We start from the raw sequence: 57,671 nt of genomic DNA, 5'->3' as shown, positions 1-57,671 counted from the left end.
GGCAATTTCCAATTTTTCCGCAATGCCGTCGAGTTTTAAATTATCCAGCACTTTTTGCGCAAATTCGCGCGGGTTTAAGCCTAATTTCTTTGCGGCGCCCATAATGCCGTTCGCCTGGTAATCGCCGAATTGCGGTTTACCCGATTGACGCACCGCCGGTTCCACGGGCTGTTGCGCACCCGCCGCGATCATAGCTTGTCCGATTTGTTCTGAAAGAAGTTGTTGAATATTCACGTTTAACCTATTTGATTTTTTTACTTGTTGATTTCCGTCTGACCGGTGAAGGTGTCGGAGGAATTCATCGGATTCAAAATAATCCGCTATGATACCGAACTATCCTTAGTTATTAAAGCGTTTTTGCTTCTTCGGTAAAACGGATTAAACCTTCCTGCTGGGTTGTCGCGATTAGGCGTCCGTATTTGTCGAAAATCTGTCCGCGTGACAAACCGCGTGCGGCGTAGGCATTGTTGCTTTCAATGGCATAAAGCAGCCAATCGTTTAAATCAAAGCTGCGGTGGAACCAAATGCTGTGGTCGATAGTGGCGACTTTCATACCTTTCTGCAAAAATCCTTTTTCATGGGGATGAAGTGCGGTCAAAATACAGTGAAAATCGGAAAAGTAAGCCAGCAGACATTTCTGAATATTGGCGTCAAGCGGCGCTTCGCCGTTAGTTCGAACCCAAACGAATTGTTCCGGCGGCAGTTTTTGACCGCGGAACGGATTGTTAATGTATTTGGAACGAATCTCGAACGGACGTTCCGCCAGAAATTTGTCGCGTACGTTTTCCGGTATAAAGAGCGCCGCCTGCTTAAGCGCCGAGCTCTCGGAAATCCATTCTTCCGGCGATTCCACCTGTGGCATCTTGCTTTGGTGTTCGAAACCGTATTCTTCCACCTGGAAAGACGCGGTGACATGACAAATCGGTCGGTTGTGCTGAATGGCTTTCACCCGCAACGCAGTGAAGTTGTGCCCTTCGCGCAGGGTTTCAACGTCGTAAATAATCGGATAACTGCTGTCACCGGGCGCTAAGAAATAAGCATGACAGGAATGTAACAAGCGGTTCGGCGACGCCACCTGCATAGCGGCGGAAAGCGCCTGTGCCACCACTTGTCCGCCGAATACCTGGCGAAATCCCAGATCTTCGCAGTTGCCGCGGAATAGCCCGTCGTCCAATTTTTCCAATTTCAGTAATGTAATTAATCTGTTTAATGCGGTTGACATAATATTTCCTTTTTCGTTTGCATTTTGGGGACGATTCACGCATAATACGCCCACTCAATCGGTATGCGAAAGCAAATCGGTGAGTTCGATGGGAACCTCCTCGGTCTCTCGCAACGGTGTCTGGTTTACCTGGTCAGGTTCGGAAGAAAGCAGCCAAAGTCAGAATTTCTGTGTGCCGAGAATCACTGGGGAGGTTTCCGCCCATTCAGCGGATAAAAATCTCAGCGGAAGCGACTTTACGCTTCGGCTAAATTCTCGCCGTTAACCGCTTAAATAAACCGTTTTCCCGTTCCATTAATTCATCAAAACGTCCGTTTTCGATTAAACGACTGTCATCGATGACATAAATCTGATCGAACCGTTCAATTTCCGTTAATCGGTGTGTCACCATAATTAAGGTTTTCTCTTTTGCGTGTTCAAAAATGAGCCGCAACATACGGCGTTCCGTTTCGCGATCCAGCCCTTCCGTCGGTTCGTCCAATAATAAAATCGGCGCGTCGCTTAATAAAATACGGGCTAACCCCAAGCGACGCTGTTCGCCGCCGGAAAGCGGGCGTCCGCCGTCGCCGAGCCATTGTTCCGGACCTCGTTCCGCAAGATGTTGCAGACCGACCCGATTTAACACATCGCTGATTTGCCGCTCGGTCAAGATCGAACGGCTTGCCAGTTGCAAATTGTTGCGCAAACTGTCGCTGAATATATGGACGCGTTGAGTTAAAACGGCCATTTGCGCGCGTAACGCGCTTTCACTGTAAGCGGAAATCGGTTGTTCGGCAAATAAAATTTCGCCGCTATCGGGCGCATAATTGCGTACCAATAACTGCAACAGCGTGGATTTTCCGCTGCCCGTTTTGCCTAATAGAGCGACTTTTGTTCCGCGCAGAATCTGCAAATCCAGCCGGTTTAAGGCAAGCTGGGAACGGTCGGGATAACGGAACGTCACTTGTTTTACGTCGAATAAAACGTTGGAATTTTTGACCGCACTTTGTGTGCCGGAAAAGTCCACCGGCGGCTTTTGCCGCGCAATATCGCTTACCCGTTCGGCGGAAGCGATCACTTGTCCGATATGTAAAAACGCCGCGCCAAGGGGAATTAAAATTTCAAATGCTGCCAGCGCGGACATGGTGAATAAGGCGATAAAGGCGAATTGTTCAAGCTCCGAACCGAATTCGGTGGCGGCCGCCAGCCATAAGGTGAGCACCACCAATAATCCGTTGAAAAACATGAAAAGTGCGGTGGATAATCCCGACAAATTGCTTTCCCGCCGTTGATAAGCCTGCCAGTTTTGCTCGGTTCGGTTTAATTGGTCGCGCAATGCGGACGAAGCGTTAAACAGCAGCAGTTCCGCTTGAGCCTGAATGAATTCCACAAATTGTTCGCGATAGCGGGCGCGGGATTGGGTCAGTTTCGCGCCGAATCGCGTGCCGAGGCGGTAAAAAACCGGCGGCATCACCAATAACAGAATTAACAATGTGCCGCCGATAAAAAGGGCGAGCGGTAAACTGAAAAAGCTTAATCCGATCGTCATAAAAATAATCACCGCCGATGCGCTGATGAAAGGCGCAATCAGACGTAAATACAGGCTGTCCAGGGTGTCGACGTCCGCGACCAGACGATTCAGCAAATCACTGTTGCGGTAACGGTTTAGCACCGCGGGCGACAACGGAATGATTTTTTCAAATACCTGCACCCGCAATTTGGCGAGAATACGAAAGGTGGCGTCGTGCGTGACTAAGCGTTCGAAATAACGGGCGGCGGTGCGTCCGATGGCTAAACCGCGTACGCCGGCGGAGGGATAGAAAAAGTTGAACAGCGTTCCTGCGCCGGCAATGGCGGTGGCGGCAAGGAACCAGCCGGAAAGCGAAAGTAAACCGATGCCGGCGGCAAGCCCGGTTATCATCAATATCACGCCGAGCGCTAAAGAGGCTTTGGCATGGCGAAACAGTTTTAAATAGGGAAGTAATGCACGCATTTTATGGTCGTTTTCCTCAAAATGATGTTTTTTTCGATCGTACTTTTATTTTTTGTCGCTTATAAATAGGTAAAGTGCGGTCACAAAAAGCAACGTTTTTTGAACGTTGGCTTTGCCAACGGTGGCGAAGCCATAAGTAATCGCGCCGGCGATTACGCATAAATTTTTCACAGTTTTTTTATTGAATATCCTGATTTCGCCGATTGAGCAGTTCCGCAAAATAACCTTGCCGGCTTAATTCCTCAAAACGTCCTTGCTGAACGATTTGTCCTTGTCGCATCACCAGAATTTGATCGCTGTGTTTTAAATCTTCAATGCGGTGAGTAATCATCAGCGTAGTGTGTGCGCAATCAATGGCGTTCAGCGCCTGCAACACCTGATTTTCCGATTGTGCGTCCAGGCTTGCCGTCGGTTCGTCCAATAACAGCAAACTGCCTTTGCGCAACAACGCGCGGGCGACGGCTAAACGTTGCGCTTGCCCGACGGAAACGCCTAAACCGCCGTCTTTAATTTCGCTGTTTAAACCTAATTTATCGGTGAATTCTTTGGCATTCGCTTGTTGCAGTGCGGCGTCGATTTCTGCTTGCGTGGCCTGAATATCGCCGAGCAACAGATTATCTAAAATAGAACCGTGCAACAACAACGGATTTTGTCCCACCCAGGCAATTTGCCGGCGCCAGGCGGCGATATCCGCTTGGCTGAGTTCTACGCCGTTAATTTTCAGGCTTCCTTCATAATTCAGAAAACCCAGTAAAACGTTCATCAGAGAAGTTTTTCCCGCGCCGCTTTGCCCCACCAGCGCCGTATGACTGCCGGCCGGAATACGGAAGGTGAGCGGTTGAGTTAACGGCTTGCCTTGCGGTGAAAGCACCACTAAATTTTCTGCCGAAATATCGACCGCACTTTTATGAGGAATTTGAATATTTTGCCGGCGTTGTGACGCGGTTTCCGTGTCTAAAAAGTCCACGATGGCGTCCGCCGCGCCGATGGCGGCGGAACGATCGTGATAATAAGCGCCCAAATCCCGCAAAGGTTGATAAAATTCCGGCGCGAGAATTAAGCAGAAAAAGCCGACGAACAAGGTCATGCCGGCGGAAAGTTGGCCGAATTCGATTTGCCCCAAATAGCTGAAACCGAAATACACCGCCATAACGGCGATGGAAATTGAGGTGAAAAACTCCAACACGGCGGAAGACAAAAACGCCATTTTTAATACGTCCATGGTGGTTTTGCGGAAATCTTCCGTGGCTTGTTCGATATGCCGGGTTTGTTCCGAAGTGCGGTCAAAAAGATGCAAGGTTTCCAGTCCGCGCAGACGATCTAAAAATTGCGCGCTCAGTTTTGCCAGCGTGTCCATGTTCCGCTGGCTTTTATCGGCGGCGGCAATGCCGACCAAAATCATAAATACCGGAACCAGCGGCGCGGTGAGCAGCATGATTAAGCCGGCGGCCCAGTTTAACGGAAATACTGCAATCAGAATAACGCACGGCACGATGACGGATAATATTTGCTGCGGCAGGTAACGGGCATAAAAATTATGCAGATTTTCCACTTGTTCCAACATCAGCGTCGCCCAGCCGCCCGCCGATTTGCCGTTGATGACGGCAGGGCCGACGGCATGAATTTTTTCCAGAATTTGTCGCCGAATAAAATTGCGTAATTTTTGACCGCACTTGAAGCCGATTTTTTCCCGTATATAAAGTATGCCGGCGCGCAAGGCAAAGCAGATAAACAGACCGATAAATTGCGGAATCAGCGCAGAACGGGCGCTGTGTTCGATAATTAAAGCGTGCAGTAACGAGGCCAATAACCAGGTTTGAGCCACTAAAATCAATGAGGAAAGGGTCGCCAGCAGGATATTCAGATTCAGTTCTTTTTTGATGGGCTTTTGCTGCGAACGCAGCCATTTAAACAGATATTTTTGACGAGATTTTTCCATGTGCGTTTAAAGTAGAATTCAGTAGTTAATGCTTGAATTAATTCGGAGAATTTTACAGGATTTCAGAAAAACATGCACTTAAAACCTAAATACATCCTCCGCAGCTGCCGCAACGCCAGTCTTCTTTGTTTACCGCGCGATAAAAATGACGCATGGTTTGTTCTTCAATGGGAATATTGTGCTCGATAAACACATCTGCCAGCCAGTCGGCGTTTTCGATAATCCAGTCGTCCTCGCCCAGCCCTTCGCGGTATAACTCGTCTTCGGGATCGATAAAGTTATAAATGCCGTCCGTGCCCATATCTTCGCTACGTTTATGTTCCGGCAACATGACGGGCAGACCTTGGTAAGAAATGTCCCAGTGTCCCAAACAAAGAGTATTTCCGATAATCGACCATTTGGCCTGAAACGGATTGTTCGAATCGTTCATTTTTGCTCCTTCTGACTTTTACCGATTAACTATACGCCGATAAACGGAATTAAAAATACATAAAAATAGGGAAATATTATTGACTAATATGCTGATACATGATGAAAAATCATGTACACTTGACAGGATTTTATTCTATTAATCGGTGAATTTTGTGGATAAAAAATTGCCTAAAGCTCTTGATGCTATTGATATCAAAATTTTAAATGAACTCCAACGTAACGGAAAAATCTCGAATATCGATTTATCCAAGAAAGTGGGGTTGTCGCCGACGCCTTGTCTTGAACGGGTAAAACGCCTGGAAAAGCAAGGCGTGATTATGGGATACCGTGCGCTGTTAAATCCGGAATTACTGGATGCGCCGTTGCTGGTGATCGTGGAAATCACCCTGATTCGCGGTAAACCGGACGTATTTGAAGAATTTAACGCCGCCGTTCAGGCGCTGGATGAAATTCAGGAATGCCATTTGGTTTCCGGCGATTTCGATTATTTACTGAAAACCCGGGTTGCCGATATGGCGGCATACCGCAAATTGCTGGGCACGACGTTGCTGCGCTTGCCCGGCGTGAATGACACCCGCACTTATGTGGTTATGGAAGAAGTGAAACAGACGAATTTTTTACAGTTGAAATAACATGATTAGAAAAATAACGGAAGGTTTTTCGCCGAAACATTATTTGGTGGAATTGATTTTAGGATTGACCGCAGTTTTCGGGTTTTATTTGATTATTGCCTGGTCCAGTTACAGTCCTTTTGACAGCGCTTGGTCGGTGTCCGGTTATCAACCCGAAATCATTAATAAAGCCGGTAAACTGGGTGCTTGGGTAGTGGATCTGTTTTTTACGTTCTTTGGCGACGTCGGACATCTTTTACCGTTTTTGATCTGTATCACCCCGATTTATTTTATTCGCACCAAGCGTGTGGACAGCCTGACCTGGACGCGTTTCAGTTTGCGCATGTTCGGGTTTGTCACATTTATGCTGGGTGCCACCGCACTTTGCGCATTATTGCTGAATAATACGCCTTACCATTTGGCCGGCGGCGTGCTTGGCGGCAGCTTGGTGAAACACTTGTTTCCGGTTATGGGGAAATTCGGCATTTTATTATTCGGCGTGGCGTTGACCGTTCTCGGTTTCGTGTTTTGTTCCGGCGCCTCATTAATTCGTCTGCTGGTGGCGTTTTATAATTGGATTACCATGCAGAACGAACGGCCGGCATCGCCTGAAAATGCGCAGCCGAATGGCGAGGAATTTACGACTTCGACGGAAACGGAACGGGCTGAGAATGAAACGGCTATTTCGGTGCCGGCATATAACGATTCCTCGTCCGTTCATATTTCGGGCCTGGAGACGGCGCAAGAGGATAAAACCGCTCCGATCAGCGTCGATAACGCCGATATGCTGGAAAAATTCGACGCCTATGATTTGGGCGCGGATCAGAATTTGCCTCATGTGAGTATTGCCGGCGACGATTATTCTTACGACGATGAAGCTCAGGACGCGCGGCATGTCGCGGAACAATCGGGCCTGCGGCCGGCTTTTATCCAAAACGGCGCGTCAAATGCAGCGGAAACGGCCGATATGTTTGCTTCGGATGATTCGGATTCCGTGCATATTCCCGAAGTAAAATTAATGCCGTCAACCGATACGCGACAGACGGCTAATCCGCTTTCCGCCGCCGGCGTAGTTGAGCCGGTTGAAGTGATGGGAAAAATCGATAAAAAACCGACCGCACTTTTCGAGAAAATTGAAGAGGAATTAGATGACGATGCCGAATTAGCGGCGCAGTTTGCCCAACAGGAAGCGGCGCGTGAGCAGGCGCGTCAGATTAAAGCGCAGGAAATGGGAATCAGTTTGGCGGAGTCGCCGACGGAATCCGACGCGCTCCCGGGTTTGCGCACGATTTCCATCGATCAGGCGATTGCGTTGTTCGGCGATCACAAAGCGCCGGAAAAACCGACCACGGATATGCCGAGTCTGGATTTGTTGGATCAGCATTCCAGTCAAACCGTCAATGTGACGGAAACCGAATTGCGTGCTACTTCGCAGCGAATTGAACAACGTTTACGCGATTTCAATGTCAAAGCAACGGTGAAAGACGTGTTGGTCGGGCCGGTGGTGACCCGTTATGAACTTGAGTTGCAACCCGGCGTGAAAGCGTCGAAAGTCACCAGTATCGATACCGATTTGGCGCGGGCGCTGACATTTAAGGCGATTCGGGTGGCGGAAACCATTCCGGGCAAGCCGTATATCGGTATCGAAACGCCGAATGCAAAACGCCAGAACGTTTATTTGCGCGATGTATTGGACAGTGAAACGTTCCGAAATTCTACCGCACTTTTACCGATGGCGTTAGGCAAAGATATCAGCGGCAAACCGGTGGTCATCGATTTGGCGAGAACCCCGCATCTGTTGGTGGCGGGCTCCACCGGTTCGGGGAAATCCGTCGGCATCAACACCATGATTCTGAGCTTGCTCTATCGGGTGAAACCGGAAGAAGTGAAGTTCATCATGATTGACCCGAAAGTGGTGGAGTTGTCCGTGTACAACGGTATTCCGCATTTGCTGACGGAAGTGGTGACGGACATGAAAAAAGCGGCCAACGCTTTACGTTGGTGCGTGGATGAAATGGAACGCCGTTATCAGTTGCTGGCGAAATTGCGGGTACGCAATATCGAAGGTTTCAACGAACGGATTGACGCTTATCGCGCGGAAGGCGTGGTGATTCCTGATCCGTTATGGAAGCCGTCGGACAGCATGGATACCACGCCGCCGATTCTGGAACGCCTGAATTACATCGTATTAATCGTGGATGAATTTGCCGATTTAATGATGGTGGCGGGCAAACAAATTGAAGAATTGATTGCACGGTTAACCCAAAAGGCGCGCGCGGTGGGCATTCATGTGATTTTGGCGACTCAGCGTCCGTCCGTTGATGTGATTACCGGATTGATTAAATCCAATATTCCAAGCCGTATCGCTTTTACCGTAGTGCAACGTAACGACTCGCGTACGATTTTGGATCAAAACGGCGCGGAAGCGCTGCTGGGGCGTGGCGATATGCTGTATCTGGCGAACGGAACCACGGAATTAATGCGGGTACACGGCGCATTTATGACCGATGACGAAGTAAACCGCGTGGCGGACGACTGGCGGGCGCGGGGTAAACCGAATTATATTTCTTCGATTCTGGAAAGTTCGGAAGAGGATGAAGCGGATAACGAAGAAGGTTATGGCGCGTCGGACGACGAGCTCGATCCGCTGTTCGATAAAGCGGTGGAAGTGGTTAGCAGCACGGGGATGACTTCCACCTCATTTATTCAGCGTCGGCTGAAAGTGGGCTTCAACCGTGCGGCAAATATTATGGAACAAATGGAACAACAGGGCATCGTGTCCGAAATGCGTAACGGTAAACGGGAATTATTGGTGCGCAATACCTCATCGGATTATTAATTGTGAGCGAACGGCTAAATTTTTAAAAGGAAAGCGACATGAAAAAAACAGTGAAAAATTTATGCGTAATCGCCAGTGCGATTACTTATGGCTTCGCCACCGTTGGCAAAGCNNAGCCAACGTTCAAAAAGCGCTGCTTTTTGTGACCGCACTTTTAACCTTAGCGCTGACGGCGCCTTTGGCTTTGGCGGATGCGGCAGACGAGTTGCAAACGCGTTTGCAGAAAGTGAGCGTGTTTAGCGCGGATTTCACTCAGAACGTGAGTTCGGCAAACGGTAAACAGGTGCAGCAGGGAAGCGGCAAAATTCAAATCAAGCGCCCGAATCTGTTTCGCATGGATAATAAAAAACCGCAGGAAACGCAAATTATTGCGGACGGTAAAACCCTTTGGTTTTATGACCCGTTCGTCGAACAGGTGACGGCGAACTGGGTGAGCGACGCGGTGAATAATACGCCGTTCGTGTTGCTGACCAGCAATGATCCGAGTCACTGGAATCAATATAACGTGCAACAGAATTCCGATACTTTCGTGTTAAAACCGAAAGCGAAAAACAGCAATATCAAACAGTTTGACATTCGTATCGACGGTAACGGCGTTCTTAAAGGATTCAGCACCATCGAAAAAGACGGGCAATCCAATCTGTATATGCTGCGCAATATTAACAATAACAATATTGCGGATAGCGTATTCAGCTTCAGCGTGCCGAAAGGCGCGGAATTCGACGATCAGCGCAAAAAGAAAAAATAACGGCATAAAGTGGGCGGCGCGCCCACTCTTTCTTTGTATAAATCTCCATTTTTCAACCTTCCGTAAGGGATTCCATTATGGCTAACCTGAATTTCGATTTTGCCGAAAATGATTTTCGCCCTCTTGCTGCCCGCATGCGCCCGCGTACGTTGGATGAATATTGCGGACAGCAGCATTTGATCGGCAAGGGCAAGCCGTTACGTCGGGCGATAGAGGCCGGTCACGCGCATTCCATGATTTTATGGGGGCCGCCGGGCACAGGTAAAACCACTTTGGCGGAAATTATCGCTCATCGTATTAATGCGGAAGTGGAACGCCTTTCCGCCGTCACTTCCGGCGTGAAAGAGATCCGCGAAGCCATTGAGCGGGCGAAACGGAACCGCTTGGCGGATCGTCAAACTATTTTGTTTGTGGACGAGGTCCATCGTTTCAATAAAAGTCAGCAGGACGCCTTTTTGCCGCACATTGAAGACGGCACCGTTATTTTTATCGGCGCAACCACGGAAAATCCTTCTTTTGAATTGAACAACGCCTTATTGTCGCGGGCGCGGGTGTACGTTCTGAAATCCCTGACTACGGCGGACGTGGAACAGGTTTTGCAGCAAGCGGTGGCGGATGAAGAACGCGGTTTGGGTAAAATGCGGTTAAATTTGGAAGCGGATTTGCTGCGTTTGCTGGCGGAATACGTCAACGGCGACGCCCGTCTGGCGTTGAATTGTCTGGAATTAATGGCGGATATGGCGGAAGAAGACAAAAACGGTAAAAAAATCGACCGCACTTTACTGACGGAAGTGTTGGGCGAGCGGCAAGCCAGATTCGATAAGGGCGGCGATCGTTTTTATGATTTGATTTCCGCCGTGCATAAATCCATTCGCGGTTCCGCGCCCGATGCGGCGTTGTATTGGTATGCCCGCATTATCACCGCCGGCGGCGATCCGCTGTATGTGGCGCGGCGTTTGCTGGCCATCGCCTCCGAAGATATCGGCAACGCGGATCCGCGCGCCATGCAGGTGGCGTTGAGCGCTTGGGACTGCTTCACCCGGGTGGGCGCGGCGGAAGGCGAACGCGCCATTGCCCAAGCCATTGTGTATCTTGCGGCGGCGCCGAAAAGTAACGCCGTTTATCTCGCCTTCAAAGCGGCGAAAGCGTTGGCGAAACAATCGCCGGATTATGACGTGCCGCGCCATTTAACCAACGCGCCGACGCAGTTGATGAAAGAATTGGGTAATCATGCGGAATATCGTTATGCTCACGATGAACCGAACGCTTATGCCGCGGGAGAAAATTATTTTCCCGAAGCCTTGAAAGATACGCAACTTTATTTCCCGAGTTCGCGCGGCATGGAAATTAAGATTAAAGAAAAATTGGATTGGTTGCGGGAATTGGATCGACAGAGCGAAAATGTTCGCTGGAAAAAATAAACGTTATTCGGTTTTGGAGAGAAAAATGAAATATGCGTTGATCAACGGCGTAATTTATACCGGCACGGCAGTGCTTTACGGCCATGCGGTGATTGTGGAAAACGATCGCATTGTGGCCGTTGTACGTGAAGAAGATGTGCCCGCCGGGCTATCTTCGGTGGATTTGCAGGGGCATAATCTGACCGCCGGCTTCATCGATTTGCAGCTGAACGGCTGCGGCGGAGTCATGTTTAACGGCGATATTTCGGTAAAAACGCTGGAAATTATGCAGCAAACCAATCTGCGTTCGGGCACCACCAGTTATTTGCCGACTTTTATTACCGCAACCGATGAAGGCATGAAAAGTGCGGTCAAAATTATGCGAGAATATTTGGCGCAATACCGCAATCAGGCGCTGGGCCTGCATTTAGAAGGACCTTATATCAGCTTAGCCAAAAAAGGCGTCCACCAAGCGGAATTCGTGCGGGAAATTTCCCCGGAAATGTACGATTTTTTAACTGAAAACGCCGATGTTATCCGTGTTATGACCATTGCACCGGAAAATGCCACCGCTCGTTTTATCGCCGATTTTGTGAAAAAAGGTATTCGAGTGGCGGTGGGGCATTCCGACGCATCTTACCGACAAACTAAACAGGCGTTTGCCCTCGGCGCCACCTTGGCTACGCATTTACATAACGCCATGTCGCCGGTGAAATCCGGGCGGGAAATGGGCGTCGTCGGCGCGGTGCTGGAGGAAGACAAGGTTTACGCCGGCATTATTGCGGACGGTTTGCATGTGGAATTCGGCAACATCAGCATTGCCAAACGCTGTAAAGGCAAAAAATTGTATCTGGTCACCGACGCCACGGCGGCGGCAGGGTCGGATATCGTCCGATTTGATTTTGTCGGCACCACGGTTTATGTGCGCGACGGCAAATGTTTTGACGGCAACGGCACCTTAGGCGGTTCGGCGATAACCATGATCGAAAGCGTCGGCAATCTCGTGAAAGAAGTCGGTATTCCTTTAGACGAAGCCTTACGCATGGCGAATCTGTATCCGGCCGAAGCCGTCGGTGTCGCGGATTTTCTGGGTTCCGTCGAAGCGGGTAAAATTGCCAATCTGACGGTTTTCAGCCATGATTTCCGCGTTTTAGCCAGTGCGGTAAACGGAAAATGGACGGAATTTTCACCGCACGTGAAATTCACCTTTTAAATATCGATAAATTCCGTCGCCGTCAGTCGTAAAGTGCGGGCAAAAAATGCGTTGTTTTTTGCCCGCACTTTATTCCCGCCTATTTATCAAAGAACCCTGTATTTTTCGCCCGAATGCCGTTACAATAAAAAAATATTTTATTGCAAATAATGAACTGAGGTAGCCATGATCGATCCGAATTTACTGCGTAATAATCTGGAAGAAACCGCACAAAAATTAAAAGAGAAGCGTCATTTTATTCTGGATGTGGAACAATTAAAGGAACTGGAAGAACAACGCAAAGCATTGCAGGTGAAAACCGAAACTTTGCAGGCGGAGCGTAATTTGCGTTCCAAAGCTATCGGCGCCGCCAAAGCGCGCGGCGAAGATATCGAATCTTTATTGGACGAAGTGGATCATTTAGGCATTGAATTGGCCCAGGCAAAAGCGTTGTTTGACGACGTATCCGCCGAATTAAATACCATTTTATTGACGATTCCGAACATTCCGGCGGATGAGGTACCGTTGGGTAAAGACGATACGGAAAATCAGGAAGTTTCCCGTTGGGGAACGCCGAGAACCTTCGATTTTGAAGTGAAAGATCATGTGACGCTGGGTGAAAATATTGACGGTCTGGATTTTGCCGCCGGGGTGAAATTAAGCGGTGCGCGGTTTGCCGTGATGAAAGGTCAAATTGCCAAATTACACCGCGCATTAGCGCAGTTTATGCTGGATCTTCACACGGAAAAACACGGTTATTTGGAAACTTACGTTCCTTATTTGGTGAACCACGCGACGTTGTACGGAACCGGTCAGTTGCCGAAATTCGGCGAAGATTTGTTTCACACCAAAGCTTTGGAAGGCGAGCAGCCTTACGCGCTTATTCCGACAGCCGAGGTTCCGGTGACCAATTTAGTGCGCGATGAAATTCTGAATGCGGAAGATTTACCGTTAAAAATGACCGCACATACGCCTTGTTTCCGTTCCGAAGCGGGTTCATACGGTCGCGATACCCGCGGTTTAATTCGTATGCATCAGTTCGACAAAGTGGAAATGGTGCAAATTGTGGAGCCGGAAAAATCCATGGAAGCCTTGGAAGAATTGACCGGTCACGCGGAAGAAGTGTTGCAGTTATTGAATTTGCCGTATCGTAAAGTTTTGCTTTGTACCGGTGATATGGGTTTCGGTTCCTGCAAGACTTATGATTTGGAAGTCTGGTTGCCGGCACAGGATACTTACCGTGAAATTTCCTCCTGTTCCAATATGTGGGATTTCCAGGCCCGTCGTATGCAGGCGCGCTGCCGTGCCAAAGGCGATAAAAAACCGCGTTTAGTGCACACGTTGAACGGTTCCGGACTGGCCGTAGGACGCACTTTGGTGGCGGTACTGGAAAATTATCAGAATGCCGACGGTTCTATCACGGTGCCGGAAGTTTTACGTCCTTACATGGGCGGAGTTGACGTAATCCGTCGATAATTTTAGCGTGAAAAAGCCCTGGTTAACAAACCGGGGTTTTGTTTTTTTATCCGTTCTTTCAAGCGGCAAGGCTTATGAATAGTGATTTTCTTTCTTCTCTGATATTTTCCGTGAATGTCACGTTGCCGACTTTGCTGTTGTTGCTCATCGGCATGGTATTGCGGCGGCGCCAGTTTCTGGATGATGCTTTTTGTGAAAAAGCGACCCGTTTAATCTTTAATCTTACTTTGCCGTTATTGTTGTTTTTCAACGTATACGATTCAAAAATCGATTATGCCGGCCAGCTGCCATTGATTATAGTGGCCTTTCTCGGCACGACCTTTTTGTTTGTTTCGGCCGAAATTTTCGCCGGTAAATTTATTGCGGAAAAGCGCGAGCGTTGCACTTTCGTTCAGTCGGTTTTTCGCGGAAACAACGGCATTTTAGGTTTGGCGTTTTGCGTTAACGCCTATGGAAACGCCGCGTTTGCGCCGGCGTCCATTTATTCCGCCGTTCTGATTTTTCTGTATAACATTTACGGCGTGATTACCATTACCCGTTCGCTTTCTAGTACAAAAGTCCGGTTCTCCGCCGTGTTTTTCAATATTTTAAAGAATCCGCTGATTATCGGGATTGTGTCCGGACTGGCGATGAATTTTTTTGCCGTTCCGCTGCCGGAAGCCGTGGTTTCCACCGGGCATCATTTAGCCAATATTACTTTGCCGTTAGCCTTAATCTGTACCGGCGCGACCATTAATTTTAAAACCATGGGATGGGGCTCCCGCGTCATTTCCTGGGGCGTGATCGGGCGGTTGATTGTCGCTCCGGCGGTAATGATTGCCATATCCCGTTTATTTGGCATATTCGGCATGGAATTAGGCATTGTGTTGCTGATGACCACCACGCCGCTGGCGGCCGCCACCTACGCTATGGTGCGCGGCATGGGCGGCAACGGCGTTACGGTGGCGAATATTATCGGCATCACCACTATCGGTTCGGCATTCGCCTCTTCTTTAGGCTTGATCATTCTTTCTCAGTTAGGCTGGCTTTAACGAAGCATAAAAGTGCGGTCAAAAAAAGCAACGTTTTTTGAACGTTGGCTTTGCCAACGGTGGCGAAGCCATAAGTAATCGCACTGGCGGTTACGCATAAAAAAGCCGGGTTTTTTATTTAACGCGAATAATCACCCCTACCGATTCCTGATGAATCGGCTGCCGGATTCTTGCGGTTTCCACGCAAATCATGGTTTGATAACCGCTTTCACTCATATTGCCGGTGGTTTTATGCCACGGATTCCATACCACAATATCGCCGGCATTTTGGTGTTCTATCTCAATATGACGTTGATACGCTTTATCCGCAATAATTGTGGCGCCCGCTTCGGCGCTATAAATACAATCTACATTTTCCCGGATGATTCGCGGAACGGGCACGTTTTCCTGCCGTTGAGTGAGTGAATTAAAGGCGGAGTTCGGCAGATTCAACAGTTCCGTACGATGAATATCGCCTACCTTGAAATAACTATGCAAGGCAATTTGCGCTTCCTGTCCCGTCAGATTGGTAAAGACAAGTTGACAATCGGCGCTAAAGATCATGGTGAGTGTGGCGACGGTTTGTTTTTCATGAATCAGCGTAAATGTGAGTTGAAACGAATCCGGTGCGATTTGATGGGACGTTAATTCCCACAGCGAGATTCGGGCGTAACCGTGCGCCGGTGTTCCCGCATTGTTAAACCAGGGAAAACAAACCGGTATGCCGCCGCGAATGGCGCTGCCCGCTTTGAACGGCTCGATTTCGCTCAGCCACAGCACGTCATGTTGTGCGCCGGCCGGCTTCCAACTCAATAAATGTGCGCCTTGCAGGGCGATTTTGGCCGAGCCGACGGCATGTTCCGCTTCAATGACGGGGATGTCATTATATTGATAAAGGGAAATGCCGGTATCAATGTGTCGAATAAATTTACGTTTCATCGTTAGTCCTTCTATTTTCCGGAGCAAAATCTGATACAATCACGCCCTAAATATTATGCCAATATTATGCCGAAACGGAACAGAATGGTAGAACAACAGCAAATAATTCAGGTTTTTTCCGATAACGGAGAATTAAGCCGCTATATAAAAGGTTTTCGTCCCCGCCGGGAACAGTTGGAAATGGCAACTGCGGTCGGAAATGCGATTGAATCTAAAGGCGTATTGGTGGTGGAAGCCGGCACCGGCACCGGTAAGACGTTTGCATATTTGGCTCCTGCGTTATTGGCAAAAAAGAAAACCATTATTTCTACCGGTTCGAAGAATTTACAGGATCAACTGTTTAATCGCGATTTGCCGGCAATCAAAACGGCGTTGGGTTATTCCGGCAAAATCGCCTTATTGAAAGGTCGGGCGAATTATTTGTGTCTGGAACGGTTGGATCAGGTGATTGCTCAAGGCGTGTTGGGCGATAAATCGGTGCTGGCGGATTTGTCTAAGGTGAGAGCGTGGAATAATTCCACCCAAACCGGCGATTTAAGCGAATGCACTACCTTGCCGGAAGACAGTCCGATTTTTCCGCAATTAACCAGCACGACGGAAAGTTGCCTCGGCAGCGATTGCCCGAATTATAACGATTGTTATGTGGCGTTAGCGAGAAAACGGGCGTTGGCGGCGGATTTAGTGGTGGTGAACCATCATTTGTTTTGTGTCGATATGGCGGTGAAAGAAAGCGGATTCGGCGAATTAATTCCCCATGCGGAAGTGATTATTTTTGACGAAGCCCATCAATTGCCCGATATTGCCAGCCAGTATTTCGGACAATCGCTGACTTCGCGCCAGCTGTTCGATATTTGCAAAGACATCCAAATTGTCTATCGCACCGAAGTGAAGGATATGCAACAACTCGGCGTGGCGGCGGAGCATTTGATGAAAATCGTGCAGGATTTCCGCTTGCTGTTGGGGGAAGGCAATCAGCGCGGCAATTTACGCGAATTATTTAGCCAAAGTGCGGTCAAAAAAGGCTTCGAATTTTTAACGGAAAAATTGGATTTTACGGCGGAAGTGATCAAACTGGCGCTAGGGCGTTCGCAAACGCTGGACAGTATTTACGAACGCATTGCCGCCGTCAAATTGCAGCTTCACCGCCTGTCGGATCTTTCGGTGACGGGGTATTGTTACTGGTATGAAACCTTTAACCGCCAATTCGGTTTGCATATTACGCCGTTGACGGTATCGGACAAATTCGGCGAGAAAATTAGCGAACGGGATCGCACCTGGATCTTTACTTCCGCCACTTTGGAAGTAGGCGGAACCTTTGACCATTTTTGCCGGCGATTAGGAATTCGGCAGGCGGAACAAAAAGTGTTGCAAAGCCCGTTTAATTATCCCGAACAGGCGTTATTATGCGTGCCGCGCTATTTGCCAAGCAGCAATCAGGAACACACCCTCGTGCAGTTGGGCGAAATGTTGCTGCCGGTGATTGAAGCCAACAAAGGGCGTTGTTTTGTCCTTTGCACTTCATATTTTATGATGCGCGGATTAGCGGAATATTTCCGCGAACACAGCCGGCTTTCCGTTTTGTTACAGGGCGAAACCAGCAAAGGCAAACTGCTGGAACAATTTGTTCAGGAAGAACACAGCGTGCTGGTGGCGACCTCCAGCTTTTGGGAAGGTGTGGATGTGCGCGGCGATGCGTTATCGTTGGTCATTATCGATAAACTGCCTTTTACTTCGCCTGACGAACCTTTATTAAAAGCTCGCATTGAAGACTGTAAGTTACAGGGCGGCGAGCCTTTCAGCGATATCCAGATTCCTGAAGCGGTTATCGCGCTGAAACAGGGCGTCGGGCGCCTTATCCGCGATGTGACGGACAAAGGCGCGGTGATTATTTGTGACAGTCGTTTGGTCAATCGGAATTATGGCGAGACCTTCTTAAAGAGTCTGCCGAACGCCAAGCGTACCCGCGATTTAAAGAAAGTGATAGAATTCTTACAACAATTACAAAAATAGCAATATGATGAAAAATTTAACCTTGTTGGCGTTGGATACGTCAACGGAAGCCTGTTCGGTCGCATTATTGCATCAAGGCGAAAAAACGCATTTGGACGAAACGGCGCAACGAAGCCACACCAAACGTATTTTGCCGATGGTGGATGAAATTTTAGCCGCTTCGGGCATTCGTTTAAATCAGGTGGATGCCTTAGTTTTCGGGCGCGGCCCGGGCAGTTTTACCGGCGTTCGCGTCGGCACGGGCATCACGCAGGGATTGGCGCTGGGAGCCGATTTGCCGGTGATCGCGGTGTCGAATTTAACCGCTATGGCGCAGGCGGCTTACGAAAAACTGCAGGCGACGAAAGTGCTTGCCGCCATTGATGCGCGGATGAACGAAGTGTATTTTTCCTGCTTAAAAGCGGAAAAAGTGCGGGAGAAATTCGGCGAGTTTTTGCAATGGCAACCCGTCATCAGCGAACGGGTTTGCTCGCCGGAACGGGTGGCGGAACAGCTTGCAAAGCTTGATGACGATTGGCAAACCGTCGGCACGGGCTGGGCGGCATATCCGCAATTAGCCGGCTTAAACCGCCAATCGGGCATTGATTTGCCTTCCGCTCAATATATGTTGAGCTTGGCGATCCCCATGTGGCATCAAAAGCGGCTACTGAACGCGGCGGATATCGAACCGGTTTACCTGCGTAATGAAGTGACATGGAAAAAATTGCCGGGACGGAGTTAACGGCGGGTGGATTTTTTTCGTTATCGGTAAGATAAGGAGAAAGTATGAAAAACGGTATGAATATTGGGTCTGCAACGAACGGCACGATTCGGTTTTTTGTCCCTGTGGCGGGTGCGAAAAAAACGTTGCTTTTTNNTTTTTGACCGCACTTTTCCTGGCCGCCTGCGTTTCACCGCCGCAGGGATTGGAAAAAGACGAATTTACCATTCAGCAACTCAACAAAATTGAAGCGGACGATTATACTTGCCGCTGCCGGATTGTGCGTTTGGGCGGTAAAATTCTGTCGGCTCAGGCGTTAAAAAATCAAACCAAAGTGGAAGTTATGAGCCTGCCGGTAAGCGGTTTTTCGGCCAAACCGGTGTGGGACGGGCCGACGGACGGGCGCTTTATTGCTTATCTGCCCGGTTTTGTGGATCCGGAAAGCCTGAAAAATCAATACATTACGGTGAAAGGCCGGTTAACGGGCCAAGAACAGGGTAAAATCGATCAGGCGGATTATGCTTTTCCGGTGGTGAGTGCGGCGGCGTTTAAGCGCTGGCAACTGACGCAGGAATATTATTATGATCCTTATTGGGACGATTTTTATTACGGATTCGGTCCGAGATGGGGATATTACGGCGGTTTCTGGCATCGGGAACCGAGAGTCCGCACCATATTGCGATAAATAGAACAAAATTAAAAGTAAAGGGACGTCGAGTTATCTATGGAAAAATTGTGGTATCAGAATTATCCGGCAGGTTCGGATACGGAAATTGATACAAAAAAATATCGTAATCTGTTGGATATGTTTGATAAAGCGGTACGCGAGCATCCGGATCGCCCCGCTTATATTAATATGGGACAGGTTTTAACCTTTCGTAAACTGGAAGAACGCAGCCGCGCTTTTGCCGCTTATCTGCAGAACGAATTAAAACTGAAAGCCGGTGAACGCGTGGCGTTGATGATGCCCAATTTACTGCAATATCCGATTTCTTTATTCGGGATTTTGCGCGCCGGGCTTATTGCGGTGAACGTCAACCCGCTCTATACTCCGCGCGAACTGGAACATCAGTTGCAGGACAGCGGGGCAAAAGCCATCGTAGTGGTTTCCAATTTCGCTTCGACTCTGGAAAAAATCGTGTTTAATACGGAAATTAAGCATGTGATTCTGACCCGAATGGGCGATCAGCTTTCTTTCGGTAAGCGTACGCTGGTGAATTTCGTGGTGAAATACGTGAAAAAACTGGTACCGAAATATAAATTACCTCATGCGGTAACGTTTCGCGAAGTGCTGAGTATCGGCAAACAACGCCAATATGTGCGTCCCGATTTGGAACGTGACGATTTAGCCATGCTCCAGTATACGGGCGGCACCACCGGCGTGGCGAAAGGTGCGATGTTGTCTCACGGTAATTTGATTGCCAGTGTGATGCAGTGTGCATGGATTGCCATTCCTTTTATCGGCGATCGTTCGCGTCAGCGTAAAGCGATTCTGCCGTTGCCGCTGTATCATATTTTTGCTGTCAGCGTAAATTGTCTGCTGTTTATCGAGCTGGGCGTGACAGCGGTGTTAATTACCAATCCGCGGGATATTGACGGCTTGGTAAAAGAAATGAAAAAACACCGTTTTGTCGCCTTTACCGGTGTGAATACTTTGTTTAACGCCTTGTTGAATAACGAAAATTTCAAAGAAGTGGATTTTTCCGCGTTGAAATTAAGCGTGGGCGGCGGTATGGCGGTGCAGCAAGCTATTGCAACCCGCTGGCATGAATTAACCGGTAGTAATATTATCGAGGGTTACGGATTAACCGAATGTTCCCCATTGGTGGCGGCATCAAACGTGAACAGCCTGGTGCACGACGGCAGTATCGGTTCGCCGGTACCGAATACGGATGTGCGCATTGTTACCGAAGCCGGTGAAAACGCGCCCTTGGGCGAATCGGGCGAACTTTGGGTGAAAGGCGAACAGGTGATGAAAGGTTACTGGCAGCGGCCCGAAGCCACCGCCGAAGTGCTAAAAGACGGTTGGCTGGCGACCGGCGATATTGTGACCATGAATGAAAAAGGCGTTATGCGCATTGTGGATCGCAAAAAAGACATGATTTTAGTTTCCGGCTTTAATGTTTATCCGAATGAAATTGAAGATGTGGTGATGCTGAATTATAAGGTCGCGGAAGTAGTGGCGGTGGGCATACCTCATCCCGTTTCGGGGGAAACCATTAAAATTTTCGTGGTAAAAAAAGATCCGGGACTGACCAAAGAGGAATTGAAAGCCCATTGCCGTCAGCATTTAACCGGTTATAAAGTGCCGAAGGAAATCGAATTTCGCGACGAACTACCGAAATCCAATGTGGGCAAAATATTGCGACGCGTGTTGCGCGATGAAGAAATCAATAAACGAATGAAAAATTAACCAAACATGCACGTTTCCGAACGTGCATTGTTATTTAAGTGATTGTAAAACGAAAAACCTTGAGATAATAAATGATCAAAGAAATCCAGAATTTACCGAGTTTTCATCTTATTACCGGCGATGATGCGCTGAAAACCGCATGCGAACGGGCGCAACGGAAAAGTGCGGTCGCGTTGGACACCGAATTTATTCGGGTCAGAAGTTATTACCCCAAATTAGGACTGATTCAGTTATACGACGGCGACCAAGTAAGCCTGATTGATCCCACGACCATTACGGATTTTTCGCCTTTTATCGCTTTGCTGGCGGATACAAACGTCATCAAAGTGCTGCACGCTTGCTACGAGGATTTGGAAGTGTTTTCCTGTTATTTTCAGCAATTGCCGCAACCGATTGTCGATACGCAAATCATAGCGGGATTTTTAGCTTTTCCGAATTCCACCGGATTGGCCACGCTGATCCGGCATTATTTCGCTTTGCAAATTGACAAAGACGCCACGCGCACCGACTGGCTTGCCCGTCCGTTATCGGAAAAGCAATTACGTTATGCGGCGGCGGACGTGTGGTATTTATTGCCTTTGTATCGGAAAATGGCGGCGGAATTGGCGCAAACCCGCTGGCAAAGTGCGGTCGAATTTGATTGTCATTTATTGCTGGAAAAACAATTACGGGAAAAAGATGCGGAATCGGCTTACTTAAATGTGCCGAACGCGTGGCGACTGGAACCGCAAGCTTTAATGCGGTTGAAATTACTGGCGAAATGGCGCCAGGAAGAAGCGGTGAAGCGCGATCTTGCCCTCAATTTTGTGGTGCGCAACGAAAGTTTATGGGCGGTAGCAAAAAATGCGCCGCAGCATATGTCGGCGTTGTCGGAGTTGGGACTTCATCCGCACGAAATTCGTATTCACGGTAAAAAAATGCTGAATTTAGTGGCGCAAGCGGCGGAACAACCGGAGCAGGCTTATCCCGCCGCTATTCGACGATTGTCGGAAGATCCTCGTTATAAATCCGCTTTAAAGGCGTTACAGCAAAAATTAAAAGCCGTTGCGCCGACGGATTTGGCGCCGGAAATTATTGCCGGCAAGCGAAGTCTGGAAAGCTTAATGAAATGGGTTTGGCTTAAAGGCAAAAATCCGGATAAATTACCGGATTTATTACGGGGCTGGCGGGCCGAATTCGGACGCGAATTGTTGAATGTTTTAGATGAAATAGCGGAGAACGAAAGCTGATGGATGCGTCAAATCATAAAATCTTTCAAAATTCTCCCGCACTTTATCGGGAATATCAGGATTTTGAACGGAAAATTCAGGCGTTAGCGACTGAAATACGGGTAAATTTAACGGATTATGCGATTGATCACCTCGCGCTGCGGGTAAACTCATCGGAGATGGGGCAAAACTGGTTGGTGCGGCTGTTAAAGTGCGGTACAATTTTAGCGGATAATTTGGTTAACGGAAGGGTGATTTACCTGATTCAATTAGACGAACCCCTGCCGTTTTTGCACCAATTTGTCGACGTTATTGAATTGCCATTCCCTAAGGATAAAATTTATCGGTATGAAACCTGGGAACACATTGAGTTTGTGCTGCCGTTTTTGGCGAAAGAATCGACAAACGAGTGGATAACGCGGGTTCAATCGGTATTTTTATGGAACCAATTCGACCGTTTAACTATCAAAGTGAGTGAACCTAAGGCGGAAGGCGAGCTATTGCCCAATCCTTCTATTGCGGTGAGTTTGAAAGATAGCCTTCAAAATCATACGTCGATTAAAGTTCACCCTTACTCTATTAAGAAAATTGTCGGGGTTTTCGAATGAAAAAAATGACTTTAGCGTTTGTCGTTCTGGCGACATTAGGTTTAACGGCTTGTTCAAGCCAACAAGATAACGGTTATAAAGGCACTGTTCTTTTTTCTTCTAATGAAGGCGGTGAGTTAAAATTAACCGTTAGAAAAGATAATTGTGAAGCGGCTCAACGCGCAACGGCTTCGGAAGATGTGGTGGTTGCGCAAAAATACGATTCCGATTTGGTCGTGGGAGCTTGTGTACGTGTTTACGACGATAACAAAGTACGTAACGTTTCCCGTTCAATGTCTCATGCAACCTTGTCAAGAGCGAGCATTGTGTACTAATTAACTTATTTAAGGTTAGCAATAAAATGAAGAAAATCACATTAGCGTTAGCGATTTTAGTCGGTTTAGGCGTTACAGGCTGTGCCAATACGGATATATTCAGCGGCGACGTTTATACCGCCGATCAAGCGAAAGAAGCGCGTTCAATCAGTTATGGCACGATTGTATCCGCCCGTGCGGTAAAAGTTCAGGCCGATAACCAAGGTGTGATTGGTACGGTAGGCGGCGGCGCGCTGGGCGGTATCGCCGGTTCAACCGTCGGCGGCGGTTCCGGTCGAGCCGTTGCCAGTGCAATCGGTGCGGTTGCAGGCGCCGTTATCGGTAGCAAAGTGGAAGAAAAAGCCAGCCAGGTCGATGCTTTGGAACTGGTGATTAAAAAAGACGACGGTAATGAAATCGTGGTGGTACAAAAAGCGGACGCCAGTTTAAAACCGGGTGCCCGCGTGCGTATTGTCGGCGGTTCCAAACTTAACGTTTCCGCGCTTTAATTGCTGACGTGACAATTTGAAAGGCTTTTGATACGCTATCAAAGGCCTTTTCTTTTGGGAGCTTGCTTGGGGGATTGTCCGCTTGTCCGGTATTAATTTTATGCAACGTATTTGGTGTTTTATTTCACGACGGCTTTTTTCATGGAAAAGTGCGGTACGTTTTTTGATAGTTTTTTTTACGGCTTGCGCTTTATCCGCCTGTGAACCTTTGTCGCAATTCGCTCGAAAATTATCCGGCATAGAAGCCAACCGCCAAGCCGAAATGTCACAAGCGGCTTTTCCGTCGCCGGCACGGACGCAGGATCAGCTGATTCGCGGCGTATACGGCGAGCTGACTTTGGATGTGCTGAGCATGAACAATGTTGAACAAGCGGATTTTTTGCGGGATTTACTGGAAGGTTTAGTGATTTTGGACGCGCAGGGCAATATTTTACCGGGCGCGGCCGAAAGTTGGGAAAGCCAAAATGATAAACTTTGGCGCTTTCACTTACGTCCGCAGGCAAAATGGTTGAACGGCGAACCGGTGCTGGCGCGGGATTTTGTGGACAGTTGGCGGAAACTTGCGCAGTCCGATAGCCCGTTAAAGAATTATCTTTCCTATATTAATCTGTTGAATTCGCAAGCCGTCATGGCGCGACAATTATCGCTGGAGCAGCTTGGCGTGCGGGCGGTGAATGAGAACGTTTTAGAAATCGAGCTGGATAAACCGACGCCGTATCTGCCGAAAATGCTGGCGCATGCGGCGTTTTTACCGACGCGGGGCGATATGCCGACGGAGTTTTTGAGTAACGGCGCTTATAGATTTATTCGCAAGCAGGGCAATCGGATTTTCCTGAATAAAAATCCCGCTTATTGGAACGAAGCCAATGTGGCTTTTCAATCGGTGGTTTATGAAAAAATATCGGACGACCAATCGCCGGATTCGGTTGATTGGCTTGAATCGCCGAAAAATACCTCGCAGGCTACTTATTTTCCGACGCTTTGTACTTATTTCTATCAGTTTAATCTGCGGGATGCCAAATTGAGTCAACGGGCGGTCAGAACGGCGCTGGTTTCGATGATTTCGTCCCAGTATATCGTGCAGAATGAACATTTGCCGGCCTGGCCGTTGAGTGATTTTTTGCCGCGTCATATGCAAACGGAACAAAACCAGGAGTGGCAGCCGAGCGTTGTGGAAGCGTTATTGCAGCAAGCCGGCATTTCGGCGGAAAACCCGTTACATATTACCTTGACCTATGATCGCGGTTATCCGCAGGAAAATATTGCAAATCGTTTAGTCCGCACTTGGTCTCAATCCGAATTGATTCATGTCACGCCGGAACCGGTTTCTTTCGCCGCCTTGCTGGAGAAACAGGCAAAAGGCGAGTTTCAGGTGATTCGTTCGGGATGGTGTGCGGATTATAACGATCCTTCCGCTTTCTTTAACTTGTTGCACGGGCAATATCCGGATAATAAAACGGGCATTGACAATGCGGAAATTAATCAATGGCTGGAACAATCGCTTACTACAAAAACTGAAGCGGAACGGACCGCACTTTATCAGAAAATTCAACATTTAGTGAAGCAGGAACGCTATTTTTTACCTTTATATCAGGCTCAGCGAGCGGTGTATATCCATCCTTCCGTCCGCGGATTTGATGTGAATAACCCGACATCGGCGGTGTATAGTAAAGATCTTTTCCGGCGTACGGGATTACCTAATCAGAGGTAATCTGCCGACTGCAATTTGCTCCCGTTATTCGAATTGATTAGAATAACGGGATTTTTACAGCGTAAGCGATTTCGAGGAGTGCGCCCTGTCGGCGATTCAACAAAATGACAATTTTAGTGCTTGGTATCAATCATAAAACCGCAACGGTTGCGTTGCGTGAAAAAGTCGCGTTTTCGGAAGAAAAACGACTATCGGCATTGAACCAAATCGAAGAACTGAAATTGGCACAAAACGCCGTGATTCTCTCAACCTGTAACCGCACCGAAATTTATCTGCATAATAAATTTATCCAACCCGAACAGACCGCCGCATGGATTGATGAATGCGTAGTGTGGTTTGCGGCAATTCACCGAATTCAATTAACCGACTTGCAGGATTGCCTGTATTTTTATCAGAACCAACAGGCGGTGATGCATTTAATGCGTGTGGCCTGCGGTTTAGATTCCCTGATTTTGGGCGAACCGCAGATTCTGGGCCAGGTGAAACAGGCTTATCAGCTTGCGGAAGCATATTATCAGGCGCAGCATCAGAACGGACAAAGTGCGGGCATTTCCAGCGAACTTTCTCGCTTATTCCAAAAAACCTTTGCTACCGCAAAACGTGTGCGTACCGAAACCAATATCGGTGAAAGCGCGGTGTCTGTCGCCTATGCCGCTTGTAGTCTGGCGCGTCAGATTTTCGAAAGTTTGCGTGAGTTGACTATTCTGTTGGTCGGTGCCGGTGAAACCATTGAGTTGGTGGCGCGTCATTTGTTGCGTCACGGTGTGAAAAAACTGGTGATTGCCAATCGTACGCGGGCACGGGCGGAAGTCTTGGTGGAAAAGCTGGAACCGGCGTCTATTGAGGTATTGTCGTTATCCGAATTGCAACAGGGCTTAAATCAGGCGGATATCGTTATTTCTTCAACAGGCAGCCCGACCGCGCTGATTTCTTACGAAATGATGAAACAGTCACAAATTCGGCGTCGTTATCGACCCGTTCTGATTGTGGATATTGCGGTGCCGCGCGATGTAGAAGAAGACGTTGCCAAGCTGGACAGCGTGTATCATTACACGGTGGATGATTTGCAAAATATCATCAGCCACAATTTGTCCGAACGGGAAAAAGCTTCCGAACAGGCGGAAAGTATCATTGCCGAGGAATGCCGGGAATTCTTTGAGTGGTTGAAAATTCATCAGGCATCGAATCTTATTCGCGCTTATCGTGAGAATGCGGATCAAATTCGCCGCGAATTGCTGGAAAAAGCGCAACTTTCCCTGTCTCAGGGCGAAAGTGCGGACAAAATTTTGGAAGAATTTAGTAGCAAGTTAATGAATAAATTGCTTCATTCGCCGACCCGGGTGATGCAAACCATGGTAAAACAGGGAGACAGCCAAGGGTTGCAACATTTCTTATCCGTTATTGAAAAATAATTAACGGTAATCACGCAAACTTTGCGTCAGCTCAATATTTTCCTCGATTAATTCACGTAGAATTATCCCCTATAAATTTAGGGGGAAATATGCGTACTTTTTTTGTTACCGGAACAGATACAAGCGTGGGCAAAACCATTTGTAGCCGTGCCATTATTCAGGTACTGCAGGAAATGGGCACGCAAATTGTCGGTTTTAAACCTATCGCCTGCGGACAGGACGAACCCGTGTACGCGGATTCATTGGACGATCCGAAAAACGATTATGGCGATGAGGACAATCGCGACGTATTGGTTCTGCAGAATTCCACAAAAGAAAACGTGTCTTATCGCGATATTAACAGTTATACCTTTTTGCAAACCGTACCGATGATTACGGCGGAAAAGGGGCGTATTAAACTGGATAAAATTGATCAGGATTTGGCGCGTTTAACGGCAACTTATGACGCCGTGGCGGTGGAGGGATCTTTCGGTTGGCTAAGCCCGATGAATGAACGGTTTACCTTTGGCGATTGGGTGGCGAAGCACAAGATGCCGGTAATTGTGGCGGTAGGAATTAAAGAAGGCTGTATCAATCACGCTTTACTGACAGTGCAATCTATCGAAAATATGGGATTACCGGTATTAGGCTGGATTGCAAACCGGATTAATCCGGGGTTAGGTCATTATGCGGAGATTATTGATTTACTCAGCAGTAGAATTGCGGCGCCGTTGTTGGGATGCATTCCTTACATTCATAAGCCGGAAACCCAGGATGTAGGAAAATTCCTCACTAACGTCGAACAACTGCGCCACATTAAGGCATTGTTAGCTAAATAATATCGGATGTTGACCGTATTGGCAGTCTACAATGTTTTATAAAACGCCGGCATCAAGCACCAGACGTCCTTTTTCCACTCGAATGCCTTTGGCAAAGGTTTTAATCAGTACATCGCGGGGCTTGGTGTCATCCAGCGTATAGATAGGAATAGTACTCATCAACGCGGCCACGCTTTGACTGATAAACGGCATGACGCCCTGTAATTGCTGCATATAGCTGTCCGGTTCGCCGGACCATTTCAGAATACGGATATCTTTCAGATAAACGGAGCCTTTTTCCGCATCGTAGTAAGGAATGGTGTCGATGGTCATGGCCAGTTTACCGGCCATTTGTTTTTGCTGAATACCCAAAATACCGTCCACAATGCCGCTGATTTCCACGCGATCTTTATCATTTTGGCCGATTTTAGTGGTTAAATCCTGCAACTTATAATCTAAGGAAAACAATCCGGGAAAGCCTACTTTATCGCTAATATCGGATTTTTTCGCCAGATAAGCGTTGATTTCTTCTTCGCTGATGGAAAAAGCCTGGGTAAATAACGGAAAACAGCATAAACTGAGCAAAAACAGGCGAATAAATTTCTTCATATATATGTCTCGTTTGATGGTAGCGAAGCGCTTCGGACGGCGTGAAAACATATGAATCCGCCGTTCAACTTCGTGAAAAAATCTGTCATTAATTTTGGGATAAATCAATGAAAAAAGTCATTTTGGTGTTTCTTTTGACCGCACTTTTGTCCGGTTGTTCCGTATCTGGCGGATTCGGTGCCAATAACGGAGGGGCCGGCGTCGGGATTGGTACGGGCATAAATTTTTAACAAAAAAAATAATAAAAACTTGCTATGACCTGAATTTTATGTATAATACGCCCCATATTTCGGACGCGGGGTGGAGCAGCTTGGTAGCTCGTCGGGCTCATAACCCGAAGGTCGTTGGTTCAAATCCGGCCCCCGCAACCACTTCTCATCGGATTGAGAAGGAAATAAAGGTTCAGTGAAACCCAAATTTGAAATTTGGGTTTTTTTGTACGTAAAATTTGGAAATTTTCACTGGGCTTTACGCCCTTTTTTTATGTCTGGAATCCGCATGAAACCGTTATAGGTGGGATTTTCTCGACAAAAAACATCACAAAAATTGACCGCACTTTTATGGTTAAGCGATGAACCCGCAGGTTCGTCTTACGGAGAATAAATGGCAACATTAGAACAAAATTTACAAGAAATGCTACAAGGTTCGGTGGAAGACTTAGGCTTCGAACTTTGGGGGATAGAATGTCAGCGTGCCGGCCGTTTTATGACGGTACGTTTGTTTATCGATAAAGAAGGCGGCGTATCTGTGGACGATTGCGCAGACGTCAGCCGTCAGGTGAGTGCGATTCTGGATGTGGAAGATCCGATCGCGGATAAATACAATCTGGAAGTTTCTTCGCCGGGATTGGATCGTCCGTTGTTTACTTTGTCTCAATACGAACGTTTTATCGGTGAAGACATTGCGCTTCATTTGCGTATTCCGATGTCAGATCGTCGCAAATGGCAAGGTAAATTGGAAAAAATTGAAAACGATATGGTGACGTTAATCGTCGACGGACAACCGCAGGTTTTTGTTTTCGGCAATATTCAAAAAGCCAATATCATTCCAAAATTTTAATCATTGTTAACTGGGTAATTAAATAAATGAGCAAAGAAATTTTATTAGCGGCGGAAGCCGTATCAAACGAGAAAGCGTTACCGAAAGCAGTAATTTTTGAAGCGTTGGAAGCGGCGATTGCGCTTTCGACCAAGAAAAAACACGCGCAAAAACAGGAACGTTTGGGCGTGGATAAACCTTCTGAAATTGACGTTCGCGTAGCGATTGATCCGAAAACCGGCGAATTTGATACTTTCCGTCGCTGGACCGTTGTGGAAGAAGTGGTGAATCCGACGCGCGAAATTACTTTGGAAGCGGCGCGTTTGGATGATCCGAATATTCAACTCGGCGATGTTGTTGAAGATCAAATCGAATCCGTGGCGTTCGATCGTATTACCATGCAAACCGCCCGTCAGGTGATCAGCACTAAAATCCGTGATGCGGAACGCAGCAAAGTGGTGGAACAATTTATTAATGAAGAAGGAAAAATTGTTATCGGCACGGTAAAAAAAGTGAATCGCGAAAATATCATTCTTGAGTTGATTGGCAACAAAGAAGATCCGGCAAAAGCCGAAGCGGTGATCATGCGCGAAGATATGATTCCGCGTGAAAACTTCCGCCCCGGCGATCGCGTACGCGGCGTGCTTTATAAAGTCAGCCCGGAAAGCAAAGGCGCACAATTGTTCGTGACCCGCGCTAAACCGATTATGCTGGAAGAATTATTCCGCCTGGAAGTTCCGGAAATCGGCGAGCAAATTATCGAAATTAAAGGTTCCGCCCGTGATGCGGGTTCCCGTGCAAAAATTGCGGTGAAATCCAGCGATAAACGCATTGATCCGGTAGGCGCCTGCGTAGGCATGCGCGGTTCTCGTGTGCAGTCCATTACCAATGAGCTCGGCGGTGAACGTGTGGATATCGTGCTTTGGGACGACAATCCGGCACAATATGTGATTAACGCGATGGCGCCGGCGGACGTGAGTTCCATCGTAGTGGATGAAGACAATCATTCCATGGATATTGCGGTGGAAGCGAGCAATTTGGCGCAGGCAATCGGTCGTAACGGACAAAATGTTCGTCTTGCCACCCAATTAACCGGCTGGACGTTGAATGTGATGACCACCGAAGAATTAGCGCAAAAACATCAGGCGGAAGATAACAAAATTTTAAATCTGTTTATGACCGCACTTGAAATCGACGAAGATTTCGCACAAATCCTGGTGGACGAAGGTTTCACTAAATTAGAAGAACTGGCTTACGTGCCGGTGAGCGAATTAACGGCGATTGACGGTCTTGAAGACGAAGATTTAGTGGAAGAACTGCAAACCCGCGCAAAAGACGCCATTACGGCAGCCGCACTGGCGGAAGAAAAGGCGTTGGAAAATGCACAGATTGAAGATCGTTTACTGAACCTGGAAGGAATGGAACGCCACATTGCATTTAAATTGGCGGAAAAACAAATCACCTCTCTGGAAGCGCTTGCCGAACAAGGCGTAGACGATTTGGCGGACATTGAAGAATTGAGTCCGGAAAAAGCGGCAGACTTAATTATGGCGGCTCGTAATATCTGTTGGTTTGGTGAGTAATAGGAGCAGAATATGACAGAAAAAGAACAAAATGCGGAAAACGCACCAAAAAAACTGAGTTTAAAACGGCGCGAAAAAACTACGGTCAGCGCAACGACCGCAGGCGGAAAAGCGAAAGCGGTTCAAGTTGAAGTCCGCAAATCCCGTAAAATCGATACCGAAGCGGCAATCAGAGAGGCGGAAGCGGCAAAATTGAAAGCACAGGAAGAAGCCGAGGCAAGAGCCAAGGCGGAAGCCGAAAAAGCGGAGCAAGCGAAAGCGGAAAAAGCCGCCGCACAAAAAGCCCAGGAAAAAGCGGCTAAACCGGCAAAAGAAGAAGTGAAACCGGAAAAAAGTGCGGTCGTAAAAACGGCAGATCCTGAAAAAGAAAAACGTAAAGCGGAAGAAGCGGAACTTCGTCGTAAAGCGGAAGAATTAGCCCGCCAAAAAGCGGAAGAACAAGCCCGTAAAGCGGCGGAAGACGCAAAACGCTATGCCGAAGCGGCTGCGGATAATGTTGACAATCATAATGATTCGGATGATTTTTCCGATTACCATTTAACTTCAAGCTATGCCCGCGAAGCGGAAGACGAAGACAACCGCCGTCGTGAAAGCCATGCTCGTACCGGTAAAAATAAAGTAACCAAAGCGAAAAAAGGCGGTCGTGACGATAACGGGTCGAAAGATGAGCGCAATGCGGATCGTCGCAATCAAAAAGACGTGAGAGGCAAAGGTAAACAAGGCAAAAAAAGCAGTGCTTTGCAACAAGCTTTCACCAAACCGGCTCAGGTCGTGAAAAGCGATGTGGTGATTGGTGAAACCGTTACCGTCGCGGAATTAGCGAATAAAATGGCAATAAAAGCGACGGAAATCATTAAAACCATGATGAAAATGGGCGAAATGGTGACCATCAACCAAGTGCTTGATCAGGAAACCGCCCAATTAGTCGCGGAAGAGCTCGGTCATAAAGTGATCCTGCGCAAAGAAAACGAACTTGAAGAAGCGGTATTGGAAGATCGTGACGTAAATGCCGAGAAAGTACAACGCGCGCCGGTAGTGACCATTATGGGACACGTTGACCACGGTAAAACCTCGTTGCTTGACTATATCCGTAAGGCGAAAGTGGCGGCGGGCGAAGCCGGCGGAATTACCCAACACATCGGTGCATATCACGTTGAAACCAACGGTAAAATGATTACCTTCTTAGACACACCGGGACACGCCGCATTTACCTCAATGCGCGCACGCGGTGCGAAAGCGACGGATATCGTGGTATTGGTTGTGGCGGCGGATGACGGTGTCATGCCGCAAACCATTGAAGCAATCCAACATGCGAAAGCGGCGGGCGTGCCGATTGTCGTTGCGGTGAATAAAATCGATAAACCGGAAGCCAATCCGGATCGTGTCGAACAGGAATTGCTGCAATATGACGTGGTGGCGGAAAAATTCGGCGGCGACGTACAGTTTGTGTATGTTTCCGCTAAAAAAGGAACCGGCGTGGACGACTTGCTTGACGCCATCCTGTTGCAATCCGAAGTGCTTGAATTGACAGCCGTGAAAGACGGCATGGCAAGCGGTGTCGTGATTGAATCCTACCTGGATAAAGGCCGCGGCCCGGTGGCGACTATTTTGGTTCAGTCCGGCACATTGAAACGCGGCGATATCGTACTTTGCGGTTTTGAATTCGGCCGCGTTCGTGCGATGCGCGACGAAGACGGTAAAGACGTCGATGAAGCGGGTCCGTCTATTCCTGTGGAAGTGCTGGGTCTTTCCGGCGTGCCGGCGGCGGGTGACGAAGCGACCGTCGTACGCGACGAGAAAAAAGCCCGAGAAGTGGCGTTATACCGTCAGGGTAAATTCCGCGAAGTGAAACTTGCCCGTCAGCAAAAAGCGAAACTGGAAAATATGTTCAGCAACATGAACGAAGGCGATGTGGCGGAATTGAACGTGATTGTAAAAGCCGACGTTCAAGGCTCGGTGGAAGCTATCGTCCAAGCGTTACAGGAACTTTCAACGGATGAAGTAAAAGTGAAAGTGGTCGGTTCCGGTGTGGGCGGTATCACGGAAACGGATGCCACTTTAGCGGCCGCCTCAAATGCGATTATGGTTGGCTTTAACGTTCGTGCGGACGCTTCGGCTCGTCGTGTGATTGAAAATGAAAATATCGATTTACGTTATTATTCAATCATTTACGAACTGCTCAACGAAATTAAAGCGGCGATGAGCGGTATGTTGCAGCCTGAATTCAAACAGGAAATTATCGGTTTGGCCGAAGTACGCGACGTATTCCGTCATCCGAAATTCGGTGCGATTGCCGGTTGTATGGTGACGGAAGGCGTGGTGAAACGTAACAACCCAATCCGCGTATTGCGCGACAACGTGGTAATTTTTGAAGGCGAATTGGAATCTCTACGCCGCTTCAAAGACGACGTAAACGAAGTACGTAACGGTATGGAATGCGGTATCGGCGTGAAAAACTACAACGATGTGAAAGTCGGCGACCAGATCGAAGTATTTGAAGTGGTGGAGGTTAAACGTTCGATTTAATTAAACGTTTTTACCTGTTATAACGCGCCAATCTCAAAAAGTAGCGGCCAGATTTTTCGATTTTTATGAAAAAAACTTCGAAAAATCTGACCGCACTTTGTCAAATGGAGCGACTAAACGCTAGCGATGACCGAATATAAATTGTATTTTCTTATAAAATTCACTTTATATTTTGGCGTTAAAAGTGCGGTCGAGTTTTGCGGAGTTTTTTATTCCGGCGTCCGGCCGTTTTATTCAAAACCTATCAAAATGCGTTGCTTAATTGTTATAGGATGTTCGATGAAACCCGCAAAAGGAGAGTGGTCAACTTAGCGGTAAGATTAGAATATTAAGGCTAATTAGGATATAATCACGCCGATTTTTGAGGCGAAATTCGCCTTTTGTTTTTTGGGAGAGAAGATGAGTAGAGAATTTTCAAGAGCCGACCGCGTAGCGCAGGAACTGCAAAAAGAGGTGGCGATCATTTTACAGCGCGAAGTGAAAGATCCGCGTATCGGCATGGTGACGGTATCCGACGTAGAGGTTTCTAGAGATTTAGCCTATGCCAAAATTTTCGTAACGTTCCTGTTTGATAGCGATCCGGAAGCGATTAAGCAAGGCATGAAAGGCTTGGAAAAAGCTTCGCCTTATATTCGTAGTCTGTTAGGCAAAGCCATGCGTTTACGTATCGTGCCGGAACTGCGTTTTGTCTACGACGAATCTTTGGTGGAAGGCATGCGGATGTCGAACCTGGTGTCAAGCGTGATTAAAAACGACGAAGCGAAGCACGTGGCGGAAGATAGCGAATAATGGGCGGACGACCGAAGAAAAAAGGACGTGATGTGCACGGCGTATTTTTGCTGGATAAGCCGCAAGGCCTGTCGAGCAATGACGTCATGCAGAAGGTAAAACGTCTTTTTCAGGCGAACAAAGCCGGCCATACGGGCGCATTGGATCCGCTTGCTACCGGCATGTTGCCGATTTGTTTGGGCGAAGCGACAAAATTTTCCCAGTTCTTGTTGGATGCGGACAAGCGCTATGTGGTGACGGCAAAATTAGGCGAACGCACCGATACTTCCGATGCGGAAGGGCGGATTGTGGCAAGCCGACCGGTCAACGTAAAAACAGCGGAAATTTTGACCGCACTTTCTGCTTTTCGCGGCGATTTAATGCAAGTGCCGACCATGTTTTCCGCGCTGAAACATCAGGGCAAACCGCTTTACGAATATGCCCGCGCCGGCGTGACGGTGGAACGGCAGGCTCGTCCGATAACGATTTTTGAGCTGAAATTTATTGAGTACAACGCCCCGTTTTTAACGCTGGAAGTGCATTGTTCCAAAGGCACTTATATTCGCACTTTGATTGACGATTTAGGCGAACGGCTCGGTTGCGGCGCTCACGTCAGCATGCTGCGGCGCACCGCGGTTTCCGATTATCCGAGCGACAAAATGCTCACCTTGGAGGCCCTTCAACAGCTTGCGGAAGCGGGCAATTTGCGCCGGCTCGACGCGCTTTTATTGCCGCCGGACAGCGCCGTATCCAAATTACCTTCCCTGTTTTTGACGGAACGACAGACGCAAGCTGTGGGCTTCGGGCAACGGGTTCGGTTTGACAATGCGGAAAAAATTTACGGGCAAGTGCGGTTGTTTTCAGCCGAGAAGTTATTTCTGGGCGTAGCGGAAATTCATCAGGACAATGTGATTCGTCCGGCCCGAATGGTAAATCGGGATAAGGTCAAGGACGGCGGAGAAGATTGAAAATGGACATTAATAACGGCGTCATTATCGGCGGTGCGACGGGATATAAACCTGAGCGGGTGGAAATTTTCCTGAAAAGTTTGAACCTTGCGCAGTTCAAAGGCAAAGTCATTTTACTGGTTTATGAATCCGATCTTGCCGAATACGAGCGCTTTTATCCGCCGTCGGCGTTCGGATTTGAACTTATCTATCGGATTAGTCGGATAGGATTGGCGCGCCGCGTTCGTTGGTATCGAACTTTTAAGCCGTTAATCAATCGACTGTTTGAGCGCTTATACCGCACTAATCGTCACAAAAAGGCTGAATTGTTGAAAAAATTTGCCTATCCGCACGTTTCTCGTTTTTTTGAATTTCTGCAATGTCTGGAACAGTTGCCCGAAACGGAATTTGTGATGCTGACGGATACGCGCGACGTGTATTTTCAGCAACATCCGTTCCGGCAGATTCGAAACGGGTTGTATTTGGGAATCGAAAATCCGGCGGTCACGTTAGCGCAGGACAGCTACAGTACCGGCTGGATTCGCGATGTTTACGGCGAAAAAGTGCTGTCGGAGATCGGTTCGAACCCGATTTGTTGTGCCGGCGTCACGCTCGGCGATTATCAATCGGTGCGGGATTATCTGCATACCATGCTGAACGAATTCCTGGATTTGCCTTATACCGTCATGGCGAAATCCAATTACGATCAGGGCATTCATAACCGCTTGCTTTATGCGAATCGTTTTGCCCGAGCAATCCGTTGTCTGCCGCAGAGTTCCGTGATTTCCACGGTCGGCTTATTTAATTATACGGATTTGACCTTTAATGATGCCCATGAGTTGTTGCTGACGGACGGTTCGAAAGCCACTGTTATCCATCAGTACGATCGCCATAAAGATTGGGAAGAGCGGGTCAGACGGCAATTTCTCTGATATTTGTCGAAACGGTTAAAAAACGTTAAAAAAACCGACCGCACTTTTCAGTTCTCCGTCCATAAAAATCAACGGAATGCGCGTGCGCTGCCAAGGCGGCACGCCGTGTTTCTGCCAGACTTTCTTAATATCCCGATTGACATCCTGATCATGCAATTTCACTTTACCGGCGTAACCGAATCCTACGCGGATTTCCTGTTCGCCGAGCGGCAAATCCGCGTAATATCGCTGCCCGTCGGTTTGCCAAAGTGCGGTCAGATTTTGGGCTGTTTTTGTCAGCCGCAATTGCCCTAAATTATCGGGCAAATCCACCGTTTCATTGAGAGCCAGAATCGCCCGGAAATTCGTCACATCGGCATAATGGGGCGTCAGATACAAGCGATTTTGATATCGGCGAATTACCCGTTCGCCCAGCACGAATTGAGGATTGGCGTCGGGTTTGGCAAACACTACGTCTCGAATCAGTTGCGTCAGTTGCGTTTTTTCCGGCATGGGCGCGCGGCATTCCGTCAGCCACATGCGCAATAAGGCGTTTTGTTTGTTGGGGCGGTAATCGGCAAAGTCGGAAAGCGCAAAAGTGCGGTCGATTTTACGATAGTTTTTTTCGAATTCCGGAGTTAGTAATTCCCGAATCAGCTGGTCCTGTTCGTAACAATGCTGAGCTGAACGGCTGACCGCAGAATCGAAGTCCGGCCAGCGCCGGCGTAATTCCGGCAGAATCCGATTACGCAGAAAATTGCGATCGTAGCGGTTGTCGTGGTTGCTATCGTCTTCAATCCAGTCCAGCGATTGCGCGCGCAAATAATCTTCCAGTTCGGCTTTACGGAACGAAAGCAACGGCCGGAAAATCGGCATATCGTACAAACGGCTTTCCCGTTGCATGGCGCTCAGCCCTTTAATGCCGCTGCCGCGTTTTAAAGCCAGGAAAAAGGTTTCCGTTTGATCCTGCAAATGGTGCGCGGTGGCAACGATTTCATCGGCGTGCCGGAGACGTTGAATCGCCGCATAACGGGCTTCTCGCGCCCCTTGTTCAATGCCGTTTTTCGCGTCCACCGTCACTCGTTCGATAATCAACGGAATATCCAGTTTTTCACAAATCCGTCGGCAATGTGCGGACCAGGCGTCCGCTGCGGCATGAAGTCCGTGATGAATATGAACGGCGCGCAACCGTAAGTGCGGTCGATTTTGGCGGGATTTTGCAAATAAAGCCAGCAAGGCGGTGGAATCGGCGCCGCCGCTGAACGCAATCAAATAACGGGAATGCTGCAGTTGGGCTTGGAATTCGGAAACTAAACTCATAACATTGACCTGCGAGCGATTGGAACGGACCGGCGGAAAACGACGGGCTAATCGCCCGCCTTTTATTTCGTCGATTAAGCGATTTTTTCCGCTTTATACTGAATTTTCGGCGCCATAATGGCATGGCGGGCTTCGATTAATTGCAATTCGTACGAATTCAGCTTGTGGGTGATTTCCATGACGTCGTTTACCGCATTACCTGTTAATTCGAAAGCTTCCAGCTCGGATTTGCCGTTCAGCAGGTTGGCTAAGAATAAGCCGGCAATTAAATCGCCGACTCCCACCGGATCCTTGGCGAAAGGATAGAGCGGACGGGACAGACACCAAACGCCCTGTGAGTTAGCCATTAACATATCGAATTTACCGGCATATTTACCGGCGGAACCCAAATGTTTCACAATGACGGTTTTCGGCCCTCTGGTTAACAGATGCTGCGCGGCGATAACCGCTTGCTCGAAATTGTTGACTTGCATTCCGCTTAATTCGCGCAGTTCCAACAGATTCGGCGTAATAATGTCCGCCTGAGGCAACGCAATCTCGATTAGGCCTTCGCGCACGCCGTCTGCTACCACGCAACCTTTTTCCGCGCTGCCCATTACCGGATCGCATAAATAAACGGCATTGGCATTGCGGGCTTTAACCTGATGAGACACCTTAACGATTTCCGCCACCTGATCGGCAGAACCGATATAACCGGAAAGCACCGCATCGCAATTTTTAAGTTCGCCGATGGCGTCAATGCCGTTGACGATTTCAGCCATTTGTTGATGGGGAATGACCATCCCCGTCCATTTTCCGTATTGGGTGTGGTTGGAAAATTGCACGGTATTTAATGCCCATACGTCAATGCCGTTTAACTGCATCGGGAAGGTTGCCGATTTATTGCCGGCGTAACCGAATACGACGTGAGATTGAATGGATAAAACGTTTTTCATCAAGTTGCCTCAATAGATAGCGCAGGCTAATCAGCCCGTTATATACAGATAAAAACGGTGGAACCTTTGTTCCACTGGAATTCGGAAAATGATCGATTAACAATAACCGTAAGACATCAGACGTTGGTAACGACGATCGAGTAGATCATCTTTGTCCAGTACGTCTAAATCGTCTAAGTCGCTCAGCAAGCGGGCTTTTAAATTTTGTGCCATTTCCGTGTAATTACGGTGCGCGCCGCCCAAAGGTTCCGCCACGATATTGTCGATTAAATCCAGTTCTTTCAGGCGTTCTGCGGTTAAGCCCATGACTTCCGCCGCGGTTGAAGCTTTTTCCGCGCTTTTCCATAAAATGGATGCGCAGCCTTCCGGTGAAATCACGGAGTAAGTGGAATATTGCAACATATTGACTTTGTCGCCTACGCCGATTGCCAACGCGCCGCCGGAACCGCCTTCGCCGATTACGGTACAGATGATCGGCACGGTTAAGGTTGACATTTCACGCAGGTTGCGGGCGATGGCTTCAGCCTGTCCGCGTTCTTCCGCGCCCACGCCGGGATAGGCTCCCGGGGTGTCGATAAACGTGATAATCGGCAATTTGAAGCGTTCCGCCATTTCCATTAAACGTAACGCTTTACGATAACCTTCCGGCGCCGGCATGCCGAAGTTGCGCAGTACTTTTTCTTTGGTCGTGCGGCCTTTCTGATGTCCGATGACCATCACCGGGCGTCCGTCTAAGCGAGCCAACCCGCCCACAATGGCTTTGTCGTCGGCAAAGGCGCGATCGCCCGCCAGTTCTTCGAATTCGGTGAAAATATGTTGGATGTAATCCAGCGTGTAAGGACGGTTTGGATGGCGGGCCATGCGGGAAATTTGCCATGCATCTAAATTAGCGAAGGTTTTTTTGGTCAGTTCTTCGCTTTTTTTCTGCAGGCGTTTGATCTCGTCATCAAGATTAATTTCGTTATCCTGACCGGAAACGGCGCGCAGGGATTCAATTTTCGCTTCTAACTCGGCGATGGGTAATTCAAAATCCAGGTATTCTTGGCTCATTTTTGTTTCCTAAAACTAGCATAAATCGGACCGCACTTTAGCAAGAAATTTTCCGTCGTGCAAACTTGTGGGCTATTCTATGCGTTTTTGATAAAAATTGCAGTAATTTTGTCGCTGGTTTAACCATGATTTCGGTTAAACCACGCCACATAATCGAATTGATCGTAATATTTTTGGCCGAACCAGCCGGAGAATTCAAATAAATCGCCCACTTCAGACTGATTTTCAAAACCGCGGATATGATAAGCGGAAGCGAATTGCGGATAAGCTTTGTGCGTGAAAATCACTTTGTTCGGATAAGGCAACGCATCGAAATCCGCGATGTTTTGCTGCGTGCAACCATCGCGATCCGTCATCATCACAAACAGATTATCCCAATCGATACGGGTTGAACGGCTCAGCCATTTTTCGCGCGCTTCCCGTTCGGAATGATAATGCACAAAGTAAAGTCGAATATCGTCCAGTTTGGCCACGGGATAAGGCTTATCCGTCTGTTCGAAAACCGGTTCGGTTTGCTGATAATGACGGGGATTTTGCAAATAACGGATAAAATCCGCCGGCTCCAGATATAAATTCACGAAAGGCGAACGGAACGCTTCCTTTAAATCGTGCAGAATCAGCGCGCCGTTGCAATTACTGGCAATCACCGACATGCGGTGATTGGTTAATCGTCGTTGTAATTTTTTGTTAATCGCAAGGCGAAACAGTCGGTTTGAAATTTTACGTAAAGTGGCTAGCATGTTTTTCTCCTGTTACGGTTGGGATTTTAGAAGCAAAATTCCGTCGCTGCAAACGGATTATTGCTTGCGTATCGACGAATGAAGATTTACACTCGGCATGTTCTCATCGGGGTGCTTGCCGCGGCGACAGCCGGAAAAAGCTGAGAAAATACCCGTAGAACCTGAACTGATTAATATCTGCGTAGGGATTTGAGAAACGTCAATTTGTTGAAAAACAGTCTAAAATTTGACCGCACTTAAATTCCTTTGTTGTTTGCAAAATGCTTGCCAAAGGATTTTTTTATGCTTAAAAAGCTCATTATTTTTTCACTGCTTTCCGTTTTTGCATTTTCCGCGTTGAATGCCGCCGCCAATGCGCCGTTACAGGTTTATACGGAAGAATTTTTCGGCGCGGACTGGGGCCCGGGCGGCGAGGTGAAAGCCAGTTTTGAACGGGCTTATCCTCAATGCCGAGTGAATTATCAAGTCTTTGACGGACGCAACACCATGCTGAACCGCCTGCGTTTGGAAGGCAAAAAGACCAAAGCCGATGTGGTGGTGGGATTGGATAATTTTCAGTTCGACGCGGCGGAAAAAACGGGATTATTTGAAAAAACTTCAATAAATTTGACCGCACTTTCTCTGCCGTTCAGCTGGAAGAATCAAAGATTTATTCCTTATGAATTCGGGCGGTTCGCCTTTATTTACGATAAAAACAAACTGAAAAATCCCCCGCAAAGCCTGAAAGAACTGGTGGAGCGACAGGATTTGCGCGTGATTTATCAGGATCCGCGCACCAGCAGCATGGGGCGCGGTTTTGTGGTCTGGATGAACGCCGTTTATCCGCCGGAGCAAATCCAAACCGCGTGGCAGCGGCTTGCAAAACACACGGTGACGGTGGGCAAAGGCTGGACGGAAACCTACGGCGCCTTTTTGAAAGGCGAAGCGGATGTGGTGTTCAGCCATAATACCTCGCCGATTTATCATTTGCTGAAAGATAGGCAGGATCAGTACGTCGCCGCACAATTTAACGGCGACGGTCTATACCAGTTCGACACGGCGGCGAAGATTGCCGGTAAAAATCATGCCTGTGCCGATGATTTTATTGGCTTTCTGCTTTCGGCCGAGGCGCAGAAAATCATCATTTCGAAAAACGTCATGTTATCGTCGATTTCCACGCCAATCGAACCGCCTTTTGATCAATTAAAGGCGGAAACCTTAAAGGCTAATCCGACGGCGCAAACGTTATCCGTGCCGACGGACGCGACGGTTAAGCAATGGATTGAAGTTTGGCAAACAAGTCTGAGCCGTTAATGAACGCTTTTTTTCTGAAATTACGCCGCTTGCGACCGCGTCATTATGCGGGCGGCGTTTGCGTATTGGTGTTTTTACTGGCGTTTTACGGCGGCAGCTTGAATGCGGTGTTTTCGGCGGGAGAAACGCCGTTGCGGCAGCTATGGCAAAACTTGTGGCAGGACGCCTATTTGAAACGGATTTTGTGGTTCAGTTTTATGCAGGCGGGTTTGTCCGCCTTGCTGTCGGTAATATTCGGTATCTTGTTCGCCCGGGCGGTTTTTTATCAGCATTTTCGCGGCAAAAAGATTTTACTGCGTTTGTTCTCGCTGACATTTGTGCTGCCTTCGCTGGCGGCGGTTTTCGGTTTACTGGGCGTGTACGGCGCGTCGGGCTGGCTGGCGCAGGTTTGTCGTTTTTTCCAGTTAAATTGGCAACCGGATATTTACGGTTTGCCGGGCATTTTACTTGCGCATGTGTTTTTTAATCTGCCTTTGGCGGCGCGACTGTTTTTGCAAAGCTATCAAGCCGTTTCCAATCAGCAGCGACAACTTGCCGCGCAGTTGGGCATTCGCGGCTGGCAGTTTATTCGTTTGATTGAACTGTCGTATTTGCGACAACAGATTTTTCCGGCTTTTGTTCTGATTTTTATGCTGTGCTTTACCAGCTTTGCTATTGTGCTTACCCTCGGCGGCGGACCGAAATACAGTACCCTGGAAGTCGCGATTTATCAGGCGATAACTTTCGATTTTGATCTCGCTAAAGCGGCGTTGTACGCTTCGTTGCAGATTGTGTTTTGTTTATTGCTGTTCGCCTTCGGCAATCTGGCGGAGAAAATGCCGGAAGGGCAGTTGCACCAACGCGAAACCTGGTTGGCGCGACAATCAAGTGCGGTCAAATTTTGGCAAGTTTTTGTGATTATTGTCGCGACTTTGTTTATTGCTTTGCCGTTGGGCAATATCGTAGCCGGCGCGCTGTTTTCCCAACAGTTTTTTAGCGCCTGGCAGAATCCTCAACTGTGGCGTGCCATGGGTTATTCTTTTGCCATCGCGCCGCTTTCCGCCCTTATTTCATTGCTGGCGGCGACCGCGCTTTTGCAGTTTGCTCGGCAGTTAAACTGGTTATATTTGCCGTTTTTTGCCCGGATTTTTATGAACGTCGGCATGCTGATTCTGGCGGTTCCGACGCTGGTGCTGGCGGTCGGTTTGTTTTTACGGCTGCAAACGCTGGATTTCGGCACGGCGCATTTATTTGTTATTGTGGTGATCTGTAACGCCTTAACCGCTTTGCCTTTTGTGATTCGTATTTTATCCGTGCCCATGAACAATAACATGCAATATTATGAAAATCTGTGCCAATCGCTGGATATTCGGGGTTGGCGGCGGTTTCGTTTGATTGAATGGCATCATCTTGCGGCACCTGTGAAATATGCTTTTGCGCTGGCAACGGCGTTATCTTTGGGCGATTTCACCGCAATCGCCTTATTCGGCGGACAGGATTTTACGTCGCTGCCTTATTTGCTGTATCGGCAGCTGGGCAGTTATCGCGGCGAGGAAGCCGCCGTTACGGCTTTCCTGCTGTTATTGGTGTGTGCCGGTTTATTTTTGACGCTAGAAAAGCAACATGATTAATTTAAAACAAGTTATCTTTCGATATAAAGACATGACCATGCAATTTGATTTGCATGTTCGCCCGCGGGAAAAAGTTGCCGTGGTCGGCGCCAGCGGCGCGGGGAAATCCACTTTGCTGAATCTGATCGCCGGCTTTGAATTGCCGGAATCCGGTGAAATTTGGTTGAACGGCGAAAATCAAACTTATCTGGAACCTCATCAACGCCCGGTTTCCATGCTGTTTCAGGAAAATAATCTGTTTCCTCATTTAACCGTGGAACAAAATATCGCGCTTGGCCTGAAACCGGGATTCGACCTGAACGAACGGGAGCGGCAGCTTGTTCGACAGGCGGCAAGTGCGGTGGGTTTGGACGCATTTTTAAGCCGTAAACCTACCGCACTTTCCGGCGGGCAAAAGCAACGAGTGGCGTTGGCGCGCTGTCTGTTGCGGGACAAGCCGATTTTACTGCTGGACGAACCTTTTTCATCTCTGGATCCCGAATTGCGGTTGGAAATGCTGGATTTATTGGATAAACTTTGTACGGAAAAACAATTGACCATGTTGATGGTCACGCATCAACCGAATGAATTAAAAGGGCGAATTGACCGCATTTTAACCGTAGAACTCGGGCGGCTACTTTAATTCGGGAAAATATAACTTATTGATAAGGAACGACAATGGAAACAACATTACAGCTTTATTCGGTCACACCTCATCCGCAGGTGGAATATTGGTCGGTTTGTAAAGTGGAGGCGCTGTTTGAAACGCCGTTTTTGGAGTTAATTCACCGTGCGGCTTTGGTGCATCGCGAAAACTTTAATCCGCAAGCCATTCAGCTTTCGACTTTAATGTCCATTAAAACCGGCGGATGCCCCGAAGATTGCGGTTATTGCCCGCAATCCGCCCGTTATCACACCGGCGTGCAAAAGCAGGCTTTATTGAATGTTGAAGAGATTGTTGAAAAAGCCAAAATCGCTAAATCCCGCGGCGCCAATCGGTTTTGTATGGGCGCAGCATGGCGCGGGCCGAAGCCGAAAGACATTGCCAAAATGACGGAAATTATCAAAGCGGTGAAAGAGTTAGGGCTGGAAACCTGCGGCACTTTCGGCTTATTGGAAGACGGCATGGCGGAAGATCTGAAAGAAGCGGGCTTGGATTATTACAATCACAATATCGATACCGCGCCGGAACATTATAAAAAAGTGATTGGCACGAGAGATTTCGATGATCGCTTGAGTACTTTGGGCAAAGTACGCAAAGCGGGATTAAAAGTCTGTTGCGGCGGAATTATCGGCATGAACGAGAACCGCAAAGAACGGGCCGGTTTTATCGCCAGCCTGGCCAATTTGGATCCGCAGCCGGAATCGGTGCCGATTAACCAATTGGTGAAAGTGGAGGGAACGCCTTTAGCGGATGCGGAAGCGCTGGACTGGACGGAATTCGTCCGCACGATAGCCGTAGCCCGAATTACCATGCCGAAAAGCTATGTGCGATTGTCCGCTGGTCGTCAGGGTATGTCGGAAGAAATGCAGGCAATGTGTTTTATGGCGGGTGCGAATTCCATTTTTTACGGCGATAAATTATTGGTCACCGGCAATATGGAAGAGGATTTCGACCAAATCCTAATGGCTAAATTGGATCTGGAACCGGAAACGGCGGAAAACCGCTATGTTTCGGAACCTTCTCAGCGATAAAAGTGCGGTCGGATTTTTTCATGTTTTTTGAAATTAGGAGGAAGCGCAATGTTTAAAGTTCAACGTATTTATGATTTCAATCCGACGGAACAGGATTGCGCCGTATTTGTGGATCGGCTTTATCCGCGCGGCGTCACAAAAGAAAAATTTGCGCGCTGCCGTTGGTTGAAAGAGGTTTGTCCGAGCCATGAATTGCGCAAGTTCTATCACGAAAATCCGCAGACAAATTATCCGGAATTCGTCCGGCTTTATCGGTTGGAATTAGGCAACGCCCCGCAACAACAGGCGTTGGCGACGTTGAAACAATTAGAAAAAAGCCGTTCGCAAGTGACGCTGCTGACCGCCGTGAAAGATGTGGAACACAGCCATATTCCCGTGTTATTACAGGCCTTAGCGGATTTTACCGAATAAAAAAAGCCACACGACGGTGTGGCTTAAACGTTGCTGACAATTACAGTTTGTCGGCATTTTGTTTCAAGTATTTCGCTACGCCTTCAGGATTGTCTTTCATTCCTTCTTTGCCTTTTTCCCATTGAGCCGGGCAAACTTCGCCGTGTTCTTCATGGAATTGTAACGCGTCGACCATACGCAGCATTTCGTCAATGTTACGGCCTAATGGCAGATCGTTCACCACTTGGTGACGCACTACGCCGTTGGCGTCGATTAAGAATGAAGCGCGTAACGCCACGCCGGCTTCCGGATGTTCGATACCGTACGCTTTGGCGATTTCGTGTTTGGTGTCCGCCGCTAATGCGTATTTAACCGGGCCGATACCGCCTTGATCAACTGGTGTGTTACGCCATGCGTTGTGGCTGTATTGTGAGTCGATAGACACGCCCACCACTTCTACGCCGCGTTTTTGGAATTCTGCGTAACGGTGATCGAATGCGATTAATTCGGATGGGCAAACGAAAGTAAAATCTAACGGATAGAAGAAAATTACCGCAGGCTTGCCGGCAATGTGTTTTTTGAAGTTGAAGTTTTCAACGATTTCGCCGTTGCCTAAAACTGCGGCTGAGGTAAAATCCGGTGCTTGACGAGTTACTAATACCATGTTTAATCTCCTAAAGTGGATTGAGGGAAAAACTTTTGCAAAAATTCAAATCTGTTGCAAAATAACGAAAAAATTGTAAAAAAATCGCCCGCACTTTTACAGTCGATTTTATCTATTAAATTAATCAATTATATCTAACAGGAAGTCATTATGTCGGAAAAACAGTCGTTAGCCACTACATTAGTGCATGCCGGTCGCAATAAACGTGTCTGCCGGGGCGCGGTAAATCCCGTGGTGCAACGGGCGTCGTCTTTAGTGTTCGAAAATCTGGCGCAAAAGAAAGAAGCCACCGTTAACCGCGCCAAACAGGCGTTGTTTTACGGGCGTCGCGGCACCTTAACGCATTTTGCGTTGCAGGATTTAATGTGCGAAATGGAAGGCGGCGCGGGTTGTTATCTTTATCCTTGCGGCGCGGCGGCGGCCAGCAATGCGATTTTAGCTTTCGTGCAATCCGGCGATAACGTTCTGATGACGGGCGCCGCCTATGAGCCGACGCAGGATTTTTGTAACAAAATTCTGAGCAAAATGGGGGTGACCACCACTTATTATGATCCGATGGCCGGCGTGAAAATCGCCGAATTGGTGCGACCAAATACCAAAGTTTTATTTTTGGAAAGCCCGAGTTCGCTCACTTTTGAGGTGCCCGATGTGCCGAATATCGTCAAAGCGGTGCGTAAGATTAATCCGGAAATTGTGATTATGATTGATAACACCTGGGCAGGCGGCATTTTATTTAAAGCGCTGGAGCACGATATCGACATTTCCATTCAGGCGGGCACCAAATATTTGGTGGGCCATTCCGATGTGATGATTGGTACCGCCGTATCCAACGCCCGTTGTTGGGATCAGTTGCGGGAAAATTCCTATTTGATGGGACAAATGGTGGACGCCGACACCGCTTACACCACCGCGCGCGGCATTCGTTCCCTTGCCGTGCGTTTCAAACAACACACCGAAAGCGGCATTAAAGTGGCAAAATGGCTGGCCGAACAACCGGAAGTGAAGGCGGTTTATCATCCCGCTTTGCCAAGCTGTCCGGGACATGAGTTTTTTATGCGGGATTTCACCGGTTCCGCCGGTTTGTTCTCCTTTGAATTAAAGGAAAAATTAAGCCGCGAGCAACTGTCCGCATTCATGGATCACTTCGAACTGTTTACCATGGCATATTCCTGGGGTGGCTTTGAAAGCCTGATTTTATGCAATCAACCGGAAGAAATAAAAAAAATCCGTCCGAATATTGACCGCACTTTAAGCGGAACCTTAATTCGCCTGCATATCGGATTTGAAGATGCGGATGAATTAATTGCCGATTTAAAAGCGGGATTCGAACGTTTAAAATCTTAAATCGGATCGCATAATGAAAAACAAGGAACGGCACCCACCGTTCCTTGAATTCAGGTTTTCTAGCCTCGCCCTTGAGCGATATGGAGTAGAAGAATAATCAATCATTTTAAAAGCGGTTTTATTGCACCCTTACAATAAATTAAACGTAAAGATCTACTTAGTGGCCCGCCAGGCTTACAAACCGGCGGACGGCTAATGCAGATCTGTCTGCCATGCGAATCGCGAACCTTATAAAAAGCTATACAAATGAATAGTTTTTATTGTTTTTATAACCAGTTAAATATTGATTATTTTTCATTTTTCCTTTCCTGCTGAATCGTTCCATTCGATCTAAAGCTGTGCAAAAAATAATCAAAAATCTGCAAAAAATGTGATCTCGATCAGAAAAATAAAAATTACTTGTGTTTTTTTGATTGACATATGCATATGATCTTTGGCAATATCCGAGCTGCTTAAATATTAAGCGTGTTTGACTTTTCCCGTATGGGAAAGTTCAAAATGAGTTGTACTAAAAATAAATTCTGATAAGGAATTAAATTATGAAAAAGACATTAGTAGCATTAGCAGTCGCTGCAGCCGCAGTGGCAAGCACAGCAAACGCCGCAGTTGTTTATGAACAAGACGGTGCAAAAGTTGAATTAAGCGGTTCATTCCGTGCTTTCTTAGGTAAAGTCGGTGATGGACGCGGTGACTTAAAAAATGATGGTTCACGTATTATCGTGAAAGCAAGTCAAGATTTAGGTAACGGTTTATCCGCATTTGCCGGTTATCAAATTCGTTTCGAAGAAGAAGCGTATAAAACAAAAAACAGAGGTTCTGACAGTGACTTCGGTGATCCGACAACTCGCGAATTATATGCCGGTCTGAAACATGCGGACGTAGGTGCGTTAAGTTTTGGTCGTCAAAACACCACCGGTGATGATGTATTACAGGATGCAACATACTACCGTTCCGGTGAATACGGTATCTTAACTACCCGTTCAGATAAATCCGTGAAATTTAAATCTGCAGAATGGAACGGTTTCAGCTTCGGTGCTGACTACTTATTCGGTCATAGCAATACCGAAGTGGATCCTAATGTAGCAGGCACAACAGAATATAAAAACGGTTACGGTTTAACCGCTTTCTACCACTATGATTTTGCCGAAGATAACAAATTAGAATTTGCGGCAGGTTATACGCAAGATAATTACGATGATGTTTCATACTCAAATGATTCAGTAGGCAAAAACAAAGCTTGGTTAGTACATGGTAGCTGGACATATGGCCCACTTTATTTAGCATTGAACTACGGTCAATATAAAAATGAAGTGAGTGATGCTTATACTCAGTTCCGTACTGGTCAACGTGTAGAAGCTGGTACTAAAGGTCGTTACGCAATGGTTGACGCTCGTTATCAATTCTCTGAACCGTCTGCTGTATTTGCACAATGGGAACGTAAAGATACTCGTTCTGAAGCAACCGGTAATACAACAGAAATTGCTAACCGCTACCAAGTCGGTGTGGATTACAAATTACACAAAAATGTTGTGACATACGCAATGTATGAACAAGAACGTATTAAAGACGACGCTGGTACAGAAAAAGACAACATCTACGGTGTTGGTTTACGCGTATTCTTCTAATCTTCGGATTAGTTAACCTCATAAAAAACCCGATCTTAGGATCGGGTTTTTGTTTTTATGATCATGCCAAATAGTGGGAATCTTTTTATAGGAGAATGCTATTCACTTCCGTATTACTTTCTAACATTTCTGCAGCTCTATACTATTCCCCATAAAAATAGTCTAAAGTGCGGTCAAAAAATGACATGTTTTTTGACCCTGCAGGAAAGCGCGACGATAATTTGCTTCTACATTGCGATGCCGAAATTCTTCTATTTATTAAATTGTTTTTTAACCCTAAATGGGTATAAATAAAGCCGTGTTTTTACATTTGTTTACACTAGCTCAACAAAATTGAGAAAATTTAAACAAAAATTGCTTAAAAGCTTACAAATAGGCTTGCATATAGGCAGGTTTTGCCTGATAATGCCGCCGATTTGTAGTATAGCTGTAAACTTTACTTTTTCAGGTTTTAGCCTGAATTAATATTTCACATTTTTATAAGGGGCCATTCATGAATCACATTTATAAAGTCATTTGGAACAAAACCACCCAATCTTTAGTTGTTGTTTCCGAATTAGCCGCCAGCCGGAGTAAAACCAAATCCTCTAAGCGTAGAGCAAAAAAAATCACTCAGGAAACCATTGAATTATTCACTAAGACTGTCGGAACATTAACTCTTGGTTCTGCAGTCTTAAGCTCCGCGCCTGTCGTTTTAGCAGTCGGTGCCGCCGCTATATTTAAGCCTTCCCAAGCCGAAGCGTATGTTAATAATGCCAGTTATGCTACGGCATCAAATTATTCTGTTGCTATCGGGGCGAATACATCGGCTAATTACCGCGCTAGTGCAATGGGCGGTGAATCCGTTGCCATCGGGGGAAGAGCGAATTCCAGCGGATTTCAAACATTAGCTATAGGAACAAACACGACAGCCAGCGGTGATCAGTCGATCACCATCGGCTCCGATGTTAAAGCAACAGGTTATTCTTCTATTGCTATAGGTTCGGATGATCTTGACCAAATAGCAGGTCAAACAATTGCAGGATATTATGTTCCTTCCGGTTATACCGCAACACATGCGGCGGCTGCAGGTGCCATCGTATTGGGAGCCCGTTCTGTCGCTTCCGGCAGATTATCCACTATTTTGGGTTCGCTCTCTACTGCCAGCGCCGACGGTGCAACAGTTTTAGGTTCAGGTTCTAATGCCTCCGGTCAGTCCTCAACCATAGTGGGGTTTAATTCTACCGCCTCGGCGGCTAATGCGACGGTCGTCGGCTCATTTTCCGTAGCTAATGCCAGTAACGCAATTGCTATCGGTACAAATTCTACTGCGAACGGTACAGGCGCTCTTGCTTTTGGGCAAAATGCAATCTCTTCAGGAGTAAATTCTGTCGCAATGGGCGCTACTGCCAATGCAACGGCTGACGGTGCAATAGCTATAGGTGACGATTCTCGGGCAACCAATAAAGATGCCTTGGCTCAAGGGAAAAATACCCGTGCAAGCGGTAACGGCAGTACGGCAGTGGGTAATTCAGCCAAAGCTTTAGCGAATTCGTCCACGGCGCTGGGTAATAATGCAAACGCAAGTCAACAATTTAGTACGGCGTTGGGAACAGGCTCCAAAGCTTCGGAAAGCGCTACTGCAGTAGGTAACGATGCCAACGCTTCCGGTTTTGCCTCTTTTGCTGCGGCTTTGAATGCAACTGCTTCGGGTTATGCCGCCAATGCCATCGGATTTAACTCTGTTTCTTCCGGTATGGCATCTTTAGCAGCCGGCTATAACGCAACGACTAACGGTACGAATGCGTTGGCAATTGGTTCGTCCGCGCAAGCTCTGGCTAATAATGCTATTTCTATCGGTACGGGCAATATCGTTTCAGGTGAAAATTCCGGTGCAATTGGTGATCCGACTTATGTAACGGGTTATGGTACTTATAGTATTGGTAACAACAATGGCTGGGTGACAGGTAATAACTCAGGTGTATTCGGCAATAATAACTCTTTAACCAGCGATGAAACACGTGTCATTGGTAACAACAATACTATTGCGGCGGACAATACGGTTGCAATGGGTAATAATATTACCGTTCTTAATTCAGGAGCAATTAACTCCATCGTTATCGGTGAATCCGCACATACGGAAAGTGCTAATGCAACGGCTATCGGTGTAAGTTCTAACGCATCAGCCGAAAGTTCTGTTTCTATTGGTACAAATTCTAATGCGGTAACTGAAAATACTACGGCAATCGGGAATAAGGCTTATGCTCAGGGTTATAATTCAACTGCAATCGGTATGAATGCAAGCACATGGGAAAATAATGGCGTAGCTATTGGTTCTTATGCAAATGCGACCGGAGTAAGTGCAATTTCAGTCGGTACAAATTCTATTGCCACGGAGACCGGTTCTGCTGCATACGGTATGAACGCTAATGCAAGTAATGTTAATGCTTTAGCAATCGGTACGGGTACGCAGGCAAAAAGCCGGGATTCTGTTGCTATCGGTAATCAGTCTGTTTCAGCTGAAGTACGTGGAGTAGCAATCGGTACTAACGCTAATGTGGCTTCGGCAGCAGATGACGGCATTGCAATCGGTACGAATGCTGTGGCAAACGGTAAACAGGCGATTGCAGCAGGTCTGAATGCTTCGGCAACTGCAAATAATACTGTTGCGATCGGTTCTGCCGCAAAAGCTAGCGGTGATAGTTCCTTCTCCGGTGGTGTAAATTCAAATGCCTCAGGTGACAGTTCAACAGCTGTGGGTGTGAATGCTCAGGCAACAAAATCAGCTGCTGTGGCGTTAGGTAGTGAAGCTAAGGCTTTGAGCGACAGCACGATTGCAATCGGTAACCGTGCAAATGCAAATGCACAAAGTGCAGTCGCTGTGGGTGAAAATTCTAATGCAACCGGTAATTTCTCAACAGCATTGGGTGATACTACAACGGCATCCGGTCTTCGTTCAGTTGCTGTTGGTATTGACGCAAATGCTACAGCAACCAATGCTGTGGCTGTAGGCGATAGTGCTTTTGCCGGTTCACAAGGTGCCTTAGCCTTAGGTTTTGGAGCTCAGGCAAATTCGGCTCATTCTGTAGCTTTAGGTGAAGGTTCAATTGCAACTGCAGGAGTAGATACCGACAGTGCGACTGTGAACGGACTAACTTATGGCGGCTTTGCTGGTTCGCATGTAAATTCTACTCTTTCCGTAGGTCATGATAATCAGTACCGCCAAATCCAAAAAGTTGCGGCAGGTCAGGTAACGGCAACTTCTACGGATGCAATTAACGGTAGCCAGCTTTATGCTACTCAGGGTGTGATCGGCAATGTGGCTAAATCTGTTGTAGATAATTTTGGCGGAAATGCGGCAGTTGACGGAAACGGTACTGTCACATTCACTAATATCGGTGGCACCGGTGAAGATAATATTAACGATGCTATTGCCGCGGCTAAAACCGAAGTGAAAGGCGGTACTAACATTGCCGGAGTAACCGAAACCAAAGGTGCTAATAATCAAACCGTTTATACTGTGAATGCAAACGGTACGACCATCAGCAACGGTTCGGGCGCTGTAACTATTAATGCAACGTCTGCCGGTAATAACATAACGAATTATGCTGTAGATCTGAGTCAGAAAACGAAAAACGACATCCAGCAAGGCGTAGACGCCAATACCACCGTAAACAGCAAAGGCATCACCTTTGCGGCGGACAGCGGTACGGCGACGGAACGCAAACTGGGCGAAACCTTGACGGTAAACGGTGACGGCGACTTAATCAACACCACCGCCTCCGCCGGTAAACTTGAAGTGGCGGCGACGGATAAATTGAAAGACGCAGTGACGAACGCCACCAGCGCATTGCAGTCCGTGGTAACCCAAATCGACGGTAAGGATGTGAAAACCCTGAACAAAGCGGACAATAAAGCGAACTTTGTAAGCGGCGACAATATCAGCCTGACGAATGACGGACAGGGCGGTATTAAGGTTGCGACTAAAGACAACGTGACATTCACCACAGTAAATGCCACTACTTTTAACGCGGGCGATGTCAGCATCAGCAGCAACGGCATCAACGCGGGCGGCAAAACGGTGACTAACGTCGCGAACGGTACAAAAGACAGTGATGCGGTGAATTTAAGCCAGTTAAACGCGACCAATGCGAACGTAGCGAATAATGCGCAGAATATTACCAATAATGCGAACAACATCAGCAATAACACCAAAGCGATAGCGAACAACACGCAAAATATCACCACCAACGCAAACAATATTGCGGCTAATACGGCAGCGATAAAACAAGGCTTTAACATCGGTGCGGATAATGGTAACGATGATAACGTTCAGTTAGGTGAGACGGTTAACTACAACGGCGACAGCAATATTATCACGACAGTGAGTAATAATGCGATTGCGTTCGCCTTGAATAGCAGTATTGCCGTAGATAACGTCACGGTGAACGACACCTTCAAAGCAGGCGATGTGACCATCAACAACAACGGTATTGATGCGGGTAACCACGCCATCACCAATGTAACGGCGGGAACTAACGCAACGGATGCGGTGAACGTGGCTCAATTAAACGCCAGCCAATCTTCCGTGAAAGCGGGCGATAACGTAAACGTGATATCGGCTAAAGATGCGAACGGCACGGTGTACACAGTGAACGCCAATACGTCCACGGTGAGCAACGGCTCGGATAAAGTAACGGTGACGAAGACAAACGCGGGCAATCACACCAGCAACTACGCGGTGGATTTAAGCGACGCGGCGAAATCTTCATTAACGAAAGCGGACAGCGCGTTACAAAGCCTGACTACCAGCGCGGACGGTAATCAAGCGCAAACCTTAAATCAAGAGAATAGCAACGCCAACTTTATTTCCGGTAACAACATCCAGCTTACACCGTCGGCCAACGGCATTACCGTGGCGACCAAAGCGGACGTAACTTTCACCAACGTCACGGCGACTAACGTTAACGGCAACACCGTTACCATCGGTTCGGGTGCGAACACCACCACCCTAACTTCTACCGCAGAAGGCCTGGATGTGGGCGGTGATAAATTGACCAACATTTCGGCGGGCACCAATAAAACCGACGCGGTGAACTTAGGTCAATTGGAAAAATATATCGGTGACAACTCCTACAACTGGAATCTGTCTGACGGTACGACCAGCAATGCGGTCGCGGATAACAGCACCGTGGCGATCAAAGGTTCGGCCAACGCAGACAGCGCAAAAACGGCCGGAATTGTGACCGCACTTGACGGCACCAATGTGTCTGTCGATTTAAGCGAACAAACCAAGTCCGACATCCAACAAGGTGTGAATGCCAATACTACGGTGAACAAAGGCTTTAACATCGGTGCGGATAATGGTAACGATGATAACGTTCAGTTAGGTGAGACGGTTAATTACAATGGTGACAGCAACATTATCACGACAGTGACTGATAATGCGATTGCGTTCGCCTTGAATAGCAGTATTGCCGTAGATAACGTCACGGTGAATAACACCTTCAAAGCGGGCGATGTGACCATTAACAACAGCGGTATTGATGCGGGCAACCACACTATCACCAATGTGACGGCGGGAACTAACGCAACGGATGCGGTGAACTTAGGTCAATTAAATGCCAGCAAGTCGCAAGTGAAATCGGGCGATAATACGGAAGTTACATCAACCTCGGATGCGAACGGCACGGTGTACACAGTGAACGCCAATACGTCCACGGTAAGTAACGGTTCGGATAAAGTGACGGTCACGAAGACAGACGCGGGAAATCATACCCGCAACTATGCAGTAGACTTAAGTCAGTCTGCGAAAGACTCATTGACGAAAGCGGATAGCGCGTTACAAAGCTGGACGGCGCAAGTAAACGGCGCGGAAGCGAAAGTGGTGAATCAAACCAGCAACACGGTGAACTTTGTAAACGGCACCAATACGGTGGTGAGCGCGGACGCAAATGGCAATATTAGCGTATCGACGGCGGAGAACGTCACGTTCAATACGGTAAACGCCAGCACCTTCAACGCGGGTGATGTCACCATCAACAACAACGGTATTAATGCGGGCAACCACACGATTACCAATGTCGCGAACGGTACAAAAGACAGCGATGCGGTGAACTTCAGTCAGTTAAACGCAACCAATGCGAACGTGACGAATAATGCGCAGAATATTACCAACAATACTAATGCCATCAACAAAGGGATTAACTTCGGTAACGGCACCAGTGCGAACAACTTTGCTTTGGGTAGCACTATCAACGTGAAGCCGTCCGACAGCAATCTGGTTGTGAAGACGGTAGCAGACGGGGTTGAACTGGCATTAGCGGACAGCATTGCGGTAAGTAATGTAACGGTCAACGACACCTTCAAAGCAGGTGACGTGACCATCAACAGCGCCGGTATTGATGCGGGCAACCACGCCATCACCAATGTAACGGCGGGAACTAACGCAACAGATGCGGTGAACTTAGGTCAATTGGAAAAATATATCGGTGACAACTCCTACAACTGGAATCTGTCTGACGGTACGACCAGCAATGCGGTCGCGGATAACAGCACCGTGGCGATCAAAGGTTCGGCCAATGCAGACAGCGCAAAAACGGCCGGAATTGTGACCGCACTTGACGGCACCAATGTATCTGTCGATTTAAGCGAACAAACCAAGTCTGACATCCAGCAAGGCGTGGACGCTAATACCACCGTAAACAACAAAGGTATCACCTTTGGGGCGGACAGCGGTACGGCGACGGAACGCAAACTGGGTGAAACCCTGACGGTAAACGGTGACGGAGACTTAATCAACACCACCGCCTCTGCAGGTAAAATCGAAGTGGCGGCAACAGACAAGCTGAAAAACGCAGTAACGAACGCTACCAGCGCGTTGCAGTCCGTGGTAACGCAGATCGACGGTAAGGATGTGAAAACCCTGAACAAAGCGGACAACAAAGCGAACTTTGTAAGCGGTGACAATATCAGTCTGACTGATGACGGACAGGGCGGTATTAAGATTGCGACCAAAGAGAACGTCACGTTCAATACGGTAAATGCCAGCACCTTCAACGCAGGTGATGTCAGCATCAGCAGCAACGGCATCAACGCGGGCGGCAAAACGGTAACTAATGTCGCGAACGGTACGCAAGACAGCGATGCGGTGAATTTAAGTCAGTTAAACGCCACCAATACGAACGTGGCGAATAATGCGCAGAATATTACCAATAATGCGAATAACATTACCAACAATACTAATGCCATCAACAAAGGCATTAACTTCGGTAACGGTACCAAAGCGAACAATTTCGCTTTGGGTAGCACTATCAATGTAACCTCAGACAGCAATCTGGTGGTTAGCACGGTGACGGACGGAGTAAAACTGACGTTAGCCGACAGCATTGCTGTGGGTAATGTAACGGTCAACGACACCTTCAAAGCGGGCGATGTGACTATCAACAGCGCCGGTATCGATGCGGGCAACCACGCCATCACCAATGTGACGGCGGGAACTAACGCAACGGATGCGGTGAATGTGGCGCAGTTGGAAGCGAATACTACCCGTTACTATTCTGTAAATTCAACCGCAACCGGCAACCGTAAGAACGACGGCGCAACCGGTGCAAATGCAATGGCGGCGGGGGCAAATGCAACGGCTTCCGGCGATAATGCTACGGCGATCGGCCAGGGTACGAAGGCTAATAGCGCGGCGGCGATTGCTATCGGTAATAACGCAAATGCAACGTCAAGTAGCAATGACAGCGTGATTGCTATCGGTAATAATGCGCAATCGACCGGCTCTTACAGTATTGCTGTGGGAACTAATTCCGTAGCAAGTAATACTTGGTCAATGGCAATGGGTATTTCCGCCAAGGCGACCGGTGATTATGCAACAGGTCTGGGCTCTAACGCACAAGCCACCGCACAATGGACAACAGCCCTTGGTGCGGGTGCAAATGCAACGGAATCAGCGGCGACAGCGGTAGGTTCAAATGCAACGGCGGGTGCAGACGGTGCAACGGTTATCGGCTATAACTCTAGTGTAACCGGTGCTAACACCACAGCATTAGGTAATAACATTAATGTGAGTACCGAAGGATCGGTTGTATTAGGTAATAATTCCGCAGCGGCAACGGCAACTACCGAAACAGCGGCAACGGTTAACAATCTGACCTATTCAGATTTTGCCGGCGCCGGTAATGTTGCGGCGGGTGACTATGTGAGCGTCGGTTCTGCCGGTCAGGAACGACAAATTAAATATGTCGCACCGGGTAATATCTCTGCAACTTCAACCGATGCCATCAACGGTAGCCAGCTTTATGCAACTAACCGAGTGTTAGGCAATGTGGCAAACTCCGTGGTGAATAATTTCGGTGGTAATGCGGCGGTTGATTCTAACGGTAATGTTACATTTACTGATATTGGCGGTACGGGTGAAACCACGATTCACGATGCAATCAAAAACGTTTCTGACGTAGCTAATACCGGTTGGAATGTTCAAACAAACGGCGATACCGCAACTAAAGTAGCACCGGGAGATACCGTACAGTTTAAAGATGGTAAAAACATCAAGATTACCCGTACGGACAAAGACATCACCGTAGCAACCGCTGATGATGTGAGCTTCAATAGTATTAATACAAGTACGTTGACTGCGGGTCCTGTGACTATCAATAGTAATGGTATTGATGCGGGTAGCCAAAAAATTACCAATGTAGCAACAGGTACTAATGGTACCGATGCGGTTAACTTAGACCAGTTGAACCAGACTATCTCTGCAAGTGCATACAACTGGAATATTTCAGATGGTACGAATACTGCTGATGTTCCGGATAACGGCACGGTAGCGGTGAAAGGTTCGGCGAATGCGGATAGCGCGAATATATCAGGTATCGTCACAACATTAGACGGCACCAATGTTTCAGTGGATTTAAGTGACAAAGCGAAAGATTCATTGGGTAAAGCGGATACTGCCATCCAAACGTTAACCACCAGTGCGGACGGTAAGCTTGCTCAGACGCTGAATAAAGATGACAATAATGCGAACTTTACCTCAGGTAAAAACATCGTGTTAACGCCATCTGCGACAGGAATTGCGATTGCCACGGCGGATAACGTCACGTTTACTACTGTGAATGCAACGACTTTCAATGCGGGTGATGTAGTGGTAAGTGAAGACGGTATTAATGCCGGCAATAAGACCATTACCAATGTGGCAGCAGGTCAAAACGGTACCG

Annotated in this window: 45 protein-coding genes, 1 tRNA gene, 1 other RNA gene and 1 riboswitch (1 of these 48 running past the window's edge); of the genes, 35 read left to right on the top strand and 12 right to left on the bottom strand. The window is 47.8% G+C overall.

Translation table 11 applies throughout. The features are described 5' to 3' along the window. Positions 1 to 234: the start of an arginine--tRNA ligase gene (gene argS, locus P7M01_RS08265; protein ID WP_317483523.1), read on the bottom strand. It extends 1,494 nt beyond the left edge of the window; only the first 234 of its 1,728 coding nucleotides appear in the window; the start codon lies at positions 232 to 234; its stop codon lies beyond the left edge, outside the window. Positions 235 to 346: 112 nt separating this feature from the next. Continuing rightward, on the bottom strand, positions 347 to 1,222 hold the full coding sequence (tesB, locus tag P7M01_RS08260) for an acyl-CoA thioesterase II (RefSeq protein WP_317475151.1): 876 nt from the start codon (positions 1,220 to 1,222) through the stop codon (positions 347 to 349). Between the two features lie 97 nt (positions 1,223 to 1,319). Here tesB and ffs point away from each other — a divergent pair. Next, positions 1,320 to 1,417, top strand: an RNA gene (ffs, locus tag P7M01_RS08255) — signal recognition particle sRNA small type. 52 nt (positions 1,418 to 1,469) lie between these two features. On the opposite strand, the gene cydC is transcribed toward ffs, so the two are convergent. The 3 genes from cydC to P7M01_RS08240 all read right to left on the bottom strand — a co-directional run bounded on the left by cydC (position 1,470) and on the right by P7M01_RS08240 (position 5,563). Next, positions 1,470 to 3,194, bottom strand: coding sequence for a heme ABC transporter ATP-binding protein/permease CydC (gene cydC, locus P7M01_RS08250; RefSeq protein WP_317483522.1), 1,725 nt, complete (start codon positions 3,192 to 3,194; stop codon positions 1,470 to 1,472). Positions 3,195 to 3,372: 178 nt separating this feature from the next. Further along, the gene (gene cydD, locus P7M01_RS08245; RefSeq protein WP_317483521.1) at positions 3,373 to 5,133 is read right to left on the bottom strand and encodes a heme ABC transporter permease/ATP-binding protein CydD; all 1,761 of its coding nucleotides are present in this window, start codon (positions 5,131 to 5,133) and stop codon (positions 3,373 to 3,375) included. Between the two features lie 85 nt (positions 5,134 to 5,218). Next, positions 5,219 to 5,563 carry a hypothetical protein gene (locus P7M01_RS08240; protein ID WP_317475154.1) on the bottom strand — a complete coding sequence of 115 codons (345 nt, stop codon included), beginning with the start codon at positions 5,561 to 5,563 and terminating at the stop codon, positions 5,219 to 5,221. Between the two features lie 154 nt (positions 5,564 to 5,717). Here P7M01_RS08240 and lrp point away from each other — a divergent pair, with 154 nt between their 5' ends. The 7 genes from lrp to P7M01_RS08205 all read left to right on the top strand — a co-directional run bounded on the left by lrp (position 5,718) and on the right by P7M01_RS08205 (position 14,862). Then, positions 5,718 to 6,197 carry a leucine-responsive transcriptional regulator Lrp gene (gene lrp, locus P7M01_RS08235; protein WP_202937759.1) on the top strand — a complete coding sequence of 160 codons (480 nt, stop codon included), beginning with the start codon at positions 5,718 to 5,720 and terminating at the stop codon, positions 6,195 to 6,197. 1 nt (position 6,198) lies between these two features. Continuing rightward, the gene (locus P7M01_RS08230; RefSeq protein ID WP_317483520.1) at positions 6,199 to 9,015 is read left to right on the top strand and encodes a DNA translocase FtsK; all 2,817 of its coding nucleotides are present in this window, start codon (positions 6,199 to 6,201) and stop codon (positions 9,013 to 9,015) included. 61 nt (positions 9,016 to 9,076) lie between these two features. Next, entirely contained in the window at positions 9,077 to 9,763 is a 687-nt protein-coding gene (gene lolA, locus P7M01_RS08225) for an outer membrane lipoprotein chaperone LolA (RefSeq protein WP_317486337.1), read from the top strand. A 77-nt stretch (positions 9,764 to 9,840) separates the two neighbouring features. Beyond that, positions 9,841 to 11,184: a replication-associated recombination protein A gene (locus P7M01_RS08220; RefSeq protein ID WP_202937757.1), complete on the top strand. Its 1,344-nt coding sequence runs from the start codon at positions 9,841 to 9,843 to the stop codon at positions 11,182 to 11,184. A gap of 25 nt (positions 11,185 to 11,209) precedes the next feature. Continuing rightward, a complete protein-coding gene (gene nagA, locus P7M01_RS08215) occupies positions 11,210 to 12,376 on the top strand; it encodes an N-acetylglucosamine-6-phosphate deacetylase (protein ID WP_317483518.1) in 1,167 nt (388 codons plus the stop codon). A gap of 165 nt (positions 12,377 to 12,541) precedes the next feature. Then, a complete protein-coding gene (serS, locus tag P7M01_RS08210) occupies positions 12,542 to 13,831 on the top strand; it encodes a serine--tRNA ligase (protein WP_317475158.1) in 1,290 nt (429 codons plus the stop codon). Positions 13,832 to 13,905: 74 nt separating this feature from the next. Beyond that, positions 13,906 to 14,862 (top strand): AEC family transporter, encoded by a 957-nt coding sequence (locus P7M01_RS08205; RefSeq protein WP_317483517.1) that lies wholly within the window; start codon positions 13,906 to 13,908, stop codon positions 14,860 to 14,862. A gap of 114 nt (positions 14,863 to 14,976) precedes the next feature. Here P7M01_RS08205 and P7M01_RS08200 read toward each other — a convergent pair whose 3' ends face one another. Continuing rightward, positions 14,977 to 15,780 (bottom strand): D-hexose-6-phosphate mutarotase, encoded by an 804-nt coding sequence (locus tag P7M01_RS08200; RefSeq protein ID WP_317483516.1) that lies wholly within the window; start codon positions 15,778 to 15,780, stop codon positions 14,977 to 14,979. Positions 15,781 to 15,864: 84 nt separating this feature from the next. Between P7M01_RS08200 and P7M01_RS08195 the strand changes: the two genes are divergently transcribed. The 11 genes from P7M01_RS08195 to bioD all read left to right on the top strand — a co-directional run bounded on the left by P7M01_RS08195 (position 15,865) and on the right by bioD (position 27,462). Then, positions 15,865 to 17,790 carry an ATP-dependent DNA helicase gene (locus P7M01_RS08195; RefSeq protein WP_317483541.1) on the top strand — a complete coding sequence of 642 codons (1,926 nt, stop codon included), beginning with the start codon at positions 15,865 to 15,867 and terminating at the stop codon, positions 17,788 to 17,790. A gap of 7 nt (positions 17,791 to 17,797) precedes the next feature. Then, complete coding sequence (tsaB, locus tag P7M01_RS08190; RefSeq protein WP_317482573.1) at positions 17,798 to 18,511, top strand: tRNA (adenosine(37)-N6)-threonylcarbamoyltransferase complex dimerization subunit type 1 TsaB; 714 nt, start codon at positions 17,798 to 17,800, stop codon at positions 18,509 to 18,511. Between the two features lie 139 nt (positions 18,512 to 18,650). Then, the gene (locus tag P7M01_RS08185; protein WP_317483515.1) at positions 18,651 to 19,175 is read left to right on the top strand and encodes a Slp family lipoprotein; all 525 of its coding nucleotides are present in this window, start codon (positions 18,651 to 18,653) and stop codon (positions 19,173 to 19,175) included. A gap of 39 nt (positions 19,176 to 19,214) precedes the next feature. Then, positions 19,215 to 20,903, top strand: a complete 1,689-nt coding sequence (fadD, locus tag P7M01_RS08180; RefSeq protein ID WP_317480506.1) for a long-chain-fatty-acid--CoA ligase FadD — start codon at positions 19,215 to 19,217, stop codon at positions 20,901 to 20,903. A 71-nt stretch (positions 20,904 to 20,974) separates the two neighbouring features. Further along, positions 20,975 to 22,132 (top strand): ribonuclease D, encoded by a 1,158-nt coding sequence (gene rnd, locus P7M01_RS08175; protein WP_317483514.1) that lies wholly within the window; start codon positions 20,975 to 20,977, stop codon positions 22,130 to 22,132. Continuing rightward, a complete protein-coding gene (locus P7M01_RS08170; protein WP_317483513.1) occupies positions 22,132 to 22,719 on the top strand; it encodes a VOC family protein in 588 nt (195 codons plus the stop codon). Before rnd ends, P7M01_RS08170 begins: the two co-directional genes overlap by 1 nt. Next, positions 22,716 to 23,033, top strand: a complete 318-nt coding sequence (locus P7M01_RS08165; RefSeq protein WP_202937749.1) for an LPS-assembly lipoprotein LptE — start codon at positions 22,716 to 22,718, stop codon at positions 23,031 to 23,033. Before P7M01_RS08170 ends, P7M01_RS08165 begins: the two co-directional genes overlap by 4 nt. A 26-nt stretch (positions 23,034 to 23,059) precedes the next feature. Beyond that, positions 23,060 to 23,521 carry an outer membrane lipoprotein gene (locus P7M01_RS08160; RefSeq protein WP_202937748.1) on the top strand — a complete coding sequence of 154 codons (462 nt, stop codon included), beginning with the start codon at positions 23,060 to 23,062 and terminating at the stop codon, positions 23,519 to 23,521. A gap of 163 nt (positions 23,522 to 23,684) precedes the next feature. Next, positions 23,685 to 25,232, top strand: a complete 1,548-nt coding sequence (locus P7M01_RS08155) for a peptide ABC transporter substrate-binding protein (RefSeq protein WP_317483512.1) — start codon at positions 23,685 to 23,687, stop codon at positions 25,230 to 25,232. A gap of 104 nt (positions 25,233 to 25,336) precedes the next feature. Then, positions 25,337 to 26,644 carry a glutamyl-tRNA reductase gene (gene hemA / locus P7M01_RS08150; RefSeq protein ID WP_317481428.1) on the top strand — a complete coding sequence of 436 codons (1,308 nt, stop codon included), beginning with the start codon at positions 25,337 to 25,339 and terminating at the stop codon, positions 26,642 to 26,644. A gap of 89 nt (positions 26,645 to 26,733) precedes the next feature. After that, positions 26,734 to 27,462, top strand: a complete 729-nt coding sequence (gene bioD, locus P7M01_RS08145) for a dethiobiotin synthase (protein WP_317483511.1) — start codon at positions 26,734 to 26,736, stop codon at positions 27,460 to 27,462. A 36-nt stretch (positions 27,463 to 27,498) separates the two neighbouring features. Here bioD and P7M01_RS08140 read toward each other — a convergent pair whose 3' ends face one another. Continuing rightward, on the bottom strand, positions 27,499 to 28,050 hold the full coding sequence (locus P7M01_RS08140; protein WP_317483510.1) for a DUF1439 domain-containing protein: 552 nt from the start codon (positions 28,048 to 28,050) through the stop codon (positions 27,499 to 27,501). A gap of 107 nt (positions 28,051 to 28,157) precedes the next feature. Here P7M01_RS08140 and P7M01_RS08135 point away from each other — a divergent pair, with 107 nt between their 5' ends. From P7M01_RS08135 to P7M01_RS08100, 8 genes are all read left to right on the top strand, one after another. Then, entirely contained in the window at positions 28,158 to 28,280 is a 123-nt protein-coding gene (locus P7M01_RS08135) for a lipoprotein (protein ID WP_202937743.1), read from the top strand. 64 nt (positions 28,281 to 28,344) lie between these two features. Beyond that, positions 28,345 to 28,421, top strand: a tRNA-Met gene (locus P7M01_RS08130). A 232-nt stretch (positions 28,422 to 28,653) separates the two neighbouring features. Next, on the top strand, positions 28,654 to 29,109 hold the full coding sequence (rimP, locus tag P7M01_RS08125; RefSeq protein WP_317475166.1) for a ribosome maturation factor RimP: 456 nt from the start codon (positions 28,654 to 28,656) through the stop codon (positions 29,107 to 29,109). Positions 29,110 to 29,135: 26 nt separating this feature from the next. Then, entirely contained in the window at positions 29,136 to 30,671 is a 1,536-nt protein-coding gene (nusA, locus tag P7M01_RS08120; RefSeq protein WP_317477700.1) for a transcription termination factor NusA, read from the top strand. 12 nt (positions 30,672 to 30,683) lie between these two features. Then, positions 30,684 to 33,197, top strand: a complete 2,514-nt coding sequence (infB, locus tag P7M01_RS08115) for a translation initiation factor IF-2 (RefSeq protein ID WP_202937740.1) — start codon at positions 30,684 to 30,686, stop codon at positions 33,195 to 33,197. 399 nt (positions 33,198 to 33,596) lie between these two features. Further along, on the top strand, positions 33,597 to 33,986 hold the full coding sequence (rbfA, locus tag P7M01_RS08110) for a 30S ribosome-binding factor RbfA (protein ID WP_202937739.1): 390 nt from the start codon (positions 33,597 to 33,599) through the stop codon (positions 33,984 to 33,986). Then, positions 33,986 to 34,933: a tRNA pseudouridine(55) synthase TruB gene (gene truB / locus P7M01_RS08105; RefSeq protein ID WP_317483509.1), complete on the top strand. Its 948-nt coding sequence runs from the start codon at positions 33,986 to 33,988 to the stop codon at positions 34,931 to 34,933. The genes rbfA and truB overlap by 1 nt, the downstream gene beginning before the upstream one ends. Before the next feature lie 2 nt (positions 34,934 to 34,935). Then, positions 34,936 to 35,844, top strand: a complete 909-nt coding sequence (locus P7M01_RS08100; protein WP_317483508.1) for a hypothetical protein — start codon at positions 34,936 to 34,938, stop codon at positions 35,842 to 35,844. Positions 35,845 to 35,859: 15 nt separating this feature from the next. Here P7M01_RS08100 and tilS read toward each other — a convergent pair whose 3' ends face one another. From tilS to P7M01_RS08080, 4 genes are all read right to left on the bottom strand, one after another. Beyond that, positions 35,860 to 37,143 (bottom strand): tRNA lysidine(34) synthetase TilS, encoded by a 1,284-nt coding sequence (tilS, locus tag P7M01_RS08095; RefSeq protein WP_317483507.1) that lies wholly within the window; start codon positions 37,141 to 37,143, stop codon positions 35,860 to 35,862. A gap of 74 nt (positions 37,144 to 37,217) precedes the next feature. Next, the gene (gene pdxY / locus P7M01_RS08090; RefSeq protein WP_317483506.1) at positions 37,218 to 38,078 is read right to left on the bottom strand and encodes a pyridoxal kinase PdxY; all 861 of its coding nucleotides are present in this window, start codon (positions 38,076 to 38,078) and stop codon (positions 37,218 to 37,220) included. A gap of 96 nt (positions 38,079 to 38,174) precedes the next feature. Continuing rightward, positions 38,175 to 39,128 (bottom strand): acetyl-CoA carboxylase carboxyl transferase subunit alpha, encoded by a 954-nt coding sequence (gene accA, locus P7M01_RS08085; protein WP_317477695.1) that lies wholly within the window; start codon positions 39,126 to 39,128, stop codon positions 38,175 to 38,177. Positions 39,129 to 39,247: 119 nt separating this feature from the next. Continuing rightward, a complete protein-coding gene (locus P7M01_RS08080; RefSeq protein ID WP_317477694.1) occupies positions 39,248 to 39,868 on the bottom strand; it encodes a DUF1919 domain-containing protein in 621 nt (206 codons plus the stop codon). A 97-nt stretch (positions 39,869 to 39,965) separates the two neighbouring features. Next, a riboswitch (TPP riboswitch) is annotated at positions 39,966 to 40,074 on the top strand. 76 nt (positions 40,075 to 40,150) lie between these two features. On the opposite strand from P7M01_RS08080, the gene thiB reads away from it, so the two are divergent. From thiB to P7M01_RS08055, 5 genes are read left to right on the top strand one after another with little or no spacing between them, the layout of a single operon-like run. Then, positions 40,151 to 41,161: a thiamine ABC transporter substrate binding subunit gene (gene thiB / locus P7M01_RS08075; RefSeq protein ID WP_317483505.1), complete on the top strand. Its 1,011-nt coding sequence runs from the start codon at positions 40,151 to 40,153 to the stop codon at positions 41,159 to 41,161. After that, the gene (gene thiP, locus P7M01_RS08070) at positions 41,161 to 42,771 is read left to right on the top strand and encodes a thiamine/thiamine pyrophosphate ABC transporter permease ThiP (protein WP_317483540.1); all 1,611 of its coding nucleotides are present in this window, start codon (positions 41,161 to 41,163) and stop codon (positions 42,769 to 42,771) included. The genes thiB and thiP overlap by 1 nt, the downstream gene beginning before the upstream one ends. Further along, the gene (gene thiQ, locus P7M01_RS08065) at positions 42,764 to 43,393 is read left to right on the top strand and encodes a thiamine ABC transporter ATP-binding protein (protein ID WP_317483504.1); all 630 of its coding nucleotides are present in this window, start codon (positions 42,764 to 42,766) and stop codon (positions 43,391 to 43,393) included. Before thiP ends, thiQ begins: the two co-directional genes overlap by 8 nt. 35 nt (positions 43,394 to 43,428) lie before the next feature. Then, positions 43,429 to 44,445 (top strand): biotin synthase BioB, encoded by a 1,017-nt coding sequence (bioB, locus tag P7M01_RS08060; RefSeq protein WP_317483503.1) that lies wholly within the window; start codon positions 43,429 to 43,431, stop codon positions 44,443 to 44,445. A 48-nt stretch (positions 44,446 to 44,493) separates the two neighbouring features. Then, a complete protein-coding gene (locus P7M01_RS08055; protein WP_317475177.1) occupies positions 44,494 to 44,856 on the top strand; it encodes a DUF488 domain-containing protein in 363 nt (120 codons plus the stop codon). A 40-nt stretch (positions 44,857 to 44,896) separates the two neighbouring features. Here P7M01_RS08055 and P7M01_RS08050 read toward each other — a convergent pair whose 3' ends face one another. After that, positions 44,897 to 45,499 (bottom strand): peroxiredoxin C, encoded by a 603-nt coding sequence (locus P7M01_RS08050; RefSeq protein ID WP_317475178.1) that lies wholly within the window; start codon positions 45,497 to 45,499, stop codon positions 44,897 to 44,899. Positions 45,500 to 45,649: 150 nt separating this feature from the next. On the opposite strand from P7M01_RS08050, the gene metC reads away from it, so the two are divergent. The 3 genes from metC to P7M01_RS08035 form a co-directional block, all read left to right on the top strand. Continuing rightward, the gene (gene metC / locus P7M01_RS08045) at positions 45,650 to 46,843 is read left to right on the top strand and encodes a cystathionine beta-lyase (protein WP_317483502.1); all 1,194 of its coding nucleotides are present in this window, start codon (positions 45,650 to 45,652) and stop codon (positions 46,841 to 46,843) included. A gap of 539 nt (positions 46,844 to 47,382) precedes the next feature. Beyond that, complete coding sequence (locus P7M01_RS08040; protein ID WP_317483501.1) at positions 47,383 to 48,468, top strand: porin; 1,086 nt, start codon at positions 47,383 to 47,385, stop codon at positions 48,466 to 48,468. 493 nt (positions 48,469 to 48,961) lie between these two features. After that, on the top strand, positions 48,962 to 57,671 hold an 8,710-nt coding region (locus P7M01_RS08035), incomplete at its 3' end, for an ESPR-type extended signal peptide-containing protein (RefSeq protein WP_317486336.1).

Source organism: Exercitatus varius (genome assembly GCF_029577735.1).
In the GTDB taxonomy this organism is placed as follows: Bacteria; Pseudomonadota; Gammaproteobacteria; order Enterobacterales; family Pasteurellaceae; genus Exercitatus; species Exercitatus varius.
The sequence above is the reverse complement of the archived record's forward strand: the minus strand, read 5'-3'. Positions and strand labels throughout refer to the sequence as shown.

Coding starts and splice junctions, on each gene's coding strand:
- tilS (WP_317483507.1), bottom strand. CDS start 37,143: ATGAGTTTAGTTTCCGAATTCCAAGCCCAACTGCAGCATTCCCGTTAT.
- P7M01_RS08220 (WP_202937757.1), top strand. CDS start 9,841: ATGGCTAACCTGAATTTCGATTTTGCCGAAAATGATTTTCGCCCTCTT.
- bioB (WP_317483503.1), top strand. CDS start 43,429: ATGGAAACAACATTACAGCTTTATTCGGTCACACCTCATCCGCAGGTG.
- accA (WP_317477695.1), bottom strand. CDS start 39,128: ATGAGCCAAGAATACCTGGATTTTGAATTACCCATCGCCGAGTTAGAA.
- thiP (WP_317483540.1), top strand. CDS start 41,161: ATGAACGCTTTTTTTCTGAAATTACGCCGCTTGCGACCGCGTCATTAT.
- P7M01_RS08140 (WP_317483510.1), bottom strand. CDS start 28,050: ATGAAGAAATTTATTCGCCTGTTTTTGCTCAGTTTATGCTGTTTTCCG.
- P7M01_RS08100 (WP_317483508.1), top strand. CDS start 34,936: ATGGACATTAATAACGGCGTCATTATCGGCGGTGCGACGGGATATAAA.
- serS (WP_317475158.1), top strand. CDS start 12,542: ATGATCGATCCGAATTTACTGCGTAATAATCTGGAAGAAACCGCACAA.
- hemA (WP_317481428.1), top strand. CDS start 25,337: ATGACAATTTTAGTGCTTGGTATCAATCATAAAACCGCAACGGTTGCG.
- P7M01_RS08080 (WP_317477694.1), bottom strand. CDS start 39,868: ATGCTAGCCACTTTACGTAAAATTTCAAACCGACTGTTTCGCCTTGCG.
- P7M01_RS08135 (WP_202937743.1), top strand. CDS start 28,158: ATGAAAAAAGTCATTTTGGTGTTTCTTTTGACCGCACTTTTGTCCGGT.
- P7M01_RS08205 (WP_317483517.1), top strand. CDS start 13,906: ATGAATAGTGATTTTCTTTCTTCTCTGATATTTTCCGTGAATGTCACG.
- infB (WP_202937740.1), top strand. CDS start 30,684: ATGACAGAAAAAGAACAAAATGCGGAAAACGCACCAAAAAAACTGAGT.
- rimP (WP_317475166.1), top strand. CDS start 28,654: ATGGCAACATTAGAACAAAATTTACAAGAAATGCTACAAGGTTCGGTG.
- tesB (WP_317475151.1), bottom strand. CDS start 1,222: ATGTCAACCGCATTAAACAGATTAATTACATTACTGAAATTGGAAAAA.
- nusA (WP_317477700.1), top strand. CDS start 29,136: ATGAGCAAAGAAATTTTATTAGCGGCGGAAGCCGTATCAAACGAGAAA.
- P7M01_RS08050 (WP_317475178.1), bottom strand. CDS start 45,499: ATGGTATTAGTAACTCGTCAAGCACCGGATTTTACCTCAGCCGCAGTT.
- bioD (WP_317483511.1), top strand. CDS start 26,734: ATGCGTACTTTTTTTGTTACCGGAACAGATACAAGCGTGGGCAAAACC.
- P7M01_RS08195 (WP_317483541.1), top strand. CDS start 15,865: ATGGTAGAACAACAGCAAATAATTCAGGTTTTTTCCGATAACGGAGAA.
- P7M01_RS08055 (WP_317475177.1), top strand. CDS start 44,494: ATGTTTAAAGTTCAACGTATTTATGATTTCAATCCGACGGAACAGGAT.
- rbfA (WP_202937739.1), top strand. CDS start 33,597: ATGAGTAGAGAATTTTCAAGAGCCGACCGCGTAGCGCAGGAACTGCAA.
- rnd (WP_317483514.1), top strand. CDS start 20,975: ATGATCAAAGAAATCCAGAATTTACCGAGTTTTCATCTTATTACCGGC.
- nagA (WP_317483518.1), top strand. CDS start 11,210: ATGAAATATGCGTTGATCAACGGCGTAATTTATACCGGCACGGCAGTG.
- metC (WP_317483502.1), top strand. CDS start 45,650: ATGTCGGAAAAACAGTCGTTAGCCACTACATTAGTGCATGCCGGTCGC.
- P7M01_RS08165 (WP_202937749.1), top strand. CDS start 22,716: ATGAAAAAAATGACTTTAGCGTTTGTCGTTCTGGCGACATTAGGTTTA.
- P7M01_RS08240 (WP_317475154.1), bottom strand. CDS start 5,563: ATGAACGATTCGAACAATCCGTTTCAGGCCAAATGGTCGATTATCGGA.
- tsaB (WP_317482573.1), top strand. CDS start 17,798: ATGAAAAATTTAACCTTGTTGGCGTTGGATACGTCAACGGAAGCCTGT.
- P7M01_RS08170 (WP_317483513.1), top strand. CDS start 22,132: ATGGATGCGTCAAATCATAAAATCTTTCAAAATTCTCCCGCACTTTAT.
- P7M01_RS08200 (WP_317483516.1), bottom strand. CDS start 15,780: ATGAAACGTAAATTTATTCGACACATTGATACCGGCATTTCCCTTTAT.
- truB (WP_317483509.1), top strand. CDS start 33,986: ATGGGCGGACGACCGAAGAAAAAAGGACGTGATGTGCACGGCGTATTT.
- cydD (WP_317483521.1), bottom strand. CDS start 5,133: ATGGAAAAATCTCGTCAAAAATATCTGTTTAAATGGCTGCGTTCGCAG.
- cydC (WP_317483522.1), bottom strand. CDS start 3,194: ATGCGTGCATTACTTCCCTATTTAAAACTGTTTCGCCATGCCAAAGCC.
- P7M01_RS08040 (WP_317483501.1), top strand. CDS start 47,383: ATGAAAAAGACATTAGTAGCATTAGCAGTCGCTGCAGCCGCAGTGGCA.
- fadD (WP_317480506.1), top strand. CDS start 19,215: ATGGAAAAATTGTGGTATCAGAATTATCCGGCAGGTTCGGATACGGAA.
- thiQ (WP_317483504.1), top strand. CDS start 42,764: ATGATTAATTTAAAACAAGTTATCTTTCGATATAAAGACATGACCATG.
- P7M01_RS08230 (WP_317483520.1), top strand. CDS start 6,199: ATGATTAGAAAAATAACGGAAGGTTTTTCGCCGAAACATTATTTGGTG.
- thiB (WP_317483505.1), top strand. CDS start 40,151: ATGCTTAAAAAGCTCATTATTTTTTCACTGCTTTCCGTTTTTGCATTT.
- P7M01_RS08160 (WP_202937748.1), top strand. CDS start 23,060: ATGAAGAAAATCACATTAGCGTTAGCGATTTTAGTCGGTTTAGGCGTT.
- pdxY (WP_317483506.1), bottom strand. CDS start 38,078: ATGAAAAACGTTTTATCCATTCAATCTCACGTCGTATTCGGTTACGCC.